Below are 57,671 nucleotides of genomic sequence, written 5' to 3'. Positions count from 1 at the left end.
CGCCGACCTGCAGTTGCGCCAGGTCGCTGCGACGCCAGCCGCGGCGGCCGACACGCCGACTGCGCCGGCCACGTCTGCCGGCGGCGGATTCGACGATCGGGTGGAGGAAATGGAGCGTCAGGTCATCCGCGAGGCGCTGGAGAAAACCCGCTACAACAAGACCAAGGCGGCGGCACTGCTCGGGTTGACGTTCCGGCAACTGCGCTACAAGGTCAAGAAACTACAGCTCGAGTAAGCCACGCAATGGTTTCACGCCGCATCAAGTCCTGGCCGCCAGCGGTCGCCCTCTGCACGCTGCTGCTGGCGGCCTGCGAGCCGACGTCCGCGCCCGACCATCAGACGCCTTCGCCTGGAGTGCCCGCGCGCGCTCAGCCGGCGGCACCTGAGCAACGCCTGCAGCAGCTGTTCGACGAGACCTGGCAGCGCCGCCTGGCCGCCGATCCGGCCGCCGCCACTTACCTGGGCGACATGCGTTTCAACGATCGCTGGGAGGACCTGAGCGAGGCGGCCATCGAGGCCGATCATGCGCAGGATCGCCTGGCGCTGGAACGGCTCGCCGCGATCGACCGCGCCGTTCTGCCGGCCGCGCAACAACTCGATTACGACCTGTTCCGCTACGACCTCGAAGATCGCATCGCCGGCTTCGAACTGGACGCTCACCTGATGCCGCTCAACCAGCTGCAGGGCGTGCAGTTGCGCTCGCAGATCGTGGCGTTCTCGCCGTTCGCCACGGCTGCGGATTACGACAACTGGCTGGCGCGACTGCAGAGCCTGGACGAACTGGTGGACCAGACCATCGCACTGCTGCGTCGTGGGATCGCGGAAGGGCGTATGCCGCCAAGAATCGTGATGCGCCGGGTGCTGCCGCAACTGGCCGCCCAGCAGGTGCAGGACGCCGCGGACAGCGCTTACTACACCCCTTTCCAGAGCCTGCCGGAAGGCATTCCGGCAGAGGTGCGCGTGCAACTGGAACTGGCCGGGCAGTCGCTGATCGCCGACGTGGTGGTGCCCGCTTACGCGCGGCTGCAGGCGTTTCTGGAGCAGACCTACATTCCGGCCTGTCCCGAAAACGACATGGGCCTATCCGCGCAGCCGCGCGGTAGCGAGCTGTACGCCCATCTGGTGCGTCACCACACCAGCAGCGATTTGAGCGCCGACGCCATTCACGAACTGGGCGTGCGCGAAGTGGCGCGTATCGAAGACGAGCTGACCGCGTTGATGCGCGCCGCCGGGCACCAGGGCAGCGCCGCGAGATTCAAGGAGAAGCTGAGCTGGAATCCGCGCTATGCCTACGACAGCGCTGCCGCCCTGCTCGGTGCCTACCGCAATATCGCCAAGCGCATCGATCCCGAGTTGCCGCGCTTGTTCGGCAGGTTGCCGCGCACGCCCTACGGCGTGCGCGAGATCGACGAGGTGGCGGCGCCGTCGGCACCGGCGGCTTACTACTACGCGCCGGCCGCCGACGGCTCGCGGGCGGGATTTTTCTACGCCAACACCTATCGTCCCAAGACCCGCGCCGGTTGGGAGATGGAGGCTCTGACCGCGCACGAGGCGGTGCCCGGCCATCATCTACAGATCGCACTGGCACAAGAGTTGGAGGACATTCCGGACTTTCGCCGGCTGGGCCTGAACTTCAGCGCCTTCGTCGAAGGCTGGGCGCTGTACGCCGAGTCGCTGGGTCCCGAACTGGGCCTGTACCAGGACTACGGCTCGCGGTTCGGCCGCCTGACCTTCGAGATGTGGCGGGCGGTGCGGCTGGTCGTCGACACCGGCCTGCACGCCAAGGGCTGGTCGCGCAAGAAGGCGCGCGAATATTTTGCCGAGCACGTACCCAAGTCGGAGGACGAGATCGCAGTGGAGGTGGACCGCTATATCGCCATGCCAGGGCAGGCACTGGCCTACAAGATCGGCGAGCTCAAGATTCGGGAACTGCGTCGTACCAGCCAGGAGCGCCTGGGCGAGCGCTTCGACATCCGTGGCTTCCACGATGCGGTGCTGGGCCAGGGCGCGTTACCGCTGCCCCTGCTGGAGCGGCAGGTGCAGGACTGGGCCGACTCGCTGGCGCAGCCGCCGGCCGCGGTTCAGCCGAGTTCGTAGATCAGGATGGAGCGGCCCTGACTGGCGATGATGCCGTCCTCCTCCAGCTTCTTGAGCACGCGCCCCGCCATCTCGCGCGAGCAGCCGACGATGCGCGCCAGTTCCTGCCGGCTGATCTTGATCGTCGTGCCCTTGGCGGTGGTGACGGCGCCGGGCTTCTTGCACAGCTCCAGCAGCTCGTGGGCAAGCCGGCCGGCCACGTCCAGAAACGCCAGATCGCGCAGGCGACGGCTGGTATCGCGCAGTCGCGCGGCCAGCTGCCCGGCCACCTCGAACATGATCTCGGGCTGACGCTGCACGAACTCGCGGAACGCCTCGTACTCCAGCTCCGCCACCAGGATCGGCGTGCGGGTGCGCACGATCGCGGTGCGCGTGGCCTGAGCCGGGAACAAGCACATCTCGCCGAAGAATTCGCCGGGGTTGAGATAGGCCAGCACCATTTCCCGCTCGCCTTCACGGGTCAGCACGCTGACCGAGCCCTCCAGGATCAGATACAGCGAGCGCGGCGGGTCGCCCGCCTTGAGAATGTTGAACTTGGGCGGAAAGCTGCGCTTGCGCGAAACTTCGATGAACTCCCTGACTGCCGGTTTATCGAACATCTCCCCTCCGTGGCGCCCGCGCAAATGCACGCCGCGCGTGTTTTGGCGAAAATAGCACAGCGTTCAGGTTTCCATTCCATCCCGGGTCCGCCATGCAAGCACGTGTCAAATGGGTCGAACAGGCCGCCTTTGTCGGCGAGACCGGCAGCAGCCACGCCGTGGTCATCGACGGCCCGGCCGAGATCGGCGGACGCAACCTGGGTGCACGGCCGATGGAACTGATGCTGTTGTCGGTCGGTTCCTGTTCGGCGGTGGACGTGCTGCACATCCTCAAGAAGGCGCGCCAGCCGGTTACCGATTGTTTCGTGGAGGTCGACGGCCGTCGGGCACAGACCGAGCCCAAGGTGTTCACCGATATCCACCTCAAGTTCGTCATCACCGGCACCGGGCTGAGCGAGCCGCAGGTGCGGCGGGCGGTGGAGCTTTCGGCCGACAAGTACTGCTCGGCCTCCATCATGCTCAAGCGCGGCGGTGTCAACGTCACGCACAGTTACGAGCTTCGCTCCTAGGAGAGGTGCGGCAGGCGGTTCCGACGCACCCGGATGGCGGCGACGCCAGCGGCCGCCGTGACGCACGGTCGTCATCTGCCTTGCGTCATAATTCCTTCTTGATAGAGGCCGCGCCAGCGCCGCGCGGCATGCGACACCTCGGGAGATTCCATTAGTGAGTAAGTCCACCAGCAACTCGAAGCTGAAGCTTCACGGGTTCAACAACCTGACGAAGACGCTTTCGTTCAACATCTACGATATCTGCTACGCGCGCAGCGCCGAGCACAATCGCGAGTACATCGAGTACATCGACGAGGCCTACAACGCCGAGCGCCTGACCTCCATCCTTACCGAGGTGGCCGACATCATCGGCGCGCACGTGCTCAACGTCGCCCGTCAGGATTACGACCCCCAGGGCGCCAGCGTCACCATGCTGATTTCCGAAGGTCACCTGGACGGCTTGCCGACGCCGGGCAAGAAGAAGGAGTCGGTGGTGGCGCACCTGGACAAGAGCCACATCACCGTCCACACCTATCCCGAGACCCATCCCGACAACGGCATCAGCACCTTCCGTGCAGATATCGACGTCTCCACCTGCGGCAAGATCTCGCCGCTGAAGGCGCTGAACTTTCTGATCAAGAGCTTCGAGTCCGACATCGTGGTCATGGACTACCGCGTGCGCGGCTTCACCCGCAACGTGCGCGGCATGAAGCACTTCATCGATCATCAGATCGACTCGATCCAGAACTTCATCTCGCGCGACATCAAGGATCGTTACGACATGGTCGACGTAAACGTCTACCAGGAGAGCCTGTTCCACACCAAGATGCGCCTCAAGGAACTGGATCTCGATACCTACCTGTTCGGCGAAGGCGTCTCGGAACTGCCGCCGCGCGAAGCCAAGCGCATCCGCGACCGCGTCAACCACGAGATCATGGAAGTGTTCTACGGCCGCAACATCCAGCGTTGAGGCGGGCCGCGGTCCAGTCGTTGGTAAAAGCTAATTAGGAGAGTAAGTTCTAATTAGCTGAGTAAAAAAGAATTAGGGGAGTAAGGACCGTGACAGTCGGTCCGCCGGCGGGTCAGAGGGCTCGCGAGTCCCGCGCAATGGCAGCGACCTTGTTTCTGCCCGTGGATCAGTCTGAACTACAGGGATGACCTCACCAGTCGACCCTGACGCATCCGCGATCCGCCTCCGGGAGGAAAACGCGCGCCTGATTGCATTGCTCGAGGCACACGGTATCGACTGGAAGGGCCGTCCAGCGCATCCCAAGCAGCCCTCGGCCCCCGAACCAGAGCCCTCAAAGCTCACCCCGGCGGAGAAAATCGCGCTGTTTCGCAGGCTGTTCCGGGGCCGCACCGACGTGTTCCCGGTGCGGTGGGAAGGGAAAACCACCGGGAAGAGCGGCTACACGCCGGCCTGCGCGAACGAATGGCGGGCCGGGATCTGCGAAAAGCCGCGCATCAAGTGCTCCGAATGCGGCCACCGCCAGTTCGTGCCGCTGTCGGACGGGGTGTTCTTTGAGCACCTGTCCGGGAAGAAGACGGTCGGGGTCTACCCGCTGCTTGGCGATGACACCTGCCACTTCCTGGCCGTCGACTTCGATGAGGAGGAGTGGCGAGACGAGGCGCTGGCGTTCGCCCAGTCCTGCAAGGACCTAGGTGTTTCCTGCGCGCTGGAAATCTCCCGGTCCGGCAAGGGCGCACACGCCTGGATATTCTTTGCCAGTCCAGTTCATGCCCGGGATGCGCGTCGCCTCGGGACCGCCATCATCAGCCACACGTGCGCGCGCACTCGGCAGTTGAAGCTGACCTCCTACGACCGCCTGTTCCCCAATCAGGACACGATGCCGAAAGGGGGCTTCGGCAACCTGATCGCCTTGCCCCTGCAGAAAGGGCCCCGGGAGTCGGGCTTCAGCGTCTTCGTTAATGAGTCCTTGGAGCCTTACCCCGATCAGTGGGGCTACTTGGTGTCCATTCGACCCATGTCTGCGGCGGACATCGAACCCACCCTGCTCCGCGCGACCGGCGGGGTACACCCGTTGGACGTGACCTTCATCGACGATGAAGACCTACGCGAGCCCTGGAAGCGGCCTGCGCCTGCCAACAAGAAGTTGCCGGGGGCGATGCCAAGCAACGTCACGGTAACCCTGGCCAACCTCGTTTACTTCGACAAGGCTCAGCTATCTCAACCGCTCGCAAACCGGCTGATCCGCCTGGCCGCGTTCCAGAATCCGGAGTTCTACCGTGCGCAGGCCATGCGCATGTCGGTCTGGGACAAGCCGCGAGTCATCGGCTGTGCGGAGAACTACCCCAGGCACATCGGACTGCCGCGCGGCTGTCTGGACGCCGCGCAGGAGTTGCTCGATCAGAACGTCATCCGGTGCGAGCTTCAGGACGAGCGATTCGAGGGACGCCCTATTGACGTCACATTCGTCGGAACGCTGCGGCCGGACCAAGAGGCCGCGGTCACCGCAATGCTTCGCCATGACACCGGGGTCCTGTGCGCGCCCACCGCTTTCGGCAAGACCGTCACGGCGGCAGCGCTGATCGCCCGACGCCGCGTCAACACCCTTGTATTGGTCCATCGCACCGAACTCCTCAAGCAGTGGCAGGAACGCTTGCAGTCATTCCTGGGCGTCGGGAAAGGCGTCATCGGGACCATCGGCGGCGGCAAGTCAAAGCCGACAGGGATCATCGACATCGCGGTGATGCAGTCCCTGTCACGGCGGGGTGAGGTGGATCCTCTCGTTGAGAATTACGGCCACGTCATCATCGACGAGTGCCACCACGTTGGCGCGCTGTCGTTCGACGCGATACTGAAGCGGGTCAAGTCCAAGGCCGTACTGGGGCTTACGGCGACGCCGATCCGGCGCGACGGGCAGCAGCCGATCATCTTCATGCAATGTGGACCGATCCGGCACACCGCGATCCAGCCAGAAGAGGCTCCCAAAGATCTGGTTGTCGTGCCCAGGATGATGCACACCTCGATCGACCTGCCGAAGGAAGTCGGAATCCAGGAGGTCTTTCGTCATCTCGCCGTTGACCAGGACCGGACCGCGGCAATTGCTGAGGAGATCCGCGACGCCTACGCCCAGGGCCGTAAGGTGCTGGTGCTCACTGAGCGAACCGAGCACGTTGATTCGATTGTGTCCGCCCTCGAACAAAGCGTAGAAAACCTGTTCGTCCTCCACGGCAGGATGTCGAAGAAGGGTCGATCTGGTGTGGTTGCCGCGCTTGAAGTGCTGCCCGCCAACGCTCCGCGAGTGCTTCTCGCGACCGGCAAGCTGGTCGGCGAAGGCTTCGACCACGCGCCTCTCGACACTCTGGTGCTGGCCATGCCGGTGTCCTGGAAGGGAACACTGCAGCAGTACGCGGGCCGGCTGCACCGCGCGCATTCTGAGAAGGCGGACGTCCGAATCATCGACTTCGTGGATTCCGGTAACGCCGCCCTCCTGAGGATGTGGGAGAAACGTCAGCGAGGGTATCGCGCGATGGGGTACAGGATCGCTCGACCCAGCCAACTTGATCCTGCCTGACCCTTGAACGACATCAATCCCACGGGCATTCAGGTCGAAAGCAATCTGTACGACCGGCAGCTGGCGAAGTGCCTTGCGGCAGGTGCTTCTGCCGCCGACGCCACGGAAGCGGTACTTAGATCGTATGTTGACGGTATCCCCAAATTTCGTGGAAAGCAGAAGCTATCGCGCGCCGTCCTGGACGCCGCCTTCTGGTCGAGCGCCGCGCTGAATCAACTCGCCGATGAATGGTGGACGTCCGAGCTTATGGTGCTCGCGTGTTGCCAAGGCCAAGCAGTTGCTCGAGCAGTCCGAGACGCGACGCCTAGATGCCTTGGAGAATGCGCGCCCGGATGTGCGTGGTTGAGATCCGGCGCATCCGGTCCGGCTGTGCAAAGCCCCAAAACGACAACGCGAAGTAGCCATCACGCTACTGAAGCAGCTTTTCCCGCCTCAAGTATCAGTCGGCACTACTAAATGGGTATCGCGCGTCGATCGGGCGCCGTGTCAAGCTTCGAGTGCGGCCCGAGCTGACGAAGATTTGAGTGCTTGCCAGCTCGTAGGCGCAGCAAGTGCCGACCTGCCCTCCGGGCCCGTCCGTCGAAGTGACGCAGCAGATGTTGCGATTCTTCGATATGTGGCTTGAGCAATCCGTTGTTTATGTCGCGCTCGTGACCGCTATTGGGGTTGGCGCGCGGGAGAGATTTAGTGGCTGAACCATTACGAGGCCCGAAGGGCGGCGCAGCGTATAAGCGGCGCCCGGACGCGGAGGCGCAAATCGACACCTTGCTGCAGTTGCCGGCAGGGGAGATAGCTCGACGCGCAAGGGACGAAGGATTCAAAAGTCCGGAGTTTGTGACGACAGAGGCGGTCCTTTACTTCATTCGCCAGAAGCGCACCGATTCCAACCCCCTGGCGATGATGTCGCTCTACGAGACGCTGAGGCATCGAATCAGAAGCCTGCACCGGGGCGCGCGCCGAACCGCAGGTCGGCTGACCCTGGAAGAAGTCGAAGAACGCTTGCTGTACCGGTTTGAAGAGCTGCTGAGCCTCGACCGCCAAGGGTACGAGGAGGGACTCGACTGGTTTGAGTGCAATTTCAACTCAGGTCTTTACACGCTCAGAATCAACGCGATACGTGACGTCAAGCGTAAAATGCCCGAGGGTCTGGAGGCCCTCGAGGCCGAAGGTCAGACGGAAGTGTCCCCCATGGTCGAGGAGGCTTTGGCACGACTAGCCGGACAATCACCCGAAGACGAACGGGAAAATGAGTACCGGTCGCGACTTCTGGAGGTGATTAGAGAGCTACCAGAAGAGCTCAAGAGGGTGATCGAAATGCACGACCTGCGCGGAATGCCGATGGACTCGAAGTTACCAGGGGTAACCAGCGTTGCCTCTGTGCTCGGGATCGGAGAGCAGACGGTGCGCAAGCGTCGGAAACGGGCTCTCCTGGAAATTCAGAAAGGTTTTCTGAGGGAGGAGTGACGTGAGCGATCCAAACACCCCTGACGAAATCCTCCAGGCGTTTGCGGCCGAGCCTGCTCACGATCAGGAAACGCTGGATCGGTATGTGGTTCGCTATCCGGAGCTCGCAACCGATTTTATCGATCTCGTTTTGGATCTACGCATCTCTGCAGCGGTTTCACCAACCCCTGTCGAGCGAGAGAGTCCAGAAAGCTTGGCCGCATCGTTCGCTCGATTGATGGCAAGTGATGCTCCAGAAGGGGTCTCAGACCTATTCGAGCCGTATAAGGGGCAAGCCTTCGTCAAATTGGCCAAGACGCTCGACATTCCTCGTGCGTTGTTGACGCCACTGCGGGATCGCTTGGTGATTCATACCAGCGTTCCGACGGGCTTCCTCGACCGCTTGGCTTTGGCCATGCAAGAGACCCCTGCAAGATTGCGGTCTTACTTGATGCTGTCGCCGGCCTCCAGCGGTGCACTCAGCTTCAAGGCGAAGGGGCAACCAGGCGAAGTCGAGCAGGTGTCGTTTTCTCAGTTGGTCAATGACACCGAGATGGACGAAGAGCAGCGCTCAAAGCTTCGCGACGAACTGCAGTCCGATGGACGCCAATGAAGTCTGTCGCCAACGCGCAACAGCCCTACACTCACGCCTCGTTGGAAATGGCCGCGACCCGTGGGATCTCGGCGGTATCGTCGAGGCGGAAGCGAAGGCGCGAGATATCGAAATCCAGAGGGTTCCTAGCGGAGATGTCCGGCTAAGGAACGCCCGGGCACTCTTCGATGCGCATGCGCAGTCCATTGTGTACGAAGACTGCCAAGACCCTTTCATCCGGGCTTTTCTCATCGCCCACGAGATTGGTCATTCGGAGTTCGGAGGGCACGCCGGGATCATATGCACCACTGTGATCGACCCACAGCGATCCACGGAAGCCGCGCCTGTGGGCATGGATCGTGTTGTCGACTACAGCCATCGCGAACGAGTCGAGGTTCGCATGGACCTCTTCGCGCGGGAGTTACTTCTACCCCGACCGTGGGTGCGGTCGCTCCATCTTGATGATGGACTGAGCGCCAGCGAGATCGCCCATCGATTGAAGGCGCCTCTCGAATTCGTGGCTCAGCAGTTGCTTGATGCGACGCTGTTGCCGCCGATCACGCTCTCGGCTCGCGCAACCCAGCCAGAAAAGCCACTCAATGAAGACCAGGTCCGCGCGGTCGAACACCGTGGCACACCCTTCATCCTCGATGCGAGTCCAGGAACGGGGAAGACGCAAACACTGGTCGCGAGGGTCGATTCACTTCTCGAAGAGGGCGTCGATCCCTCGCGTATCTTGGTTCTGACGTTCTCGAACAAGGCGGCTGGGGAACTGAGCGAGCGAATCGTTGCGAAGCGGCCGTTGGCGGCCGGTTCTCTATGGATTGGCACCTTCCACGGCTTCGGTCTGGACCTGATCCGTCGCTTTCATACGAAAGTGCAGCTACCCGAGGACCCACGGCTGCTCGATCGGGTGGAAGCAATCGACCTCCTGCAGGACGAGTTTCCCCGACTGAACCTCGAGCATTTCAGAAATCTTTGGGACCCTTCGCTGACGTTGGCCGACATCTTGTTGGCCATCTCTCGGGCAAAAGATGAGGTCGTCGATCCCGGTCGCTACCGGGAACTGGCAGAGCTCATGCTGCAAGCCGCCGGAACGGATTCAGAGCGGCGAGAGGAGGCCGAGAAGTGCCTGGAGGTGGCGACCGTCTATGCCACCTACGAGCGCCTGAAGCACGAGCGCGGATGCATCGATTTCGGTGACCTGATCACGCTTCCACTTCGCCTTCGAGACGAACATCCGGAGGTTCGAGCGCATTTGGCGTCGATGTACGACCACGTACTGGTCGATGAATACCAGGACGTCAACCGTGCCAGCATTCGGATGCTCGAGGCCGTCTCTCCCACAGGCCGCAATCTCTGGGTCGTCGGCGACCCCAAGCAGTCGATCTACCGGTTTCGCGGAGCGTCTTCGTTCAACGTCGCTCGTTTTGGCAAACAGGATTTTCCTGGAGGGGCGCGCGGACGCCTCAAGCGTAACTACCGCTCTTCCCAGGAAATCGTCGACAGCTTCATGACCTTCTCGGGCACGATGGGCGTGACCGGTCGCCTCCGCCAGCCACTGGAGGCGGAAAGAGGAGCTAGAGGAAAGCACCCACTGCATCTGCAGACCGGCAACGCAGATGACGAAATCGCGCTTGTTGCTCAGCGGATCGAAGCTCACCGCAACGAAGGGGTGCCGTACCGGGACCAGGCCCTGTTGTGTGCAGGCAATGCACGCCTGAACGCTTTCGCCGGTGGACTCGAACGCCTCGGTATTCCCGTGCTGTTCCTCGGCAGCTTGTTCGAGCGCCCCGAGATTAAAGACCTGATCGCGCTGGCTTCGATCGTGGTCGACCGGCGCGCAATGGGCTTGGTTCGTATCGCGGCGACCGCCCAGCTTCCAATGAGCTTGAGAGATGTTTCGACTGTGCTGGATTTCTCACGAGCTCAAGACTCTCCTGCACTTGAATGGATCGATCGCGTAGACGAGATCACAGAGCTGTCGGAGGACGGCCGAGCCGCTCTTCGTAGTTTGGGGGTAATGCTCAAGGGATTCGAGCCGGGTGTGACTCCCTGGCAATTTCTAGCTGCGATCTTGTTCGACCGAACTCGTCTTGCAGCCGAGATCGCCACGTCTGCGACCGTGGAGAGTCGCTCGAAGGGCATCGCCATCTGGCAGTTCATGAACTTCTTGCGGCTCCAGCCCACGGGAGCAGGGCTGCCCATCCGGCGCCTCATGGAACGGGTGCGCCGCCTGGTGCTGCTATCCGATGACCGGGATCTTCGCCAGCTCCCGGCTGCGGCCCAGGGCATTAATGCCGTGCGCTTGATGACCATGCACGGAAGCAAGGGCCTTGAGTTCCCGGTCGTGCACATCCCCAGCCTCACGTCGGACAGCCTTCCGCGCTCGCCGAATAGCATCCAGGGGATCATGCCACCAGACGGAATGATCCAAGGTGCTCAAGGTCGGGCGATTGAAGCGATCAAAGCGGGACACGTCGAAGAGCAGGAGTGTCTGTTCTTCGTGGCGCTGTCTCGTGCCCAAGATCAATTGAATTTGTACTCACCGTCGAAAAAATCCAACGACACGAACCGACCCGTGTCGCCGTTCATTGGACGCTTGGGCGACCAGGTGCAGCGCGAGGTGGCGTTGCCGGCCAAGGGTCTGCCTCCCGACCCAACCGACTTGCCCATTCCCGTCCAGCTGACCGCGCCGTTGTCGATGTCGGATCGTCACGTGTCGCAATACGAGCGCTGCGCGCGACGCTTCTTCTACACGCACATTCTTGAAGTCGGCGGGCGGCGCACCGAGACGGCGTTCATGCAGATGCACGGTGCCGTGCAGTCGGTGATCGACCAACTTATTTCAACGCCGCCGAAAGAAGCGCTCGGAGCATTCGAACCCTTGCTCGAAACGGCATGGACGGACAAGGGTCCGCAGGATCATGGATATTCGGATGAATTCCGGCGAGTGGCCAGCAGGCTGATCGAGTTCTATATCGAGTCGCAGCGCGGGCTGACCCGTCAGCCAAACGAGTCGCTACGCCTGCCGGTCGGCGGCGCGGAGATCGTGATCCGACCTGACCAGGTGCTCTCCGGAGCGGCGGGGAAAACCCATGTACGGCGTGTGATGACCGGCCATCACCGATCTGAAGAGGAGGAGAGTCTCTCGTCAGCGGTCTTCCAGTTGGCGGCTACGGCGGCAACGCCAGGATGTGTGGTGGAACTCGTTTACCTGAGCGATCAGAAGATCAGCCAACTGGGCATGACGCCGGCCAAGCTGGCGACCCGGCAGGCCAACGTCGAGAAAATGCTGACCAATGTACGGGTCGGGAACTTCCCCGCCAACATCAAGAGGCCGGAGAGAAACTGCCCCCGCTGCCCTTCCTTCTATATATGCGGCCCGGTTCCTCCCGGGGAGATGGAGAAGATCATCTCTCGGTAGATACCGGCTTGCCCGAATCGCGGTGATTAGACCTATGAGGCCCCCAATTTCGGGAAGCCGCAACCATAGGAATCACCCACATGAACAACATAACCCATGATGACGAAGGCACCGTAGCTGCCCAGGCCCGCCGATACCCTATCGAGGTCGCCGAAGGCAATCTCGAGTTCAAGAAGCTGACGATCAACGATCCGGTCCCGCTCGGACGCCAGATCCTGGCAGCTGCCGGAGCGAACCCGGTAGAAGACTACAGCCTGCTGGCCGTTCTGCCCGGCGGCGACTTCGAAGACGTGCGCCTCGACGAGCAATTCGACGTCCGCGGCCGCGGCATCGAGCGCTTCGTGATGTTCGCGACCGACCGCGTCTACAAGTTCGCGATCGACCAGCATCAGATGGAATGGGGTAAGCCGGTCGTCAGCGGGAAGGTCCTGCGCGCGCTGGCAAAGCTGCCGCCCGGCTACGCGCTCTACCAGGAGGTGCGTGGCGGCCAGGACATCGAGATTCTCGACACTGACCTGATCGATCTGTCCAAGCCCGGCATCGAGCGTTTCATCTCGGTCATCAAGGAGACGACGGAGGGCCTTTCGGCCCTCCCTTCGATGGATCGCGAGTACCTTGCGGCCCACGCCATCGAGCACACGCTGACCAGCTGGAGCGGCCACAGCGGCGTCGTCCTGCATAAGTTGGCGATCCCGGCGGCGAAGTTCGGCCTGACGCAAGCCGACTTCCTGATCTTGCTTCCGGCTGGATATCCCGACGTGCCGCCGGACATGTTCTACGCCTTCCCGTGGCTCAAGCTCAGTGACACGGGGACCTGGCCCCGCGCCGCCGACCAGGCCTTCGACTTCGACGGGCGCCGCTGGCAACGCTGGTCACGTCACTCCCAGGCGTGGCGACCGGGCGTCGACGGGCTGCACACGATGATCGCGCGCGTGCACAACGCCCTGGAGGTCGCCCGCTAATGGACACCCTCCTCGACGTCACGCTGCTCGATCCGCACTGGACTTCGCTGCAGGCGCTCGCCGCCCGCAGCGGAAACATCGAATCCTCTGCGTACCTTCTGTTCGGATCGGCCTCCATCCAGGCCGATCCATGGACGGGGTCGCCACGGTTGCGACTCATCAGCCATCGCTACGAACCGATCGCCGACGAAGACAAACGGACGGCATCCCCCATGCACGTGACGTGGAGCACGCGAGGGTTCATGCGCCTGCTCAGCAGCGCTGTTGGCGGAAATCTCATTCCCGGGCTGGTCCACACTCATCCTGGAAGTACTGCTTTTTTCTCCGAGCAGGACGACCAGAACGAGGCCGAACTCGCGCGCACGGCGATCATCAAGGGTGCCCGGGGGCTGATCAGCATCGTGATGGGCGGCGATGGATCCGTCTGCGCGCGACTGTGGGAAGCCAACGGAAACCGCACCGAGGCGACCGTGGTGCGCACCGTGGGATCGCGTTGCCACTACTGGCCGTCAAATGTGCCCGGGCCGGCCGATACCGCGCATCTCGAGCGGCAGGGACGCTTGTTCGGTACTACGTTCAACCCGCTGCTGCGCGCCCTGAGAGTCGCCGTCGTCGGTGGCGGCGGAACCGGTAGTCCCTTGGCATTGCTACTGGCACGCCTCGGCGTGGGGCACCTGTTGCTGGTCGACACGGACAAGGTCGATACAACGACCCTCAACCGAATGCTCGGCTCACGCCGCGCCGACGCTGTTGCTGAGGCGTACAAGGTCGATGTTCTCGAGCGCGAGATCCACGCCATGGATCTCGGCACGCAGGTTCGAACTCGGCGTGAATGGGTGAACGCCCCCTCCATGCGCGACGCCCTGCGTGCCTGCGACTTCGTCTTCGGCTGCACGGACGATCACGCGGGCCGCATCTTCATGAACCGCTTCGCGCACTTCTACGGCGTCCCGGTCCTGGACGTCGGGCTGCGCATGATGGCTTCGCAGGAGGGCCGTGGACACGACATTAACGGTCGGGTGACTGCGCTGCTGCCTGGAAATGGATGCCTGCTGTGCGCCGGAGTTGTCGATCCGCGCCGAGCCGCTGCCGAGACCCTGGCCCGGACGGATCCCGACGAGTACCAGCGCCGCAAGGCCGAAGCCTATGTGATCGGATCAGGCGACCCAGCCCCCTCGGTCGTGACCTTCACCACCGAGATGGCGTGCGTGGCCGCCAACGAAATGATCGCAGCGCTCACCGGCTTCCACGGGCACGCCGGCATGGTGCCTTCACGCGTGCGCCGCTTCCACGCACGCGACGATCGCGAACTGGAAATTCGACGCAAGGACTACTGCCCGATCTGCGCCACGGCTCGCTACTGGGGCCGCGGCGACATCAACCCGTTCCTCGATCTGATCGGTGAAGCATGAGGCGCGCTCTGGCCATTGCACTTCGCCGGATGCGCCTACTGCGATTCGATCTGCTGTCCCGTACGCGCGCTGTTTATCCAGACCTGGCCACCTTGTCTACGCGAGAGGTGGTTCTGGTCGAGGATGCGGGAATCCGAAAGTGGGCTTGCCTACGCTGCCCCGGAGGCTGCGGACAGACCATCTCGCTCTCGCTCAATCCGGCACGGCGCCCCCGCTGGTCGTTCATGTCGGACTTCTGGACGCGACCTTCTATCGAACCTTCTGTGCACCAGCAGAACGCATGCGGCTGCCACTTTTGGATCCGAAATGGCCGTATCGATTGGTGTAAGGACGGCCGACCGCGCAGTGAATGAATTCGAAGAATCCCGCTCATTAAACCTTATGGCGGTATCGTGTCGCCTTGTGAAAATGAGGAATGGAGGGGCGCTCGCCCGAGCGATACCATTTCGATTCTGAGTGCACGGTGAAAGCGGCGGAGAAGTCACCAACCGGCTCGACTACCAACTCTGGAGATTGCGCGCCCTCTTCGTCTTCCGGGAGTCGGCCTAGATGGCAAATCCCAAGCTGACCGTTGATATCAACGAATTCATGTCGTCAAGGTGTTGCATTGCGATGCATCCCGTGCCTTTCAGATGCATGAACTGACATACGGGGGTATCTACCCCGCCGATTACGTCGGCGATCTACCGCAGGTTTCCGGCCGCAACCCGATATGGCCGATCAGAGATGTACGAGGTCTGGAGGATTTCGCGTGCGAAGGTGCCGCTCCGTGCCTAGGGCTACGACGGTCGTTTCACCTCCTCCTTGGCGACCGCGAACATCAGATCCTCCATCTCACACGAGAGGTGGTTCAGCGGGTCCGAAGCGTAGGGATGACTATCAGACAAGCCGCCAGGGCAGATCCCGAGGCAGCAGCTCCTGCTCCAGCCCAAATTGGTTCGACGTGAGTACTTCGTCAATGACGTCGGCAGTTGCCGGCGTCTCGATCATTATCTTTTGAAGAGAACGGGTTTCCGAAGGAGACGGTTTGCGCGCGTGCCTCTGAAGCGAGCCGTACTGGCCAGGCGACATTCGAAAGGGTTTCAGGCGCAATCCCGACTCACCCAGAGCACGGGCGATGTGCTGGAAGATGCGAAAGCCCCCGTGATCGAGGTCTCCCCAGTGGAACAGTCCCGCGTCGGCGGGCAGATGGCGAAGAAGCTCTCGCAGTGCCGCGATCCAGCGCGGTGAGGGAAAGCCCCCTGAGTAAAGGATGCCGACCTTCTCGGGTGCGGTTTCCGCAGCTTGCACGGCGGATGTCCAATTCTCGACGATCACGAGCGCGATTGGCGGCGTGACGAAACCAAGATCGGGTACCGCGCTTGGAGGAAATGCGCGATAACCTTGGGAGAGGCTCAGCGTCTGGCCCTGTTCCGCCAGCTCAACGCGACCTCCGATGAAAAATGGCTGCGGGGTCTTTTCTAGGCCCAGATAAGAATCGAGCTTGAACTCGACAATATCGAAATGGCTGCCCCATATGCGCTCGATCAGCTTCCTTCTTTGCTCGATCACCTTGGAGTTCCCATGCAGCGATGCGCTGAATGTGCGCATGTCCAGTCCGGCATGGGCACCGGCCAATAGCGCCGCGATCGTTCGGAAAACCACGTCGATCGCCTGATCGTCGGTCGGGGCCAAGCCCTGTGGGCTGCGGTGCTCCCGCCACCCCTCGCGCAGCTGGACCGCCATTTCAAGGGCTGAGGGGTGCGCGGGGCCATCCCGCGACACGGCCCGTACCACGCGATCGAACGCTCTGCTCGCTGTCGCATCGATCGGCGATAGGCCGAGGTGTTCCCGAAGCCGCGTGATGTCGACAACCTTGACCGTTTGCAGCTCGTGTTGCGCGAGATGTTTCCGCCAGACCAGTGAAACGGCGCCAGCTCGAGCTGCGACCTCGAGAAAGGCGTGAAACCCCGATCGAAAGTCGGGGTCAGGATCGTTGCGGTAAGCCTCAAGGTCAGTGCTCCGCGCCGTGACCGTCCGCACGCTCTCACGCGCTTCACCCTTTTCGGCGCGAACGGCCAGGCTAACCAACAGGTCACTGGCCGCATCGTGTCCGGGCGATGGCCTGTTCATGATCCCGGCGGCGACGGACTCGCGTCAGGATTGCGATGTAGCTCGGCCGGGAACGCGCCTCGCAGCATTTCCTGCCCCTTCTTCTTCAGATGCTTGCTCCGAATGACCACCGCACCGCCGTCCTTGATCATTTCGTGCCGGACGTCCACGTAGGGCCTCAGTGTCGGTTCCTTTTCGTCTGGGCAGGCGATGATCAGCTGCAAACCGGAACCGAGCAGCACGCTCATGCAGGAGTCGATGTTGTCGACATCGAGGTTGTTGAAAGCCTCATCGAACATCGCCAACGAAGCGCCCTTCCTCCATTCCGTCCCTCGCTGCTCGATGCGGTACGCACCCACCAACGCAGTCGCCACGGCAATGTACAGGGGCGTGAATCGCTCGCCTCCGCTGGCCGAGCTCAGACGCTCCTGCACGCTGAACTTTCCCCCATGCGGAGAGGACACCAGCATGTCGAACGAGTAGTAGGCGCGGTAGTCCGTCATGTCCATCTTTTCAGGAGCTTGATCGCCGGTCTCTTCGATCAACTTCATCACGGCGGCCTGCGCGTCCTTGAACTTCTCGTTCGAGAACAGATCCATGCGACCCGCGGCGTCATCGATCGAGGATTCGTCCTGCGCCGCGATGGAGGTGAGCCAGTCGGAAATGGCCGGGAAGGCGTTGTTCGGCTTGGCCTTGAGCTCGTAGCGCTCACCGTTGGAAAACACGCGCGTCGAGAGCTGACTGTTGCGCTCGTCGATGACGCGCTTCATTTCCTTGCGCGCCAGGATCAGGTGACCCGTGAAATCGCCGCGGATCGCCTTACCGACCGCGATCTCCGCGTTGCGAGATTCCGCTTCATAGAGCTGCAGCTCACCGATCAAGATCCGATTGATCTCCTGTGCGATCCAGAGCTCCTTGCCCTCGCTGCTTTCATCGGTCCGGATCTCGAGACCATACTTGACGCGATGTTCGCCGATCGCCGTGGCCGCGCTGTTACGACGACCCTCGGCGTCCCGGGCCAGCTGCTCTGAACGCTTGCGCGCGGCGCTCATCGCGTCCGCGTAGATCGTGTGTACTTCCGACACCGGCCATCCCTTCTCGGGGCAGATGACGCGCTCGGCGGAGGTCTCCCGAAGGCGTTCGAGACGCTCGCTCGCTTCCGTTCGGTCCAGCCCCGGTGTCTCTTCCACGTCCTTCCGAGCTTGCTCGCTTGCTGCAACTTGGGTCTGAGCGGCAACGAATTCTCTTTCACGATCGCCGCGGACATTGGCCGCCGTGGCGGCCGCTGTGTTCAGTCGGTTCAACTCTGCGTCAACGGCGGTGATATCCGAATCGATGGTCGCCAAACGATCGGTGATTGCCTTGATCTCGGGGGTCAACATCGCGTCGAGCGTCGCCTTCGCCGATCGAACCTCCGAGCGCGCGGAAATGGCGCTGGCCATGTCGTCATATACCGACTTGCGCGTGTCGATGAGCGTCGCGAGGCTTTGAACCTGCTCTTGCAGGGTCTTGATGCCGCTGACCGTCGCGGCCAGCTGCTTTTCGCGTGTGACAAGGGTTTCCCGCTCTGCCACAAGCTTGGGCAGCAAAACGGCAGCCGCTCCACGGCCTAGTGCCGGCGGCTGTCGTGGAGGATGCGTGAACTCGGCGCCGTCATAGAACAGGCCTTCGATCGTTAGTGACCGACCTTTTTCACGCTGCTCATATTCGTCCGCGGCGATTCTGATTCCGCCTAGAACGCGGTGAATCCATGCCTTCGCGTCTCGATTATCCGTCCGAAGCAGCGTGACCACACTGTCCGACTGGATGCTCGGTTTCAAGAACTGCTCCGTGCGCGACGTGTCGAACACACGCGCACCGCTGACTCGACCCTCGCGGCCCAACGACTTGAACAAGCGAACCGCGTCATTGACTTCGCGTGGCGACACAATCAGTGAGAACACGCGCCCACCGAGGTAGGCTTCGATCGCCGTGCGCCAGTCCTCATCGCGGACCTCGATGAGGGTCGAGACGGGTAGCGCCTCAATGCTCTTGGAGGCCAAAGCTCGAAGCAGCGTCATGGTCGGCTCCGGCAGCCGGATGGAGCCCCCCTGCGCTCGCGCGATACGGTCTTGGACGTCGGTCAGCTGCGTCTTCACATTCTGAAGGCCAGCGTTCGCCCCGAGCCACTCGCCGTCGAGTCCTTCTTTCCAGATCGCGAGCCCCTCACTCACCGCGGCGATCGAGCCGATGACCTCCTGCTGCGTGGGCATTCCCTGGTCCAGCCACATCTGGCCCAGCGCAACGAGACGATCCAGGGGGCCGCTGACCCGCTGCGGCATCTGTCGACCATCTTTCAGTCGATGCAATTGATTCCAGATCTTCAGTGCCTCCATCACCTCGCGATTGGCCGTTGAGAGATTGCCTTCAGCGAGCTTGAGTTCGGCTTGTGCCGTTGCGACCTGCGTGGCGCCTGCATGCCCCAACTGGGTCTGCAGCGCCTGCTTATCCTTACGCAAGCCGTCCAGCTGGGTCGCTTTTTTCAGCGCCCGCTTGCTGGCTTCGTCTGCGGCATCGCGGGCCTTTTCGAAGTACTCCTCGGCCCGCAGCGACAGCTCGCCGTCCATGAGCACCCTGAACTCTGCAGAGGCCCAAGCGAATTGAGCACTATCGCGCGACGCCTGGGTGGCTTGCGAGTAAAGCTGATCAATCTTCTTGAGGCTGTCCAGTCGCTCCGTCGTCTCCTCGATCTTGCGCCGGATCGTGCGGTAGTCAGAGATCGACCGCTTCATCACCGTCAGATCCATCGGAGCGGGGGACAGAATCTGGTTGCGGATGAACCCGTCGATGTTCGACTCGGGCTTGAAGTGCAGCGCGGCCAGGAACGCCTTCAGCATGCGGTCCGACTCGATAACCCCACCGGCACCGGACAACTGCCCAGCTAGGTGACGGCGGAATTCTTCGGCCGTCGCACAGACTTTGAAAAAGGGATGTAGTTTGGGCGTGTCACGTTTCGCGCGATTGAAGATCGTCTCGAGACCAGCTTGCAGTCCAGCCTTGTCCAGGGGCTCTTCGACGTCTACCAGATCCGCGGGTTCCATCGCGGGGCCCGTCAGCAGGTAGCGCAATTCCACTTCCGCTTTTGTACCTGGCGTGGTCGCCGACAGCAGGAGACCTGCGTTGTAGCTGACGCCGGCTTCGTCCTGAAAGGTCATCACCAAGTGCGTCAGCGCAGAATCGCGCGGCTCGAGGTCCGCCGATCGCACGCCTTCTTCCGGGCGTACCGATGCCACGCCGAGACAATAGGACTTGAGCGTGCGCTTGCTCTTCTCATCAGCGCGCTGGTTGAACTTCAGCTTGCTGCTGTCAGCCCCGGCGTATAGGGTTTGTATGGCATCCAAGATGGACGACTTGCCCGCGCCATTGGCGCCATAGATCAATGTCTGTTCGTCGAACTCAACGACTTCTGGCTCCTCAAACAGCCACCAATTCACCATGATCAGTCGGACGAGTTGCTTCACGACGATCCTCCCTCTTCCTTCTCCGTCTCCGGTTCTCCATCTAAATCGGCGCCCAGCTTGATGAAGGCCGAGAGCCTGGCCTGTACCCCATCTCCAGTGACGATGCGGATCACCGAGCGCACCGTGATCATCGTGCGCGCCATGTCGGGATGAAACTCACAGGAGACGATACCCCGCCGCTCGAGCATCTGCAGGATCGCTTTCATGCGCGTGGCCATAGGCGCGGGCCGCCCCGTTGCCTGATGTTCACGTTCGACGTCCAATCCCGTCACGACTAGGCCGTCTGGTCCCGCCATGTGCTGTGCGACACCTTCTTCGAAGAGTTTTCGCAAGATCAGGAGAATGACGGTCTCATCCACCTTGATGGGCGTGAACCCGGCGCCCTCGTCTGGCGTCGCGCCCACGTAGCCGAAGTGTTCGTTGCGGTGAAGCGTCCAGCCGAGGGCCTCGAAGAGATTGGTGAAGTAGGTGAAGTGCTCGCGCACCAGATCCCAAGCGACTCGGTCGCGCGATTCGTTTCGGAAGAGGAACTGCTCGCGTAGAAGTCGAGAGGCGGCATTGCGCAGATCGACATCGGTTGCCTTCCCGTGGTCAACGATCCGCTGAAGTTCAGTCAGCATCGTAGCCCCCCATGCGGCGGATGCGAAAACTCGGGACATTCAAAAGGTCGTTCTCGAAGCGGCCCTCAAGGCGCACCATTTCGAATCCCTTCAGCGTGCGTCGAGCAACCAGTCCGGCGGGCCGAAGCTGTTCGACAACCAGGAAAAGGATCAGAGAGTCGACGTCGTCCATCGGCAGGTCCTGCGCGTCCACAAAATTACGATCGAGAGTGACCTTGGAGAGGTAATCCCGAATGACCTCCGCCGAAGGTTTGATGCGCCCGATGTACTCGCCGATCAGCTCGCGGCGACGAAGGGCCTCGCGCATGTCGCGCACGTTCTTTCGGAATGTCCGGGGTGCAATCGGCTTTCGTTTGGCACGCGGGATCGCCAGCGTAAATGGGCTCAACGCGTGACCGGTGGATAGAGGCACGATGCTCCCTATATCCAAGCGCTCCAGAGTCGCGGGCGGGACCTTCATCAGTCCGCGGATCAGGCTATCCAATTGGCCTGCGATGCCTGGGGTGCTGGTATTGCTGTAGAGAACCAGATTGCGGGCCTTGGCCTCGAGCCGTGCCCGGTTCAAGTCGATCCTGGCCAATCGCTCGCTGATTCGGTTGAATACTCGCTCGATCTGGTGGGCCATGCGGTCGATTTCGACGAGCGCAGCGGGCATCTGGTCGATCGATCGGCCATCCATCGATAGGAGCGATCTGGCCAGGTGCTCACGCACCGTGGACGAGTACGTTACTGTCGAAACGAGGGCGAGAACGTCGGCCCGATAGCGGAACGGATTGTGAGACGTCTTGAGCAGTGCCCAGTCGGCGACAAGGAACCCCTCAACGAAGTCCTTGAAGAACACCCGCATCACATCTTTCTGATCGGTGAGGCTGGAGGCAATGTCAGCGACGGACTTAACATCGTTGGCCATTTGCCGAAGGTGTCGGCCGAACTCGACAGATTCTCGGGCTGCGCCGACCAGGGCAGCCGCGGCGTGTGGCTCGTCGAGCTTCACGGCGGTACGCATCTGGTTGAAGATGCCGAATACCCGGACTCCGTATCGCTCGTTCTGGTTCGTCCGAATTCGGCACAAAGCGGCGAGAAGGTCCGCGACCGCGAACGGCATTGATGCGCGGTACGTGTAGCCGACGCGTTCCTCGACCAGCCACCCGCAGGCACGAAGACGAGAATAGATGCGACTTGCGGGCGTGTCGTTGTCCTTGCCCTTGGCGGACCTAAGGTCCAGCTCGTCGTCTTCTTCGTCTTCGAGCTCGGCAACACCGATCATCCGCAGTGTGTCGCCGATGATGCGCTGGACATCGTCACGATTCAGGTCGTCTTCGTCCGCGTCATCCCCCATGACGGTATGAAGGGCAATCAAGACCTCGACGTAGACCGCGCGGTTGCGCCCAGCGAGCGGCCGGAACAAAAGCCCGGGCAGCGCTCCGAACAGCTTCGGAGCTTCTTCGTCACGAAAGGGATGGGTAACTGCCATGAGTTATCATATACGACAATATCGGATATGATAAGGAATGGCCAAAACGCTCAACCAGCTTCGCCAACGAGTCAGGGCCATGCGGTCCGTCTTGTCCTGGGAGGGCGAGATTCGCAACCAGCGCGTCAGAGCGTTGTTCGAAGTGGAGCCGGTGCAGGCCAGTCGTCTCCTGCGATCGTTGCGGGCCGAGGAAGATCTCAAGCTCGAGGAGGTTCTCGGGGTTTACCGATTGGCGGGACCGCTGTCCGAGACACCATCCATCGAGGATTACCTCGGCTTTCTAGCAACCACCGAAGAGAATCTCGATTGGATCGAAGATGCCAGGATCAACTTTCTGGAACCAGACACGAGATTATTCGCCAAGATCCGCTCCGCGTGTAAGGGCGGGCATGGGATTGTGGTCCTGTACTGCTCCATGACGCATCCTCTTGGACAACGGCGGACCATCTTTCCCCACACAATGGTGCGGCTGGCGAATCGATGGCATGTCCGAGCTTGGTGCGAAAAGACGGCCCAGTTTCGAGACTTCAATTTCGGGCGTATCCAAGAGATCGAAGAAATCGACGAGCGAGCTCCCAAACGTCGGGAGGATGACTCGGCCTGGAACGATCTGGTCGAAATCCGGATTGCACCTCACCCTGGCCTCACGCGGGAACAAGTCAACGTCATTCGATCGGAGTACTTTCCCGGCGCAAGTGCGCGTCGCGTTCCCTGCCGCGGCGCGCTGGCACCGTACGTAATACAAGCGCTTCGCGCGGCGATTGATCCTGAGCGGGAGTCGCCACCCGACTATCAACTTCTTGTGACGAACGTCCATGCGCTGCGCACGCATCTGATGCCCGGAGCGCACCGCAAGAGGGTGTGAAGCTTGCTAAAAGGAATTGACCTGCTGATCGACCCGAGAACTCGATCTTGTCTTCGAAGAACCGGACGGAGAAGTCAGGTTTGGTGATGTTCCTCTACTTCAGCTTAGTAACGGCCGCCGACGTCTATCAACGGGAGCGGGCCCGTATGCTCGACCTTAAGGTAGAGCTCCCCAACGCGGGCGCTGCCGCGCGAGTCGGCACATCAACTCGAGTGCTGAGCAACAAATTTTTCCAGCGCCACCTTCGCCGCAGGGTTGCGAGCCGCTTGCATGAGAGCCTCCGCTAGACGGCGCAGGTGCTCGTCGGCCGCAGACTCTTTCCCGACGCCCTGCTCGGGAACACCTAGCAGGTAGTCCGCGCTGCATTGGTAGTGGATAGCGATGCGCAGGACGACCTCGCTGCCGATGTTCGGAGCCTTCCCCGCCTCCAGAGCAGACAAGTAGCTCTTCGCAATCTTTAGGGACGAAGCAGCCTCAGTCAGAGTCTCGCCGCGGGCGAGGCGAAGCTCCTTAACCTTTGCGCCCAGGGTGCTCCCCAAGCTATCCGGGATGGACGCGTCTGGCTGTCGCTTGCGGGACGAATTGTGCTTCATGCCAATAGTTTCTCAGTAAACCGGATCAAACGCCGCTCCCCCCGTCCTGTCCACTTGCGCGGGGCTTCTCAGCGTGGCAGCATGTTCGGTATACAGAACATCTGTTCTGTAGTAAGACTTGCAAGGAAGGAGCTTCCGAAGGAGTCGTCGAGGTGCATTGGCTCTCGTTCGTGATGAGCGAGAACGAGCTTCGGTATCCGGGCAGAACGAAAGTGCTGCGCAACAAGCATCAGCAGGAATGGCGGCTGCATGCGCGTCGCCACCCGATCACGCATTAACAGGCGATCGGCGCTACTGCCTTGCCCCGTGCCTTGCGCGCTTTGCCGGAGGTCTTTGCACGTGCAGTTCGTGTTCTCACCAGACTGTTAGAGAGGGACTGAATGGGACGCCGCCGCCGCTTTACCGCCCAAGAGGACGTTGATCGCTACCTCGACGAGAAAGTGTCTGTCGGAGGCGACACTCCTTATCGATCAGGAGTGTCGATCAACGACTTCAACTCCTTCGGCATCTGCAACAGGGTCTACGACCCCCGTTCCGACCAAACTCAACTCTTTCTATCGAATGGAGAATACGGGTACAACGACCTCATCCTCTTCGACCAACGGATCATCAGTTCGGAAGAGCAGAGGCCTGTGTTGGAGATGCTGGAAACGCGAACGCTCGCACTAGAGCTCGGGATCGCGCACCCGCGGGAGGGAAAGGTGCTCATCCCCTTCCGTACAGACCACTACCTGAAGCTACGACGTAAGCCCGGTGGTCCAATCCTCGAGGTTGCGGTTGAGGTGAAGGAGCAGAAAGCACTGAAGGGGAAAAAGGGGCGGCGAATCCGCGAGAAGAAAGAGCTCCTAGAAATCTTCTTCGAGGTCCATGGCGCCCAGTACCTCCTCGTGTTCAAAGAAACCCTCGACCAACAGGTGCTGAAGAACCTGAGGTTCCTAAGGTACGGCAGTGCCGGAAATCTGACTTGGAAAGCGACACGGTCGATCCGGTCCTTCGCAGAATGCTTCTGCCAGACTTGGTCTCGAAGACCCAGATCGACTTTGGACGAGCTTGCCGCCCGGGCGGCAAACGAACTCGGATTCTCGCGAGATACGTCTCTCCAGCTCTTCCAAGTGGCGGCCAGGAGAAAATTCATCCCGGTCGACCTTCGTCATCGTGTCCTGCCGATACTGCCTCTAGTCAAAACGGACCATCCAGATCTGGGGGTGACGTTCCCGTGGTGACCCTTCTCGTCAACACGGTCATCGTCCCGGTGGCCGATGACGGCAAGTTCGAGCGCGCCCGTATAGTTCATATCGGGCCTGCGGCGGATGGCACGGGAAGGGTTGTATACACGGTCCCTCTGTGCCGCCAGGCATTGCCGTTGCCGATAACCGAGGCCGCCTTGTTGGCAGCGGAAAAAGAAGGCGATGTCCTGTTCGCGCACCATACCGCTCGCGCCCAGAAACGCGACGCGAAGTCTTTACCGGCCCGATACAACACGATCAAGAAAGCAGCATGGGCGCGAATTAAGCCGCTCGTGAAAAATATTCGTAGCCGAACGTTGATGCTCGAGCGTTCGACGCGAGGAAGCCTAATTGCCGGCCGTGCGAGAGAAATCAGGGTGCAGGCGGGGCAGATCTATCGAGATTTGTACCGATATTTCCGCGGCGGGATGACGGAAGACGCTCTTTATCCCGACTACCGAAGCGTTGAAGTCGGTTCCGTGCAGCCTGATGGGCAAAAGAAACGTGGCCGCAAACCGGACGGCGTCGCGGACGGCGAGCGACCCAACAATCCAGCGGTAACCGAACAGAAGCGTGCTGCGATCCTGAGAATCATCAATGCGAGTGTCGAGGCTGGTGTTACGGGCAAAGACATATTCGAAGAGGTCAAGAACAAGCTATACAGCAGCAAAGTCCTGCAGGACGGACTCAAAACCAAGTACGTCCATCTTCCGGAGCATCTGAGAATTACTGAAGCTCAGTTCATGCGCATCTTTCGGAGCGCAAACACTGGGAATCGAATTAGGAAGCGCCAGCTCGGAGCGAAGGAGTGGGGTTCTAAGGCCAAGTCGTCTCTGGGTGTTTCACACGAAGCGGTAGACGGTTCAGGTCAGCTGTATGAGCTCGACTGGACGGGTACACAAGTCGAACTATCTGCCGTTGACCATCCAGAGAAGAATATCGGGACGGCCATCATCTACTTCGTGGTAGACGTCTGGTCGAAGATGGTTGCGGGATTCTTTATCACGATCGAAGGAGCAAGCTGGGACAGCGCAAGCATCGCATTGTTCAACGCCTTCACTGATAACTCCGAGCTCTATCAGCATTACGGAATCGCGTTCGCTCCGGAGGACATCGTATCGGGTATCCCATATGCGGTTCGAGGAGATCTGGGCTCCGAAGTTGTCGGAGAAGCGTCTACGGCAGCAGTGCGTAGCGCAAAGTTCGACTTCCAAACTGCGAGGGCGTGGACGGGGCCGGACAAATCAAACGTAGAAAGTACGAATGGCGCGTTCAAGAAGAACCTATTCCGCCGTCTCGCCGGTTTTAGGCCGAAGCTGCAAAAGCGCGGAAGCAAGAATCCCAGGTCCGAAGCCTGCCTGACGCTTCACGATCTGACAGCGATCGTCATTGAAGAGATCCTGAAGTACAACCGACGCCCACTATGTCTCAAGTCAGTGCCTTCATTAGCGCGCAAAGCGCGCATAAGGAGAACTCCAATCTCCCTGTGGCACTGGGGGCTTCGAAACTGCACGGGTTACCTGCGGAAGGAAGACCCAGAGGAGCTATACGTCAAGCTCCTGCCTGAGCGACACGCTCTGATAACTCGTGACGGCTTGAAGGTCGGCCCGTTCCACTACGAGTGCGACGAACTTGCGAAGCTGGACATGTTCTCGACCGCAAGACTTAAAGGAAAAGGTATCCCATGCAAGGTTCGCATTGACCCAACAAGGCCGTGGGTGGTGATGCGGCTCAACGAAAAAGGGACGGGCTACGTCAGGTGCAAGCGTATCGATAAGCAGGGGCATTACCACGACTACCATCACGAGGATGCGCTGGTCGAGGCAAAGCAGCACTCGAAAGCCACGCGCCGAATTAAAGCTGAAGAAGAGCAGGCTGGGTCCGATACCCGCGCCAATCAGGATGCCGTGGTTCGTCGAGCTAAGGCCCGACGAAAGGCGGCGGGGGTTGTCGGGCCGGGTGGGGGAAACAAGCGAATCCGTGCCAATCGGGACGAAGAGAAGCAAACCACGTCCGCCTCCCTTCGTCGGGTCATCCACAAGCACGCTTGCGCGCCTCACAAAACGACTGTGGGACGGCGCCGCCAACCCGATGTCGCGGGCGTCCGAGCTATGGAGCGTCGAGCAGCCACTGGAATTCTCCGTGCGTTACGGAGCAAGTAGGAGACCACTATGCGGAAATCATCGCTCGCAACCAGCAATCCTCTCATCACGCACTTGGGAGATTTTCCGCGAGGTGACGCGCTGACAAAGATCCTCTTTCGTCGCGCGGAGTACGGCATCAATGAGAGGACGCATTCAAAAGAGGATCGCATCGGCTACTTGAGCCGGCTCAGCAGCACGTTCTACCCGAGGCCGGAATACTTACGCTACTCGATGCTCTTCGATCGCCTTGTGCGCGCTGGGTATGAGCCGCGTCGCAACCTCATCGAAGGCAACGGGCCTTCGTTGTGTGAGCGCTCACCAGGCATCGTCTACAACACCGCAAAGACGTTGCCGATTGATGGGTCCTGCTTGTTACTCGCTGGAGCGACCGGTTCGGGGAAGACCTACATAACTAAACTCATCTGCGCCCAGTATCCGGAGTACATCGATCACGGACAGATCACTAAAGGGCGCATTCAGCTGGTCCAGATTCCGGTCCTCTATGTTCGATGTCCTAGTAATGGGTCCCTCATCAGCCTTGGAAGAGCATTCTTTCTGGCGCTTGATGAGCGCCTTCAGCTGCACGGCTTCTATTCAAAGCGGGCAGAGAAAACAAGCGCGTCGACAGAAGACCTGAGCCAGGCCATGTCGCAGGCTTGTAAGACGCACGCCATAGGCGCCTTGGTGTTCGATGAGTTCCAGGATTTGATGGATGCATCGCATAAATCAAGCAGGGGCATCATCAATTTTCTGTTGTCTCTGCGCGACACAATCAAGGTGCCGATCGTCTATGTCGGAACATTTCCGATGCTCTCCTTATTTGGGAATGACGGCCGCAGTGCTAGGCGTTCTGCCGCCGGAGGAGCTGTCTTGATCGCCCGGTTTCCGTCACATGACGACGAGATCTGGATGGCCATGTGCGACGCTTACTGGGCTGCTCAGTGGACTAAGAAGCCGAGCAAGCTCACGCCGCAGCTGCGCAAGCTCATTTATTCGTTGTCACAAGGCATCCCAGACTATTTCCATCAGGTATTCGTCCGAGCACAGGAGTTGGCGATCGAGTCGGGCCATGAACGCCTTGATGAGGACACCCTGCAGGATGCGTTCGATTATCGGTGCCAGGCACTACACACAACGGTAGCCGCACTAGCAAAGGGCACGCGTAGTGAGATCCATGCGTTCCGGGATCTCAGCCACCCTTGGGTTGAGCCTGTTCCGAGGCGAGCTCGTGGGACAAAATAATCACACAACAATAGTCCGCTGGTGTCACTCTGAGCCACGCGAAGAACCCGACAGGCTGTTGTTCTTCCCGCCACTGCGAAACGGCGAGCTTTTATATTCAGGGATTGGTCGGTTCCACCATTTGCTTGGAAGGCTGCACAGCGCGCACACCCTACGGGTGGCTATAGGCCGGATTAATGCAAAAGTTCGCACCGCGGGCGTGCCGTCGTACATAGCGGCGCTATCAAAGCGGTTGCCGGTCCACCATCCACAGAGGGATAGAGCCCTTCTTTTAGATCAGCATACGCTCGTTCCGATGCTGAGCTACTTCCTCGACGAGAAGTCGCGGAACGCAGTTAGGGACAGATTCATGAGCGACCAGCCATCGGCCGGATCATTGGCGATGCTGGGGCACACCAAGCATCGGCACATGGACTTTCACCGCTCTCTAGCACTGTGCCGGAAGTGCGTAGTGAAAGATGCAGAGCTTGGCATCCCTCATTGGCATGTTGAACATCAGGCGCCAGGAACGTTCTACTGCGTCGAACATGGAGAGCTACTTGTTGTTGGCTGCGAGCGGTGCGGACTGTCTGTTCCCTCGAATACAGTTCCCACATTACCTTCGCTTACCTGCATCCAAGAACGGCACCGGCCCATCTTTGCGTCTCCGCCAGCAAATGTTCCTGAAGAAGAGCTTGTGCTTCTGGCTCAAGAGTCCCGCGCGATTGCGCAACGGCCTTTGGGTCAAGGAAATCGGAGCTGGGTAGAAACCGAGAAAGCGTTGCTGTTGCGCGACGGATTCGTTCGGTTGTCCGTGCTAGATCGGGGGAAAATATACGATCACTTGAGATCGCGATTCAGCGAAGGACTTCTGCGTTGGATTGGATGCATCGACGAGCGCCGGAGCAGCAAGTACGCCTGGATAGGCATGCTATTCAATTGGCGAACGCGCAGTCCTGCCCTGGACTGCCTTGTCTTCACGGTTGCGTTTCATGGCTCAGTCGAAAGGTATGAGAAGGCGGCAGCCGAGGTTGAGCTGACTGACTCCGTGATGTTTGAGGATGACGTGTGGAACGCTAAATGGAAGATTGATCAGGAAAAGCATTTCCACGAGGCATCCGGCCTCTTGCGGGCTGCGCGATCGCTAAGCGTGCCGCTGAAAGACATCTTGGACGGTCACGTAAGCGGGCGTCGCACCGACCAGCGAAAGCGGGAACTGCGTAGTCGAGCACTTGCCTTCATCGCGGATGGCGCGGAGGCAGGCGTGCCAATTCGGTCGATCGCGAGAAGGCTAATGGTCCCGCGGGACATTATTTATCGGTGCCTGACTGAATGCGACGCAAAGTTGTCCCGCGATGCCAAGGGGAAGGAGTTCGCGCGGGTACGCGAACGATGCCGAACGATGGTGAGCAAATTTCTGGCGCGAAACCCGAACTCGACCCGTTCAGCCGTGCTGAGCGCCTTGAAGCAGCGTGCGAAATGGTTGATGCAATTCGATAAGGTCTGGTACGACAAGGCCCTGCCGAGCAAGATTCCAACCGGCCGTGCAAAACGGGAAGGGACAGATGATCAAGATGCGGCATTCGCCTTGAGGTTGAAGGATGCTGCGGCTGCACTCCGTAAGCGTGCGTCGATGCCCTGCATCACAGCAGCATCGCTTGCGGCCGAGGCAGGTGCGACCAGCTTTGAACGCAGCAAGCTCCTTGAGATGCCTCGATCAGCGGAAGTAGTGGCCGCCGAATCGGAGACTTTTGAGGTCTGGTGGAAACGAAGGCTTTGCGCGTACGTTGCCATCGCAGGAGCCGATGACGAGGTGATCACATCCAATCGGATTAAGCAGGAACATCATCTGCCGCTAAATCCGCCTGAATGGATGCATGCCTTCATCAGGGAAGAAGCGCTGCGGCAGGGGTACGCCTGGGTGGCGAAGAGGAGTCCATGGCACCATCCGAATCGATCATTCTCACGGGGCCCGCGTCCCAGCAATCCTGAGGACGGGCGGGGGCGTTGGAAGCGCAGAGTGAAGACTGCTCGACGGGGCCGCAGTAGGTGATTGGGCCCTGGCGGCCACCGGAAGTGCACTAGATGTGGCCGCCCCAAATTGCACCACCGAGACAGTCCGATAGGCCGGTCCTGCGGCAGAGCGGACACTCGGGTGGAAAAATCTTTGCCCGGTCCCAGCCCGAAGCGGAAGTTGGTCGCTCGGGGCATCCGCCTCCGAAGCGGACGCTCAGGCCTCCGCTATCGAATCAGCCCACGCTGCTGTGCCACACGGACTGCTGCCGCGCGCCGGTGCACGCCGAGCTTGGAAAAGATCCGCCGCCAATACCACTTGACCGTGGTCTCGGCCACGCCGAGTTGCTGGGCGACCTCGCGCGCGACCAGGTGGTTGGCGCTGAGCTGCAACACCTCGATCTCCTTTGGTGACAGGGTCGCGGGCTCCTCGGGCTCCGTGGTCCGGGGCACTGACAGGGGCGATGCGGAACCGGTGTCGAGATCGAAGTCGCTGAAAATCTGGGCCAAGTAGTCGGTTGAGCACAGCTCAGGACCCGGTCGGGTCTCGCGGATATCGCGCAATACGCTCGCGATCTCGCTGCCGCCATCGAGAAAGCTGCGCCGGAAACCTCCGTGCGCGCCCAGCCGCAGGGCTTCAATCAGGCTGCGCCGTGCAGCCAGCGTCTCTCCCGCGCGATGCTGCAGTCTAGTGAGCAACACCAGCAGGGTGATCGCGTGCTGGCTGCAGCCCCGCTCGCGGACGACTCCCAGCCAGGCCCGGAGCAGATTCATCGCGCTTGACGTGTCGCCTCGCGCGCCGGCGAGCTCCGCTGCAGCGAGCGCGTAGTACAGCTTCGTAGAGTTCGGCTGACGTCCAGGCGCCGTGTGCGCGAACCCCTCGCGGTAGCGGTCATCGTTCGCCAGCCGTTCTGCCTCTTGCGGACGACCGTCGGCAAGGTGAAGACGAATGCGCTCATACGCGATCCGCGGGTGCAGCCGGGTCAGCGAATGCCGCGCTGCGACGAGCGCGGTCTCGTCCAGCGCCCGATGAGCCGAAGAGAAGTCGCCGCGAGCCGCGGCCATGCGCGCCGCCGCGGCCGCGCGCGCCATCACCGAATCGGCGAGACCAAATCCTGCCGGGACATCGCGAAAGCGATCGATGAGCTGGCTGGCTGCGTCGATCTCGTTCCGCTCGTAGAGCAGCCACCCGAGCGCGCAACCCGGCATCGCCGCGAAGTTCGATCCTTCACCGTGCAGGCGAACCGCGGTCGCATGACCCTGGCGCAGGGCCTGCTCGGCGAGCGTCAGATTACCGCGCAGGAACAGGGTCTGGCCCACGACGGCGTCGAGGAAGACCGTGCCGTAGATCGCCCGCGCCTCGATGTACTGGCTGCGCAAGGATTCCCACTCGGACGGTGTCAACTCGGCGTTCAAAGCCTCGCGTCGCGCCATCATCATCGCAGTGGCCACCGACAGTCCCATGAACCCGTTGCGGACGCCGTGCTCGGCGATCCACGCCCGGCCGGAGCGAAGCACGGCGTCGAGCTGATCCGTGAACGTCTCCATCATCACATCGCGATGCGCCAGCTTCGTGCGCAAGGCCGCGACTTCGGCATCCGGCAACGTGGATGCCGTATCGGTCCGCCCGAGCTGACCCCGGATGTCGTCGAGCGAAGCGCGGGCCTCGTCGAAGCGCCAGCGGATGATGTTCTCCCAGACCACTTCCAGCTGCAGCCGCGGCAGGCGCCTGAGCAGCTCCGGTGGCAGGCGGCTGGCGAAGGCGCTCAGGGTCGCAGTCTGGGCGCTGGCGAAGAGTCCGCCGCTGACCGCGTCGATCAATTCTCCCGCGCGCTCCATGTTCCCCATTGCGAACGCGTGCTCGATCGCCTCGATCGCATGGCCATTGGCCGCGAGCCAGTCGCAGGCCCGCGCATGGATTTGCACAACGAGATCGGGCTGCGTGTCGGCGAGTCGCTGGCGCAGCAGCTCGCCGAACAAGTGGTGGTAGCGGTACCAATTGCGGTCGCGGTCCAGCGAGAACACGAACAGGTTGTGCGTTTCGAGATGATCAATCATCTCTCGCGCGTCGCGCCGTTCGAGCAAGGCATTGGCCAGACCCGTGTTGAACCGGGTCAGCAGGGACGTGACGAGCAGGAACTCCTGCGCCGCGGGCGATTGAGTCTTGAGGACTTCGTCGACCAGGAAGCTGGCGATGCTGCGATCGGCGCCGGAGAAACTCGCGAGGAAGGCGTCGAGGTCTCCGGCCTTGCGCATGGCGATCAGCGCCATCTGCAGGCTCGCCGGCCAGCCCTCGGTCTTGCGCAGCAGCTCACCGACCTGCGCAGGGTTGAGCGTGACGCCGCCGGTGGCGAGCACGAAGGCCTCGGTTTCCGGCAGCGAGAACGCGAGCCGCTCGACGTCGATCTCGTGCATCGCGCCGAGGGCACGCAGGCGCGCCACCGGCAGATCTGGCGCTTCGCGCGTGGCGATTACGAAGTGCACGTGATCGAGCGGCGCCAGTAGCAGCGTGCCGACCAGGTCGAGCACACCGGCATCGCGGATCAGGTGAAAGTCGTCGAGGAACACGAAGACCTCGTCCCGGACCAGGGCGAGCTCGTTGAGCAGCTCCGTCCTGAGCGTGCTGGCGGGCGGTGTCGAGCCGGGACCCTGCTGCGCGCCGGCACGTGAGCCGAGCAGCGCCTCGGGCCGCGTGCTCAGGTTGAGGCCGGTGCGCGCGATCGCATCGACCAAGTGGGCCAGGAAGCGGACGATGTCGTTGTCGTCCGCATCGAGGCTCAGCCAGGCGACGTGCTCATGCCGGGCCTTCAGGCGCTCGTGCAGCTGGATCAGGGTGCTGGTCTTGCCGTAGCCCGCCGGCGCCGAGATCAGCAGCAGGCGGCGGTCGATGTGATCGTCCGCCTCGCGGGCGAGCGCCTCCCGGTCCAGCAACTGCAGCCGCTGCTTGGGCGGCACCAGCTTGGTGGCATTGGTGGTCCATGACGGTTGTTGCTGCCACACCACCCTGATGCCCTCCGGTTCGCGATTTCAGGTCAGCACGTCGAGGAAGCTCTGCCGGGGGGTATTGTCCTGCGAAAACGTGGCCGCTCCCAGCTCGGTCGTATCCCAGACCAGGGTCGGCGTGTCCGGGTAGTGGACGTATCCCTCGGCGAAGACCTCGTTGCGGTTGCCCGACGGGTCGAAGAAGTAGATCGTCGCGCCGCGCGTGACCCCGTGGCGGTTCGGGCCGACATCAATGGGCACGCGGTACTTGCCAAGACGGTCCGCGGCCTTGATCACGTCGTGCGCCGATTCGAGCAGGAACGAGGCATGGTGGAACTTGTTCTGCTCGGGCTGCAGCACGAAGGCGATGTCGTGCGGCTTGGTCGAGCAGGACAGGAACACCGCCAGCGAGATCCGGGCCTCGTGGTGGATGAGCTTCTCGGACAGATCGAACTCGAAGACCTCGGTGAACAGGCGCACGTTGTCGTCCAGGTTCACCCCACCGAGCAGGATGTGGTCGAGCCGGTTGATGCGCGCGCCGCGGATCACGCCGTCGTCCGGCATCACGCCGGGGTTGCGCGTTCCCAGAGTGTTGCCGACCTGGTCCATCTGCGCGTACAGGTGCATCGTATGGCCGGTGGGCAGCTCGAACGTCAGCCGGCGCCCGGTCTTCGGGTACACGCCGGCCTCGATGTGCCGCACCTCCAGACCGAAGGCGCGGATCCTCGGTTCGAGCGCGGTGAGCGTCGCGTCGTCGTAGACCTTGAACGCGACGTAGTCCATGCCGGGGCGGTCGGCGGGACGCAGCACGATGCTGTGATGGTCGTGCTCGTCCCAGGCCTTGTAGTAGACCTTGCCGTCCGCGCCTTCCATGACCTCGTGCAGCCCTAGGATCTCGCCGTAGTGCCGGCGCGACTTCGCCACGTCCATCACGCGGATGCAGACTTCGCCGATCCGTAGCAAGCCTCTCAATGCCATGCGGTACTCCTCGTGTGGAGAGATCGCATGGAAAGCAGCCACGCAACCGGGAACAGCTTGCAAGCCGTCAGTGCGGCGGCCTGCGCTTCCTAACCCGTCAGCTCCTTGCCGAAGATCCCGCGCGCGATGACCCACTTCTGGATCTCGTTGGCGCCCTCGTAGATCTCCGCGATCTTGCAGTCGCGGTAGACCTCTTCGACGCGATAGTGCGAGCCGTCGTGCGCGAGCTCCTTGGTGAATCCGTAGCCGCCGAAGATCTGCACGCCGTCGCGCGCGAACTCCCCGGCGAGGTTGGTGGCGTACCACTTGGCCATCGCCGCCTCGGGTTCGGGGAAGTTGATGCCCGAGTCCATGCGCACCGCCGCCTTGAGGTACAGGTTGCGCGCGTTCTCGATCTCGGTGGCGCGCTCGGCCATGCGGAACTGCCAGTGCTGGAACTGCGCCATCGCCTTGCCGAAGGCGCGGCGCGTCTTGAGGCGCTCGGTACAGTGGTCGAACACCGCCTGCGACATGCCCACGCCGGTGGCCGCGATGCCGATGCGCCCGTAGGTCAGCACCTGCAGCGCAATCTTGAGACCTTCGCCGCGCTTGCCGATGACGTTCTCCAGCGGCATGCGCACCTTGTCGAAGGTGATGTCGGCGGTAAGCTGTCCGTGATTGCCCATCTTCTTGTCGGGCTTGCCGACCTTGACGCCCGGCGCGTCGAGATCGACCACGACCTCGGTCATGCGCTTGCCGTCCTTGCACAGCAGCACCACGAAGCTGGCGACCGGCGAGTTGGTGATCCAGCGCTTGTGGCCGTTGATCTCGATGTGGTCGTCGTGGAAGGTCGCTTCCGTGACGAGCGCTTCCACCGACAGATCGGTCGAGGCGTTCGGCTCGCTCGTCGCGAAGCTGCCGATCTTGCTGCCGTCGAGCAGCGGCGCAAGGTACTTGGCCTGCAGCTCGGGCGACGCCCACTCCAGCGCGTGGCCGGCGAGGATGCAGTGCACGTCGTACACGGCCGCGACACTGTTGCTGTAGTAGCTCAGCTCCTCGATCACCACCGCAGTCGCGGTGGCCGGATGCTTCAGGCCGCGACCGCCAATGCTGGCTGCGTACGGGATCCGGAAGAGGCCCGCGTCCGCCATCTGCTGGAACAGCTCGTGCGGGAAGTTCTCCTTGGCCTCTTCGGTGTGCCCGATCTTCCAGGCCACCGGAGCGAGCTTCTCGTCGCAGAACCTGCGCACTTCCTCGCGGATGGCCAGCACCTCGGCCGGGGTCATCAGGTCGTGGTACATCAGCGGTTGCTGGCGCGGCGGCTGCACGGCGCTGGCGGGCTGGGTGCCGGAATCAGGCATGTCTTGCTCCTCTGGGTTCTGAGTTTCAGGCGGCGACGGCGGTGGGCCGCTCGGCTTCCTGCTCTTCGCGGATCAACTGATCGATCACGCGCAGCATGCGGGCGGGGCCGCCGTCCGCGGCGCCGATGCCCATCTGCTTGAAGTGCGGGTCTTCCTTGACGCGCTGCTGCTGGGCTTCGAGCATCCGCTTGTCCTCGTTAAAGGCCGCGTCGAGGCCTTCCTTCAGCAGGTCGGCGAGACCGGGCTGCTCGGTCTTCTTGCTGACGCCCCAGGAGTAGTAGTAGTCCACCGACTCCGCGTCACGCGGCGTGACGGCCTGGCAGCTCCAGGAGTCGAGCACGAGATGGCCGTCGGATTCGCCCTCCGTCGCCGTGCCCGCCGTGAACACGCGGAAGTGCAGCATCCAGTTGCAGGGGTAGGTCTGAGTGACGTCGAAGTTGGCGTCGCACAGGAAGCCGGGCGGGAACAGGTGCTGCACGAACTTCGGCACCGGCACGCTGCGCACCCACCAATCGGTCTTGATGCCGCGCGGGATCACCTTGTGCGTCGGCTTGGCCAGCGCCTGCGCCAGACCCATGGCGATCGTCGCGTCGTGCGTGAACGAGCTGTGCGAGAGGTCCGCGAGGTTCGCGTTCTCGAGCAGGTAGCTCGCGTTGACCTGGATGTAGCTGGGTCGCGTCGTGAAGTCCGGATCGCTGGGGCCGACACCCCGGCTGATCAGCGCGGGATCGGCCTTGGCGGGATCGCCCATCCAGACCCAGATCCAGTTGTCCATCTCGACCACCGGGAAGGTGCGCACGCAGATGTGCTCGGGCACCTTCTCGACATTCGGAATCTCGGAACACTTGCCGTCCGATTCGAACTTGAGGCCGTGGTACATACAGCGAAGGGCGTCGCCCTCTTTGCGGCCCAATGAGAGCGCCGCCTGCCGGTGCGGGCATTGGTCTTCCATCGCGACCACGGCGCCGCCGGACTTGCGATACAGCACCACACGCTTTCCTGCGATCTTGCGGGCAACGATGGCGTCCTTGCCTTGGCTGACCTGATAGTCCCAGCCAGCGCAATACCACGCGTTCTTCAGAAACATGGCTTCCTCCTCTCGGGCTGCCTGGTGTGTGGCAGCAGGTTGCTCTTGGCCCGTGCCTTGGAAGGACGGACCTTGAACTTAGTAGGGAGGCGGGTGCGGGTTCTCCCTCCCAAAAGGAGGGAGGCAGGAAGAGGAGAATGCGGAGCTGAGCCCGCCGGCGAATCGGTTTCTAGCGGCCAGTCACGACCGGCCGCTCCTGTCACTAGGCACAGGGTAACGATCAGCCCAGAGCCGACAGCGAGCTTCCTAGAATGCTCTGGAAATAGCTGCCGTTGAAGCTCGTGTTTCCTGAAATCGCCGGGCAGTGATGCTCATGGTGTCGATCGCAAGTGTGGCGCTCTGAGTGCGCAATCATTACAGAACTTTCACCTAGCCCTTAGGCTTGTGAAACCCTGCCGCAACGACCATTGCGGCATGACATATATCTCTGCTGTTGCGGCACCGTCGATTGCGGCGCCTGCCGCCTCCTTCCGTCTTGCCTCATCTGCCAGCCCTCTTGCGCTGCTGATGCGCCTTGCGCTGGCTGGCATGCTGGTGTGGACGATTGCACGCTGTGTGCTGATAGCCCTGTATGCCGACAGACTCCAGACTGTAGACGGTTTTCGGCACGCGCTTTTTTCCGGCGTGCGCGTCGACCTGATCACTTTAGGCTGGGGACTTGCACCAGCGATCCTGCTGCTACCGATCACGGTGTTTGAACGCGGGCAACGCCTCTGGCATCTCTCGGCAAGAGTCTGGTTCACAGGCTTTCTCGCTCTGGCGCTGATGCTGGAGATCGCGTCGCCGGCATTCCTCGATGAGTACCAGGTGCGACCCAATCGCCTCGCACTCGACTACCTGGGACGACCACAGGAAGTGTTGCCGATGCTCTGGGGTGCGTTTCGGCTATCGCTGATTGCTGGCGTCGCTGCGCTCGGTGGCGGACTATGGTGTGGGTGGCAGCTGTTCGACAGCGCAGGTGGCGAGCCGCGCAAGACCCGCCGCCAGCTCTGGCTCTGGCCTGTGCTGGTTGTGCTGTGCGTACTGATGATCCGCTCCAGCCTTCAGCATCGCCCCGCCAACCCCTCGACGTTTGCGCACTGGGATGACAGCACGGCCAACCAGATCGTGCTCAACGGCACCTACACCCTCGGCTACGCGCTTTACGCGACGCGCCATGAAGCCGATGTCGGTGCGCTGTACGGCCGCATGAGCGACGACGAACTGCTGACGTTAACGCGCGCACAACCCTCGTTCGCGAACTCGCCAGCGGAGCGTCCCACCCTGCACAGACTCGTAGCCGTTGCGTCGCGGGACAAGCCGCTGAACCTGATCATCGTCGTCCAGGAAAGTATGGGGGCCGGATTCTCGAAGAAGCTTGGCGGCGATGCGGATGACACGCCACAACTGGATCGCTGGAGCCGGCGCGGTTGGTGGTTCGAGAACCTCTACGCCACCGGCACGCGCTCGGCGCGTGGACTGGAGGCCATCGTTGCCGGGTTTCCGCCATCGCCGGCACGAAGCGTGCTCAAGCGTCAGAAGTCGCAGGGAAACTTCGCGACGATCGCCAGCGTGCTGGGCAGTCACGGCTACACCAGCGAGTTCATCTACGGCGGTGAGTCGCACTTCGACAACATGGGTGGCTTCTTCCTGAGCAACGGCTTCAATCGCGTGATTGATCAAGACGATTACGATGATCCGATATTCGCCGGCAGTTGGGGGGTATCGGACGAAGACCTGTTCGCCAAGGCTCAGGAACGTGCAACGACACTGCACAAGCAGGGCACCCCGTTCTTCAGCTTGGTCTTCACATCGTCCAACCACACGCCGTTCGAGTACCCGGATGGACGCATTGTCGCGGATGGCGATCCGAGAACTGCTCGAAACGCTGTGCGCTATGCGGACTATGCAGTGGGTGCATTTCTGGATAAGGCCGCGCAATCGGCCTACTTCCGGGACACGCTGATCCTGGTGGTTGCCGACCACGATGTGCGCATCTACGGGGAGGACATCGTCCCGTTGTCCCGATTCCGGATTCCGGGCTTGCTCGTGGGGGCGGATGTAGCGCCTGCGACGATCACGAGCATCGCCAGCCAGGTCGACCTTGCGCCAACACTCCTGTCCCTGATGGGCATCTCCGCCGAGGTGCCATTTGTCGGCCGCGATCTCAAACGCAGTCTGCCGGAGTTCGGCGGTTCCGACTCGCCGCGTGCGTGGATGCAGTTCAACGATGTCTTCGCACGTTACGAAGGCGACGTTCTGAGCGTGCTGCTGCCTGGGGGCGAGACGCGCCGCTACCGGGTTGCGCCCATCACCCGGACGCTCTCGCCCATGCCGGCGCCCGAAGCGGCGGCGCGTCGCCGATTGCTCGCCGATGTCCAGCTTCCGGCCTGGCTATACGACAACCGCGCCTACACGCTCAATCGTTGAGCGGTGGCGGCCCCGGATCGCCGGAACATTGGACTACCATGCACGTATGCGCATCCTGCTGATCGAAGACGACGCCGAACAGGCCCAGTACGTGCTCAAGGGGCTGCGCGAGCACGGCCACGCGCCGGACCATGCGGCGACGGGCCGCGACGGTCTGTTCATGGCGGTCTCCGAGCACTACGATCTGCTGATCGTGGACCGCATGCTGCCGCAGATGGATGGCTTGGCGGTGATCACGACCTTGCGGGCCTCCGGTAAGCGCACGCCGGCGATCATCCTCAGCGCCCTGGGTCAGATCGACGATCGGGTTCAGGGCCTGCGGGCCGGCGGCGACGACTACATCGTCAAGCCATTCGCCTTCTCAGAGTTACTCGCTCGCATTGAAGCCGTGGCCCGGCGCACGACTGCCGGCATGGAGAGCAGCGTTCTGCGAATCGCCGATCTCGAATTGGATCGGATGGCGCATAGCGCGCGACGCGGCGGAAGGCCGCTCGACCTCAAACCGCAGGAATACCGCCTATTGGAGTACCTGCTGCGCCACGCCGGGCAGGTCGTCACCCGAACGATGCTGTTCGAGGGCGTCTGGGACTATCACTTCGATCCGCAGACCAATGTGATCGACGTTCACATTTCGCGTCTGCGCTCGAAGGTTGATCCGCCCGGCGCAAGCCCGCTGATCCACACGGTTCGTGGCGCCGGCTACTGTCTGCGCGAGAGCGAGATCGCTTGAACAGACTGCTGCCCGGCAGGTTGGCGACGCGGCTAAGCCTGCTTAATGCACTGGTCTTCGGGATGTGCGCGATCGGCGTCATCGTCCTGGTCGTGACCCTTGCCGACCGGTCGATGAGCGACGACCTCACGGAAGATCTCGCCGCCGAGATCGATGTCATGCAGAAGGATTTCGAGTTCGATGGACTCGAAGGTGTTCGCGGCCTGATCGCGCTGCGCGAAGGATTCGACAGCGAACGTCAGGCGCGCGCATACCGGCTTGAATCCTCGGACGGGACGGTCCTTGCCGGTCAATGGCCCTACTGGCCGGACGCACTCAAGCTGGACAACGGGGAATTGACACTTCCGTACGCTGAGCGAGGCGAGGATGCTGTTTGGCTGATGCGTGCAGTGACGCTGTCGGACGGCAGTCGCCTGCTCATTGGGCTCGACAACTTTGAGCAGGTTCGCCTGCGCGCGATCCTTCAGCGTGCCGCCGCATGGGGACTTGCTCTGGCGCTCGTGCTTGCGATGACTGGCGGTGTGTTGGTCAATCGAGCCGCATTGAGACAGGTCGCCATCATCAATCGGAGCGCGCGCAGGATCATCGAAGGCGATCTCAGCCACCGCATCCCGACTGCCGGTGACTCGCGGGACGAGTTCGGCGAACTCAGTCGCACCCTGAATCAAATGCTCGATCGGATCAACGAACTGATCACGGCGATTCGGAGCGCCACCGACGCCATCGCCCATGACCTTCGTTCGCCGCTCACGCGACTGCGCGCGGCATTGGAGGACGCGGTGAATGCGCCGCCGCCGCCCGCCGACTTGCCAGATTTTCTTCACGCCAACCTGAGACATTTGGATCAGGTTCTCTACAGCTTTGGCGCATTGCTCCAGCTCGCAACGGTCGAATCGGGCGTGCTGAAGGGACGCTTTGGTCCCGTGGCGCTGAACAAGGTCATCGAGGACGCGGCCTCCTATTTCGAAGCCGCCGCCGCTGATCGCGATCTACGGATCGATGTACAGATGACACAGGAAGCAGTATCCGTTTCGGGAGACCGCCATCTGCTATTTCAAAGCGTCAGCAATCTGCTGGACAACGCGATGAAATTCAGCCCGCAGGGCGGCACGATCACTATCTCGATGCGCCAACAGCCGGGACAGGTGATGATCGAAGTCGAGGACGAAGGTCCCGGTATCGCTGCAGGCGACCGCGAGCGCGTGTTCGAACGCCTCTTTCGCGGCGATTTTTCGCGCAACACGCCTGGCTTCGGGGTCGGCCTCAGTCTGGTTCGTGCCACCGCACGTCTGCATGGTGGTGACTGTGTCGTTGCGCAGGGGGCTCGCGGCGCGCGACTGATTCTCACGCTGCCGACGCTCGCTGACGGCTCGCATCGCACCTGATCGGGCCGTGCGTCCCCACGCGGCGCACAACATTAAAAAAACATAACCTCAGCGCAAGCTGCAGTTGATGCGCCCGCCGTGAAACTGGCGCCATGCTCAAATCACCTCGCCAGCGCATCTCGGCCGCGACCCTTCTCGCGCTCACCTTGCAGGGTCTGCCCGTTTCGATCGCCTGGGCAGAGGACATCGACGCCCCGCTCATTGTCGACATCGTATTCGAAGGGAACGAGAAGACGCGCGATATGGTGTTGCGCCGGGAGGTCGCGCTTCAACTGGGCGATTCCTTTGATCCGGAGCGGGCGGAGGCGGCCCGTCAGCAAATCCAGAACCTCGGCCTCTTCAGGTCGGTTGCCCTGCATACCGAGCCGCAGGACGGAGGGGTGCGCTTGGTTTATGTGGTGGACGAGAAGTGGTTCTGGCAGGTCTACCCCAGACTCTCGGCCAACTCGGATGGCCAGAACAGCGTTGGCGTCGAAGGGCGTGTGAGCAATATCTGGGGCTTGAACCACACGCTGAGGTTGTTGGCGCGTTCGCGCGACACCAGGGAGCAGGAGCGGGGCCGCGACCTGAGCGTTCGAGGCGTCTATCAAGCACCGAACGTGTTTGGCGACGGCGATGGCCTGCGCATCGCTGCCGCTCACAACGTCATTCCGTACGAAGCTCCTGCGCCCTATGACGAGACCGTCGATGAGATCGAGGTCCTCGCATATCGCACCTATGGCTTGCCGAATCGGCCAAGCCAGGGCTGGACAGTAGGGTTCGGCCCCATCTGGCGTCAGCAGCAGGTTTCAGATGAAGCGATTACCCGCAGCTTCGGCGCGAGCTTAGGTGCGGTAGCCGAGATGGCATACAAGGACGGGCGTGATCTGATCTACAGCAATGACGGCACTCATTTCTCAGCCCGCTGGGAAGTGGCGGACCAGGCCGTGCTCTCGGACTACAGCTACTCCGTTCTGCGCATCGACTGGGGCCAAGCACGGATGATCGGTACGCGCTCCCATCAGCAACTGTCATACGGATTCGGCCTGGGCGTCGGCAACCACGCGCTCGATCACCGTGCGCTGTTTTCTTTGGGGGGCTCGGAAGGACTGAAGGGTTACGAGCGCAAGGCCTTCGAGGGCAACTCCTACTATCTCGGGTACCTGGAGTTCATGCGCCCGCTGATATGGAACAGTCTGCGCGGAACAATCGGGGTGGAGATCGGCAACGCCGCCTGGGAAACGGGAGAACTCTTCGACACCCCGAGTGCGAACCTGAACGTGGGTCTGCGCCTACGGCCGCGACGCCTTGTGAACTTCGAACTTGAGCTGGGCTTCGCGATCCCGATCAACGGCGACGATCCGCGGTTCTATGGCGGAAAGGTCGATCGACCGTAGCGGAGGCTTTCAAGAAGAAGCCCGGTAGTGCTGCCCAAAGCTGACACAGACGAGCGGCCGCACCTGGCACTGCCAGGCATTGGTGCTCCCTGCTTCCATGTCCGTTTTACGCGAAGTCAGGTCACCGAGCTACTGCTGGCGCAGTTTGATCCGGCCACGAGTGGCGCACTTCGAGGTGGCCAACAGGGTGATTGGACAGTTGGAGCAGGACTGTAAATTTCCGATCGAATGTCACCAAGGCAGAAATTCACAGACCTAATTGAAAGCAGCGATCGTCGCAAGTGCTTGATTTTGCGAGTTCTGAATTTACTCACCTAATTGGCGTTCACCATCGTTCTTCGCCAACCCGGCAATGCGAGCGGTATCCGCGCAATAACACCGTGGCCGGTTGTCCGCGGATGGGTCCTTGCGCCTACAAGGCGGTGGTCGGCGTAGCCAGCTTGAGCCCGACCATGCCAGCCACAATCAATCCCAGGCTCAGGATTTTCAGCGCGGACGCGGACTCGCCGAACAGCAGCATGCCCATGGTGGCGGTGCCCACCGCGCCCAGTCCGGTCCACATCGCATAGGCGACCCCCACCGGCAGATGGCGCATGGCCAGCGCCAGCAGGCCCAGGCTGATCAGCATGGCAACGGCCGCGGCGGTAGCGGCCGGCCACCAGGTAAAACCGCGGCTGAGTTTGAGGGAAATGGCGAAGGCCACCTCGAACAGGCCGGCCAGGCCTAACAGCATCCAGTGCGACATGACGACCCCTCGAAAAAGTGCAGCGGGGTCGTCCCCGGGTAGCGGGTCAAGCTTGCGCGTCGGGTCGTCCCGGGCGCGGCATTTTACCTGACACCGAGAGAACCCCAGCCTTTCGCGCATGGTCAACCCCTCGGACCGTTATCATCCAAAGTCTTGTCGAGGGGGTTGCACATGTTGTGTGGATGGCGCCGCCAGCGCAGCGCTTCGTTGCTTTTTGCCGGCTTGCTGCTGGCAGGGTCGGCGTGGGCCCAAGGGGGCGGGCGGGATGCCGCGTCCTCGCCCTCCGCGGCCAAGCTGTCGGCCGCCGACGCCAAGATTCGCGCGCGCTGCGAGCGGTCCCCGCGCCCGCCCCGCAACGAAGTCTTCGAGGTGTTTCGCGACTGTGCCGACAGCCCCGAAATGTTGCGCCTGCCTGCCGGCCGGTTCCTGATGGGCGAGATCGGCGCGGTGGGTCTGACCTACGAGCTGCCTGTGCACGAAGTGGCGGTGCCGTCTTTCTCCATAGGGCGCTACGAGGTCACCTTCCTGGAATGGGACGAGTGCCACGCCGACGGCTACTGTCAGCAGCGGCCGGACGACAACGGCTGGGGACGCGGCTTCAGGCCGGTCATCAACGTCAGCTGGGTCGATGCCAAGCAGTTCGTCGCCTGGCTGAGCGTCAAGACCGGTCAGCGTTATCGCCTGCCGTCGGAAGCCGAGTGGGAATACGCGGCCCGCGCCGGCTCGCAGAGCACGTACTACTGGGGCGATGCGGCGGCCACCGTATGCGACCACGCCAATGCCCTGGACATTGCCGGGCGCATGCAGCGGCCCAACTGGTTCTGGAGCAATTACTGCCTGGACGGCTATGCCCACACCGCGCCGGTCGGCAGCTTTCCGCCGAACGAGTGGGGCCTGCACGACATGCAGGGCAATGTCTGGGAATGGGTGGAGGATTGCTGGCACAGCGACTACACCGGCGCCCCTGCCGACGGCTCGGCCTGGGTGCGCGGCGGCGATTGCAGCAAGCGGGTGAATCGCGGAGGCGGCTGGGGCAACCACGTGCGCACCTTGCGCTCGGCCAAGCGCGACGCCGACATGGCCGAAGGCTACGGCGATGCCTTCGGATTTCGGGTGGTGCGCGAGCACCCGCGGCAGGAACCCGCCGCGCCGCCGCCGCCCGCCGCCGGCGAAAGTCGCCCGTCGGGTACGCGGCCGCCGTCCAGCACCTCGCCCTGAAACAAGGCGGGTCAGCCCGCGTAGCCCGGGTGCAACCCCAATGGCACTACCTTAAGCGTTGTTGTTGTGCGAGGCGGATGTTCTGGCGAGCCAAAGGGCGAGGGAGAGTCAGGCGGATTGGGTTTTTGGGGCGTCGTTTGACGGCTCGAGGCTCGACGCGGCCGGGGCGTATGGGAATGTTGGCGGCGCTGATGGCGTTGAGCATCTGCTCGAAGGCTGAGTTGAAGCAACGACAGGGGTCATGACGCAAGGCCTCCTGGAAGCGCGCCACGGCGCGTCGTGCAGCGGCGAAGCTATAGGCGCGAGGGCTGCTGGATTGATTCTGGAGGGCGCGCACCATCAGGGCGCGGATCATGTTGTAGGCGAGCAGGTGTGCGGCGATTTCCTTGTGGATCATGGCCGGGCTTTGGCAGCGCAGGATGTCCATCTGCAAGGTGCTCTTGATGGCCCGGAAGTCCAGTTCGATGTGCCAGCGCTGCTGGTAAAGCGAATCCAGCTGTTCGGGTGAGCCCGTTCGCAGGTTGGTCAGCAAGCGCCGGTCGCCCTGCTGGACTTCGCGCAGGCGCAAAGCCGGGCGTGCGGTCCGATACGTTGCCGGGTCCATCCAGCGCGGCCGGGCGGGTTTGACCCAGTCGACGAGGTGATCCTGTGGCGGGCCGCACACCGGCTGGCGCGGATGTCGACGCCCCAGGTCGCGGATCAGAAAATCGATACCCCGGTCCTGCACTGCCTGGATCAGGAAATAGCTGGCATAGGCACGATCGGCGATGACCAGATCGCCGGGCTCGAAGGCCTCCAGCAGGCGCTGGAATTGCCGACACTCAGCCGTGGCCTGGCCTTCGCACGGACTCACGGTATAGGCCAGCACGCAGCCGCTGCTCAGACTGACCACGCCCACGATCCGCGCCAGCGGAAATCCCAGGCCCGGCTGCTGGCTGCGGTTCTGGGGAAACGCGGCCTGATTGGCGGGCGTGTCCGGCATCGAGACCACGGTCCCATCCACCAGCTTGATGGGGCGTCTCCACCCATTCCAGGATGCGGCCAAGGGCTGGGCATCGTGCGCAATGTCGAGCAGCAGATGCTCGATCACCGCCAGCGGCAGACGCTCGCGCGCCTTGCAGTAAGGTCCGGTATTCAAGCTGCACGGCGACAGGCCCAAGGCCACGCGCTGGCTCAGCGCCCGGCCCACCGCATCCTGGCAGGCAGGGTCATGGCTGATCACCTGTTCGACGAACAAGCCCAGCGTCACCCGCCGCGTGAAGATCCGTTCCCGCAACTTGGCCCGGTCGGCATGGAGAATCGCATCCAGCCGCGAAGCCGACACCAACCGCCCCAGCTTGTCATCGACGCTGCGCGCCAATGCCCGTCGATGACGTCCGATCGCTAGTTTCAGGTGTTTTTTTGGTAGCCTGCCATTGGGCTGATCCTCCGTTATGACGCTGGCTTGGTAACCGAATCATAACGACACAGGCTCTCAGCCCCTCGCTTCACGACCCCCCAACCCAGCCCGACCACGCAACGCCCTTAAGGTAGTGCCATTGGGGTGCAACCCGGGGATTGCCTTCGCCGGTACCTGGAACCCCGGGTTTCACCCGGGCGTGCCGGCAAACGCGTTTTCCAGGTTCAGGCCTGATCGCCGCGCAGCCCGCGCACGGTCTGTTCCAACTGTTCGGCCTTGAGGCTCGCGCCGTCCATCGCCGGGGCGACCAGAATTTCGATCTGCGCCCGGAAGCGTCGCGGCAGTCGCGAACGGGGCAGGCGCGCGGCGCGGCGCGACCACATGCTGCGCCACAGGCCGCGCAGCGCGACCGGAATCACCGGCACCGGATTCTGCGCCAGGATTCTTTCGATGCCGGGGCGGAATACCTGGATGTCGCCGTCCGGCGTCAGTCCGCCCTCGGGAAAGATGCCCAGCAGTTCGCCGTTTTTCAGCGCCCGATCGATCTCGGCATAAGCCTGCTCCAGCAGCGCGGCGTCCTCTTTTGCCGGGGCGATGGGAATGGCGCGCGCGGTGCGGAAAATGAAATTCAGCACCGGGATGCGAAATATCCTGTGATACATCACGAAGCGGATCGGCCGGCGCACGGTGCCGCCGAGGATCAGTGCATCGACGAAGCTGACGTGATTGGGCGCCACGATGGCGGCACCCTGGTCGGGGATGTGCTCCAGCCCCTGCGTGCGGATGCGGTACAACAGGCTGACCAGCATCCACACCAGGAAGCGCATCAGGAATTCGGGCAGCAGCGAGTAGATGAAGATCGCCACCGCCGCGTTCATCAGCGCCACCGTCAGCAGCAGCTCCGGAATGCTCAGCCCGGCCTGCAGCAACAGCACGGCAACCACCGCCGACACCACCATGAACAGCGCGTTGAGAATGTTGTTGCCGGCGATGATGCGCGAGCGATGCGCCGGATCGGAGCGGGTCTGGATGACCGCGTACAAGGGGACGATGTAGAAGCCGCCGAACAGTCCGATCAACACCAGATCCCACAGCACCCGATGATTGGCCGGCTCGGACAGGAAGGCCGCGGCGCCGAGTCCGGTGACCGTTGCCGCCTGCGAGGCGGCGAAGTAAAGATCGACGCCGAACACCGTCAGTCCGATCGAACCCAGCGGCACCAGCCCCATCTCGACCTTGTGCCCGGACAGGCGCTCGCACAGCAGGGACCCGATGCCGATGCCCAACGAGAACACGGTGAGCAGCAGCGTCACCACTTCTTCGTTGCCGCCCAGGTAAATCTTGGTGTAGTTGGGCAACTGCGACAGGAACGTGGCGCCGTACAACCAGAACCAGGAAATGCCGAGCACCGACAGAAACACCGTGCGGTTGGTGCGCATGAACTGGAAGTTGCGCCAGGTTTCGGTCACCGGATTCCAGTCGATCCGCAGCTCCGGCGCGGCGGCCGGTGCGCCGGGAATGCGCCGCGACACCAGGTAGCCCGCCACCGCCACCGCCAGCACGGTGACGCCGACCCCGGTCACCCCGTAACTGCGCGCGATCAGCCAGCCGCCGAGCATGGTGCCAAGCAGGATGGCGAGGAAGGTGGCGGCTTCGACCAGCGCGTTACCGCCGATCAACTCCTCTTCGCGCAGCGCCTGCGGCAGGATCGAGTACTTCACCGGCCCGAACAGCGCCGACTGGGCGCCCATCAGGAACAGCACGCCCATCAGGAAGGGGATACTGCCCAGATAAAGGCCGACGAAACCCAGGCCCATGATGCCGATCTCGGCCAGCTTGATGAGGCGGATCAGGCGCGATTTTTCGTACTTCTCCGCGATCTGGCCGGCGGTGGCGGAAAACAGGAAGAACGGCAGGATGAACAGGCCCGCGGCCAGATTCACATAGGTGTTGATCTGCGCGGTCGACAGGCCGGCGATGCCGAACGTCACCAGGATGATCAGCGCGTTCTTGAAGATGTTGTCGTTGAACGCGCCCAGGGTCTGGGTGGCAAAGAAAGGGCCGAAGCGCCGCTGCGAGATCAGGCCGAACTGGCTGGGCTTGCTCATCGCAGGGACCGGTCCGTCGCTGCGTGCCGCGGCGGGTGCATCGTCGGCCGGCACTGCTGCGCCACGCCAATGCTCACGGGCTGGGTGCCTGATCGCGCGCCTGGCGCTGTGCCTCGGCCTTGCGGTCGGCGAACACCCGGCGCGCCGCCTGGTCGCCGCAGTAGTAGTCGGCCTCCCCGCGGATTTCGGCCAGCATCAGACGTGACTGCGTGTCGGACAGGCGATAGACGTTGCCGCTGGGGTCGCGGCCGTAAATTTCCGGCGCCGCCCCGTACGACTTCAGGCGTTCTCGCGCATGCGCGCAGCGCTGCTGCACTTCGGCCACCAGTTCGCCGGGAATGACGCCGGCCCAGTCGGGCCGCGCCGGTACCTCGCGCTTGGCCATGTACTCGCGGGTCAGGCGCTGGCCGCGACTGTTGATGTCGTCGTAATGCACGCGGCCGTTCTCATCCACCCAGCGATACACGCTGCGGGCCTGCGCCACCGATCCGGCCAGCACCAGCACGCCGGCCAGCAGAGCAATCCACGGACGACCGCTCATCAGGCGTTGTCCTGTCCAACCGTATTTTCGGGACACGGCACTAGGGGATCGCTTCTTCCGCCAGCTCGACATCGCCGCACTGGGTCGCCAGTTCGGTCTCGGTGAGCTCGATCAGCTGGGCCTTCTCCTCCTCGCTGTATTCGCGCTCGCGGCCCAGGCTGTCGCGCTCCACCAGCCGCGCGGCGTTGCGATAGGTCCCGAGCTGGGCCCGCTTGCGCGCGCAGTCGGCAACCTGTGCCTCGGTGAGCGCTTGTTCGGGGGCAGCCTCCGATTGCGAGCCGGCGATCGAGGTGCCGACCTTGCGGCCGAAGGGCTGCACGTCACGGGCGCCCAGCGGCGGCGTATCGCCGAAGTAAACCTTGTTGTCGGCGCCCACCCAGCGATAAATCTTGTCGGCGTAGGCATTGCCTGCAATCAGGCTCAGAGCCAGCAAAACCAGGGCAGCACGCATGTCAGGCGATCCGGTTCCAGGTGCCGCGAGTCTATTGCAGATTGCCCGGCACCACGAAGGCCGCTCGGCCGGCCCTGCCTGCCTACAATCGCGCATGAGGCATCGCACATGAGTTTGGCCACCCTGATCCGTCGCACCGCCGTTATCTTGCTGCTGTTGGCGGGCGCAGCGCAGTGGTGGCTGTGGCAGCGCACCCAGGACGAACTGGCACGCCTGACCGCGCGACTGATTCCGCACGGCGAACTGCGCTACCAGCACGCCTGGCCGTTCCTGTGGGGCGGCGCGCGCATATGGGGCCTGAGTTTTCAGCCCGAGGGTCTTTTGCGCGTGGGCCTGCACGCCGCGCCGGGCGCCGCATTGCGGATTCGCGAGTTGCGGATACGGCGGCTGTGCCTGGCAGCGGACGGGACCCTGTCGCAGATCGAGGGCAGCGCGTTCGGCGCCAGCCTGCCGCTGTCCAGTCTTCACGGCATCGTCGCCAGCGGACCGGACCACTTGCCGGTACCCAGTCCCGCCGACCTGGGCGAAGCGTGGTTGCAGTTCGACCTGGACTTCCGCGTTCGGTACGTGGCGCCGTCGCAGCTGGCGCAGGTCGCGCTGACCGCCAGCGGGCCGCTGCTGGGCAATCTGTACCTGAATACCGGCGTGGAGGGGACCCGGCAGGTTTTCGCGCGCGCACCCGAGCAGATGCTGATCCGTGCGCTGACCCTGGAATGGGCCGACGGCGGGTTGCTGGAACGCTACAAGGACGTCGCCGCCGCGCGTGCGCGCCTGACCCGGCCCGCCTGGGAACATGCGGTGATCGCGCGTCTGGACCGGCGCGCGCGCGCCGAGCGCTGGCAGTGGCAGGACGACACCGCCGCAGCGGTTCGGCAGGTGGTGCGTCGTACGCCCTACCTGCGTTTGCGGCTCGATCCGCCGGGCGACGTGGTGCTCAACAACATCCGCCTGTACCGGATGGGCGACTGGCCGGCGCTGCTGGGCTTCGAGCTGAGCACCATGGGCGGGTTCGAGCATCCGCTGCCCGCACGCACCTGGCCTTGATCTCGACCGCGGCGATGACCTGCAGCAATCAGCCACGGATCACACGGATAAACACCGATCAAGACATAAACGTGCTGAGAATCGTTGTTTCACCGATCGGGTGACTTGGTCGGCACCGACCAAGTAGCCGATTTTCAATCCGTGTCATCCGTGAAGTCTGTGGCAAATGCTTCTTCCAGGATCAGAGGTCGTAGCCGCGCTCGTTGTGCTGCGCGGTGTCCAGGCCCGAGGATTCCTCCTCGGCGCTGACGCGCAGGCCCATGACCATGCGCACCAGCTTGAGCAGCACAAAGGTGACTGCGGCGGTGTAGGTGCCGACCGCCAGTACGCCGATCGCCTGTACGCCCATCTGCGAACCCATGTTCATGCCATCGGCATAGCCCTGGCCGCTGAATACGCCCAGCGCGCTGGACGCAAACACGCCCGCCAGCAGCGTACCCAGGATGCCGCCAACGCCGTGCACCGGAAACACGTCCAGCGAGTCGTCCACCCCCAGCTTGCGCTTGAGGAAGTTGGTGGCGTTGAAGCACAGCACGCCGGCGGCCAGGCCGATCACCAGCGCGCCGCCGGGGCCGACGAAGCCCGACGCCGGGGTGATGGTGCCCAGGCCCGCCACCATGCCGGTGACCGTGCCCAGGGCCGAGGGCTTGCCGTAGCGGAACCACTCGATGATCGCCCACGCGGCGGCGCCGGCCGCAGCGGAAATGTGCGTGACCAGAATTGCCATGGCGGCGTTGCCGTTGGCCGCCAGCGCCGAACCGCCGTTGAAGCCGAACCAGCCCACCCACAGCATGGCGGCGCCGGTCACGGTCATGGTCATGTTGTGCGGCAGCATCGGCGTGCTGGGAAAGCCCTGGCGCGTACCCAGCACCAGCGCTGCGACCAGTGCGGCCACACCGGCGGTGATGTGCACCACGGTGCCCCCGGCGAAGTCCAGCAGACCCATGCCGAACAGCCAGCCGTCGGCGGCCCACACCCAGTGGCACACCGGCGCATAGACCAGGATCGACCACAGCATGGAAAAGGTCAGCATGGCCGAGAACTTCATGCGTTCGGCGAATCCGCCCACCACCAGCGCCGGGGTGATGATGGCGAAGGTCAGCTGGAACATGGCGAACGCGGTTTCGGGAATGGTCCCGCTGACGGTGCCTTCCTCCACGCCGGCAAAGAAGGCCTTGCCGAGTCCGCCGATCAGCGGACCCCCTTCGGCGAACGCCAGGCTGTAGAGAAACAGCACCCACATCACCGAGATCGCGCAGGTGATGGCAAAACACTGCATCAGCACCGACAGCACGTTCTTGGTGCGCACCAGGCCGCCGTAGAACAGCGCCAGGCCCGGCAAGGTCATGAACAGCACCAGTGCGGTGGAGGTGAGTATCCAGGCGGTGTCGCCACCGTCGAGTTCCTGCGCGCCGGCCACAGCCGGGAACGCGGCGAGCGCCGCTGCTATCCAGTGCTTCATGTGTCTCCCTTACCCGACTCTTGCGATCTTGGCGGCCCGACGCTTGTTCACCGGCGCGCCCGTATTTTTTTCGCCTAACGCCTAACGCCTAACGCCTAACGCCTAACGCCTAACCGGGGCTGCCGCCCGCCAGATCGGCGCACGCAAGTGCCAAGTCAAGGCACTTGCGTCGGCTCGCGCCGCTCCGGCCCTAACGCCTAAACCGCATCGACCCCCGCCTCGCCGGTGCGAATGCGCACGGTCTGGTCGAGGTCATAGACGAAGATCTTGCCGTCGCCGATCTGGCCGGTCTTGGCACTTTTCTGGATGGCCTCCAGCGCCCGCTCCACCATGTCCGGGGCCAGTGCCACTTCGAGCTTGATCTTGGGCAGCAGGTCCACGGTGTATTCGGCGCCGCGATACAGCTCGGTATGCCCCTTCTGCCGGCCGAAGCCGCGTACCTCGGTCACCGTCATGCCCTGCACGCCGATATCGGCCAGGGCCTCGCGGACGGCGTCGAGCTTGAACGGCTTGATCACGGCAATCAGCATTTTCATGGGCAACCTCGGATCGCTGTCGAGTAAGGATGGTTGGAGTCTAGCCGACTCCGCGCCGGTCAAAAAACCAAGCCCCGCCGGGGCGTGCCGGCTCGAAACGCAAACGGCCACCCGGAGCGCAGCAACGGCGAAGCTGCGGCCGCAGGCCTGGGGTTTTCTTGCAGGGCAGCGCGCTGCTCGGACACGAGAGTCTTCGCCGCGCTCGCAACGACAGGGGACTCGGCGCGCGATGGGCCACCGAAGCTCACGCCAGCGGCAGCTCCTGCGTGCGGTGAAATTCCAGGATGCGGCGGTAGGCGTCCGGGTCCTTGATATGCACCATGCCGCCTTCGCGCGGATGAATCCAGTCGTAGAGCCGCGACAGGTAGAAGCGCAGCGCCGCCGCCCGCAGCACCAGATTCCATGCGGCGTGCTCCTCGGCGGTGGTCTGTCGCCGCGACCGATACGCCAGCATCATCGCGCTGGCGCGCGCGGCGTTGAGGGTGCCGTGGGTGTCGAAGCACCAGTCGTTGACGGTGATCGCCAGGTCGTAGAGCAGGCTGTCGCGGCAGGCGTAGTAAAAGTCGATGACCCCACTGAGACGGTCGTCCACGAACAGCACGTTGTCGCGAAACAGGTCGGCATGCACGATGCCCTGTGGCAAGGCCTGCAAATCCAGCCCGGCCTGCGCCTGCAGCTCGGATTCGATCAGGGCACGTGCATCGGTGCGCAGATGAGGCAGCAGATCCGCCGCGGTATGGCTCCGCCAGGCGCTGCCGCGCGAGTTCTCCGCAGCGCCGCCGAACGAGGCCGCGATGCGGTGAAGCTCACCGAGCACGCCGCCGGCGGCGCTGCATTGCGCGATGTTGGGAAACAGCACGCTCTGACCCACCAGGCGCTGCACCATCGCGGCAGGCTTGCCGTTGAGTTCCACCAGATTGCGCCCGGCGTGCGTGCGCAACGGTGCGGCGCTGGGAAAGCCGTGCGCGGCCAGATGCTCCATCAGGCCCAGAAAGAACGGCAGGTCGTCGTAGTTCAGCCGCTCGAACAGGGTCAGCACCCAGCGGCCGTCCTCGGTATCGACGAAGTAGTTGGTGTTCTCCACCCCCTCGCCAATGCCCTGAAAGCCGACCACGTCGCCGACCGGGTACTGGCTCAGAAATGCCTGCAGCTCCGAGTGACTGACTTTGGTGAAGACGGACATAAATCAGGCGTTAGGACGCCGGCTGCGCCGGCTTTGGGCGTTAGCAAAAGCGGGGACCGACCTTAGCATTTTGCCTCACGCCTCACGCCTCACGCCTCACGCCTCACGCCTCATGCCTCACCGGGGCTACCGCCCGCCGGGTCGGTGCACGCGAGTGCCAAGTCAAGGCACTCGCGTAGGCTAGCGCCGCCAGAACGCCGGGGTGAACACGATCAGCAGGGTGAAGATTTCCAGCCGGCCCAGCAGCATGCTGAACATCATGATCCATTTGCCGGGGTCCGAGACTTCCGCCACTGAACCGCTCAACGAACCCAGGCCGGGACCCATGTTGTTGATGGTGGCAGCCACCGCGGAGAACGCCTCCACCGGCTCCAGGCCGGTCGCCATCATCGCGAAGCTGAGCAGGATGGTGAACCCGATGTACACGGAAAAGAATCCGCCGATGGCGTAGACCACGCTGTCGTCCACTACCCGGCCGTCGAGCTTGATCGGCAACTGTGCATTGGGATGGATCAGTCGCTGCACCTCACGCAAAGCCTGCTTCACGAACAGCATCAGACGCACCATCTTGACGCCGCCCGAGGTCGAGCCCGAGCAACCCACCATGAATCCGCACAGCATCAGCATCATCGGCGCGTAGGACGGCCATAGGCTGGCGTTGGTGGTGGTGAAGCCGGTGTTGGTGCCGTAGGACACCACATGGAACGCGGCGGTGCGCAGCGTGGTAGCGGTGTCGTCGAAGGTCTGCGCGATCAATAGCGGAATGCTGATCAGCAAGGTGTAGCCGAGGATCACGGTCAGACAGGCGCGGAACTCGCTGTCGCGCCAGTACACGAACACGCTGCGATGACGCCACACGCCGAAATGGGTGGCGAAGTTGATCGTCCCCAACAGCATGAACACGATCACGGCGCACTCCAGCGCCGGGCTGTTGTAGAAGCCGATGCTGGCGTCGTGGGAGGAAAAGCCGCCGGTGGCCAGGGTGGACAGGGCGTGGCACATCGCGTCGAACGGCGACATGCCCAGCAGCCAGTACACCAGGCCGCAGATGACGGTGAGGCTCAGGTACACCAGCCACAGCACGCGCGCGGTTTCGGTGATGCGCGGGGTGAGTTTGTTGTTCTTCATCGGGCCCGGGATCTCGGCACGGAACAACTGCATGCCGCCGATGCCCAGCATCGGCAGGATCGCCACCGCCAGCACGATGATGCCCATGCCGCCCAGCCAGTGCAGTTGCACGCGGTAGAAGTTGATCGCCTTGGGCAGCGCGTCGAGGCCCGCCGCCACGGTGGTCGTACCGGTGGTGGTCAGACCGGACATCGACTCGAACAGCGCGTCGGTGGGGTGGTTCCACAGCGTGTCCGACAGATACAGCGGGATCGCGCCGAACGCACCCAGCACCGTCCAGAACAGCACCGTGATCAGAAAGCCATCGCGGATCTTGAGTTCGTTGCGCACGCGCCGTACCGGCCACCACAGCACGAAGCCGGTGGCCAGGGTGATCCAGCCGGTGGCCAGAAAGGCGCGAAAGGCGTCTTCGTCGTACAGCAGGTCCACTGCTACCGGGGGCAGCATGGTCATGCTGAACAGCATCAGCAGCACGCCGGTCACCCGCTGCACCGGCGCCAGGCGCCGGGCCGGGATGCTGCGATATAGGTCGAGCAGAACCATCGAGGGGTCAGATAAACGCGAACCCGACCTGGAACAGCTTCTCGACTTCGCGCGTGTGCTTGCGGTTGACCATGAACAGGATGATGTGGTCTTCCGGTTCGATGGCGGTGTCGTGATGGGCGATCAGCACTTCCTCGCCGCGCACCACCGCGCCGATGGTGGTGCCCGGCGGCAGCTTGATCTCCTCCAGGCGCCGGCCCACCACCTTGCTCGACTTGCGATCGCCATGCGCGACCGCCTCGATCGCTTCCGCTGCGCCGCGGCGCAACGAATGCACGCGCACCATGTCGCCGCGCCGCACGTGCGCCAGCAGCGCCGACACCGTGGCCTGCTGCGGTGAAATGGCGATGTCGATGGCGCCGCCTTCCACCAGGTCCACGTAACTCAGGCGGTTGATCAGCGATAGCGCCTTGCGCGCGCCCAGCCGCTTGGCCAGCATCGCGGACAGAATATTGGCCTCGTCGTCGTTGGTCACCGCGCAGAAGGCGTCGCAGTCTTCGATGTTCTCTTCGGTGAGCAGATCCTCGTTGGCGGCATCGCCCCACAGCACGGTCGAGCGTGTGAGCTGCTCGGACAAGTGCCGCGCACGTTCGCGCGAGCGTTCCACCACCTTGACCTGCACGCTGCTGCCTTCCAGCGCACGCGCCAGGCGCAGACCGATGTTGCCGCCGCCGGCGATGATCACGCGCTTGACCGGCTTATCCATGCGGCGCAGCTCGGCCATCATCTTGGGCACGTGCTCGGCGGCGGCGACGAAGAACACTTCGTCTTCGGCCTCGATGATGGTGTCGCCTTCAGGAATGATCGGCCGGCCGCGACGGTAGATCGCCGCCACGCGCGCATCGATGCCGGGCAGATGCTGCGGCAGCTCCATCAGTTGGCGGCTCACCAGCGGGCCGCCGTAATAGGCCTTGACGCCGACCAGGCGTACGCGGCCGTTGGCAAAGTCCACCACCTGCAGCGCACCCGGGTATTCGATCAGCCGGTGGATGTAGTCGGTGACCAGCTGCTCGGGGGAGATGTGCAGGTCCACGCTCAGCGCGTCCTGCGAAAACAGGCGCTCCTCGGTGAGGTATTCGGCCGAGCGCACGCGCGCGATCTTGGTCGGCGTCTGGAACAGGGTGTAGGCGATCTTGCAGGCGAGCATGTTGGTCTCGTCCGACTCGGTCACCGCGATGAGGATGTCGGCGTCGTCGGCGCCGGCCTTGCGCAGCACTTCCGGGTGCGAGCCGTAGCCCTGCACGATGCCGATGTCGATGCGCTCCTGCAGGTCGCCCAGCAGCGTGGCGTCAGCGTCCACCACGGTCACATCGTGGTTTTCGCTGGCAAGGTTTTCGGCCAGGGTGGCGCCGACCTGGCCTGCACCGAGAATGATGATTTTCACGTCGTCCTGGATTGGGCGCCTGCGGCCGTCGGCACCTTACGCCCGGCCATGGGGGCGCGCAATAAGCCTTTACCCGGATGCGGCCAGGGTTCGGCCCATGCCGGCGCGCCGGAAAGCTCGGGCGTCTGCAGCTAGCCAGGGTCCGGGCTTTCTCACGGGGCCGACGCCTCTGCGGCGATTCGCTGAATATGTGCGCCGAAATCCGGGTCCTCGCCGCGCAGCAGTTCCGGCAGCGCCGTGCGGAAATCCTCGCGCACACACCACTCGCGCATGTAGTCCTCCCAGCTCTGCCACAGGCGCGCGGTGCGTGGCGACATGTCCTCTTCAAACACCAGCAGGTAAGCGCGCTCGAACAGCGAGATCAGCAGCCCGAACAGCACGCCCTTGCGCTCGCGCTGTTCGTCGGTCAGGTCGGCGGTCGGCTGGCCCGGGCTCATCAGGCGCAGGTCGGCGTGTTCCAGCGCCAGACGCAGGAAGCTGGCGTACTCGTCGGAAAGGCGCTGGTAGAGCTCCTCTTCGTCCGCTGCGTGTTCCTTGCGCTGTTCGTACACGAACACGCCGATGGCCAGCGGCAGGCCGATCACCGTGACCAGATAGCTGAGGAACTCCATCCATTCGAACAGGCTCATGGCACATCGTAGCGTCGTCGTCGGGGGGGGCGGGGTTCACCCGGGCGACTCGCTGCAGCATCGTAGGGCGGCCCATGGCCGCCGTCTGCGCGCGACGGACGGATATGCGCTTGCTGGTTGTGTGTGACGGCGGGCGCGGCCCGTCCTACGCAGCCGCTCGACGGTTCTTGCGCAGGGCAGCGAAGTAGAAGCCATCGAAGTCGCCGCCGGGGGCGATGCGCCGACCGAAGCGGCGCGCCTCGCCCCAGTTCGCGTCGATGGCTTCGTGTTTGGCGTCGGCCTGCTGCATGAAGAACTGCCGCACCACCTCCTCGCCCTCGGCGGCCAGCACCGAACAGGTGGCGAACAGCATCCGCCCGCCGGGCGCCAGCAGCGGCCACAGCGCGAACAGCAGACGCAGTTGCTGGTCGGCGAGGCGCGGAATGTCATCGGCTCGGCGCAGCCACTTGATGTCCGGATGCCGACGGATGACGCCGGTGCCGGAACAGGGTGCGTCGAGCAGAATGCGGTCGAAGGGTGCGCCGCCCCAGCGATCCTTGAGCAGCGCGGCATCGCGCGCCAGCAGGTCGGCTTTCAGGTCCAGCCGGCGCAGGGTGTCGCGCACCTTGTCCAGGCGCTGGGCGTTGTGGTCCACCGCCAGCACCTCCACGTCGGCGCGCTCCAGCAGGTGCGCGGTCTTGCCGCCCGGCGCACTGCAGGCGTCGAGC

At 62.8% G+C, this 57,671-nt stretch carries 45 protein-coding genes (2 of these 45 only partly in view); 23 read left to right on the top strand and 22 right to left on the bottom strand.

Annotation, left to right across the window (positions count from 1 at the left end; genetic code table 11):
• A protein-coding gene (locus ACOOHP_RS14530; RefSeq protein WP_420467201.1) for a sigma-54-dependent transcriptional regulator crosses the window boundary here: on the top strand, positions 1-235 show its 3' portion. Its footprint begins 1,160 nt before the window's first position; 235 of the gene's 1,395 nt are visible here — the last part of the coding sequence; its start codon lies off the left edge, out of view; it ends in the stop codon at positions 233-235.
• Between the two features lie 8 nt (positions 236-243).
• The gene (locus ACOOHP_RS14525; RefSeq protein ID WP_420467200.1) at positions 244-2,097 is read left to right on the top strand and encodes a DUF885 domain-containing protein; all 1,854 of its coding nucleotides are present in this window, start codon (positions 244-246) and stop codon (positions 2,095-2,097) included.
• Here ACOOHP_RS14525 and ACOOHP_RS14520 read toward each other — a convergent pair.
• A complete protein-coding gene (locus ACOOHP_RS14520) occupies positions 2,082-2,696 on the bottom strand; it encodes a cyclic nucleotide-binding domain-containing protein (RefSeq protein WP_420467199.1) in 615 nt (204 codons plus the stop codon). The genes ACOOHP_RS14525 and ACOOHP_RS14520 overlap by 16 nt on opposite strands.
• Before the next feature lie 92 nt (positions 2,697-2,788).
• Between ACOOHP_RS14520 and ACOOHP_RS14515 the strand changes: the two genes are divergently transcribed.
• The 9 genes from ACOOHP_RS14515 to ACOOHP_RS14475 all read left to right on the top strand — a co-directional run bounded on the left by ACOOHP_RS14515 (position 2,789) and on the right by ACOOHP_RS14475 (position 14,912).
• The gene (locus ACOOHP_RS14515; protein WP_420467198.1) at positions 2,789-3,205 is read left to right on the top strand and encodes an OsmC family protein; all 417 of its coding nucleotides are present in this window, start codon (positions 2,789-2,791) and stop codon (positions 3,203-3,205) included.
• Positions 3,206-3,359: 154 nt separating this feature from the next.
• On the top strand, positions 3,360-4,154 hold the full coding sequence (gene speD / locus ACOOHP_RS14510; RefSeq protein WP_420467197.1) for an adenosylmethionine decarboxylase: 795 nt from the start codon (positions 3,360-3,362) through the stop codon (positions 4,152-4,154).
• 184 nt (positions 4,155-4,338) lie between these two features.
• A complete protein-coding gene (locus ACOOHP_RS14505) occupies positions 4,339-6,723 on the top strand; it encodes a TOTE conflict system archaeo-eukaryotic primase domain-containing protein (protein WP_420467196.1) in 2,385 nt (794 codons plus the stop codon).
• A gap of 687 nt (positions 6,724-7,410) precedes the next feature.
• Positions 7,411-8,187 carry an RNA polymerase sigma factor gene (locus ACOOHP_RS14500; protein WP_420467195.1) on the top strand — a complete coding sequence of 259 codons (777 nt, stop codon included), beginning with the start codon at positions 7,411-7,413 and terminating at the stop codon, positions 8,185-8,187.
• Between the two features lies 1 nt (position 8,188).
• Positions 8,189-8,779: a hypothetical protein gene (locus ACOOHP_RS14495; protein WP_420467194.1), complete on the top strand. Its 591-nt coding sequence runs from the start codon at positions 8,189-8,191 to the stop codon at positions 8,777-8,779.
• Positions 8,766-12,185 carry a UvrD-helicase domain-containing protein gene (locus ACOOHP_RS14490; RefSeq protein ID WP_420467193.1) on the top strand — a complete coding sequence of 1,140 codons (3,420 nt, stop codon included), beginning with the start codon at positions 8,766-8,768 and terminating at the stop codon, positions 12,183-12,185. Before ACOOHP_RS14495 ends, ACOOHP_RS14490 begins: the two co-directional genes overlap by 14 nt.
• 80 nt (positions 12,186-12,265) lie before the next feature.
• Positions 12,266-13,147, top strand: a complete 882-nt coding sequence (locus tag ACOOHP_RS14485) for a multiubiquitin domain-containing protein (protein ID WP_420467192.1) — start codon at positions 12,266-12,268, stop codon at positions 13,145-13,147.
• On the top strand, positions 13,147-14,559 hold the full coding sequence (locus tag ACOOHP_RS14480) for a ThiF family adenylyltransferase (RefSeq protein ID WP_420467191.1): 1,413 nt from the start codon (positions 13,147-13,149) through the stop codon (positions 14,557-14,559). Before ACOOHP_RS14485 ends, ACOOHP_RS14480 begins: the two co-directional genes overlap by 1 nt.
• Positions 14,556-14,912, top strand: coding sequence for a DUF6527 family protein (locus tag ACOOHP_RS14475; RefSeq protein WP_420467190.1), 357 nt, complete (start codon positions 14,556-14,558; stop codon positions 14,910-14,912). Before ACOOHP_RS14480 ends, ACOOHP_RS14475 begins: the two co-directional genes overlap by 4 nt.
• A gap of 526 nt (positions 14,913-15,438) precedes the next feature.
• On the opposite strand, the gene ACOOHP_RS14470 is transcribed toward ACOOHP_RS14475, so the two are convergent.
• The 4 genes from ACOOHP_RS14470 to ACOOHP_RS14455 are packed head-to-tail and all read right to left on the bottom strand — an operon-like array spanning position 15,439 to position 22,244.
• The gene (locus ACOOHP_RS14470) at positions 15,439-16,671 is read right to left on the bottom strand and encodes a Wadjet anti-phage system protein JetD domain-containing protein (RefSeq protein ID WP_420467189.1); all 1,233 of its coding nucleotides are present in this window, start codon (positions 16,669-16,671) and stop codon (positions 15,439-15,441) included.
• Positions 16,668-20,150 carry an SbcC/MukB-like Walker B domain-containing protein gene (locus ACOOHP_RS14465; RefSeq protein ID WP_420467188.1) on the bottom strand — a complete coding sequence of 1,161 codons (3,483 nt, stop codon included), beginning with the start codon at positions 20,148-20,150 and terminating at the stop codon, positions 16,668-16,670. The genes ACOOHP_RS14470 and ACOOHP_RS14465 overlap by 4 nt, the downstream gene beginning before the upstream one ends.
• Positions 20,147-20,770 carry a DUF4194 domain-containing protein gene (locus tag ACOOHP_RS14460; protein WP_420467187.1) on the bottom strand — a complete coding sequence of 208 codons (624 nt, stop codon included), beginning with the start codon at positions 20,768-20,770 and terminating at the stop codon, positions 20,147-20,149. Before ACOOHP_RS14460 ends, ACOOHP_RS14465 begins: the two co-directional genes overlap by 4 nt.
• Positions 20,760-22,244 carry a Wadjet anti-phage system protein JetA family protein gene (locus ACOOHP_RS14455; RefSeq protein ID WP_420467186.1) on the bottom strand — a complete coding sequence of 495 codons (1,485 nt, stop codon included), beginning with the start codon at positions 22,242-22,244 and terminating at the stop codon, positions 20,760-20,762. The genes ACOOHP_RS14460 and ACOOHP_RS14455 overlap by 11 nt, the downstream gene beginning before the upstream one ends.
• A gap of 37 nt (positions 22,245-22,281) precedes the next feature.
• Between ACOOHP_RS14455 and ACOOHP_RS14450 the strand changes: the two genes are divergently transcribed.
• The gene (locus tag ACOOHP_RS14450) at positions 22,282-23,109 is read left to right on the top strand and encodes a WYL domain-containing protein (RefSeq protein ID WP_420467185.1); all 828 of its coding nucleotides are present in this window, start codon (positions 22,282-22,284) and stop codon (positions 23,107-23,109) included.
• A gap of 203 nt (positions 23,110-23,312) precedes the next feature.
• Here the strand turns inward: ACOOHP_RS14450 and ACOOHP_RS14445 are convergent, their stop codons facing one another.
• Positions 23,313-23,702 (bottom strand): helix-turn-helix domain-containing protein, encoded by a 390-nt coding sequence (locus ACOOHP_RS14445; RefSeq protein WP_420467184.1) that lies wholly within the window; start codon positions 23,700-23,702, stop codon positions 23,313-23,315.
• 152 nt (positions 23,703-23,854) lie between these two features.
• Between ACOOHP_RS14445 and ACOOHP_RS14440 the strand changes: the two genes are divergently transcribed.
• The 5 genes from ACOOHP_RS14440 to ACOOHP_RS14420 all read left to right on the top strand — a co-directional run bounded on the left by ACOOHP_RS14440 (position 23,855) and on the right by ACOOHP_RS14420 (position 30,346).
• Positions 23,855-23,980: a hypothetical protein gene (locus ACOOHP_RS14440; RefSeq protein ID WP_420467183.1), complete on the top strand. Its 126-nt coding sequence runs from the start codon at positions 23,855-23,857 to the stop codon at positions 23,978-23,980.
• A 102-nt stretch (positions 23,981-24,082) separates the two neighbouring features.
• The gene (locus ACOOHP_RS14435; protein WP_420467182.1) at positions 24,083-24,925 is read left to right on the top strand and encodes a hypothetical protein; all 843 of its coding nucleotides are present in this window, start codon (positions 24,083-24,085) and stop codon (positions 24,923-24,925) included.
• A complete protein-coding gene (locus tag ACOOHP_RS14430) occupies positions 24,922-27,090 on the top strand; it encodes a hypothetical protein (RefSeq protein ID WP_420467181.1) in 2,169 nt (722 codons plus the stop codon). Before ACOOHP_RS14435 ends, ACOOHP_RS14430 begins: the two co-directional genes overlap by 4 nt.
• Positions 27,091-27,099: 9 nt before the next feature.
• Positions 27,100-28,314 carry an AAA family ATPase gene (locus tag ACOOHP_RS14425; RefSeq protein ID WP_420467180.1) on the top strand — a complete coding sequence of 405 codons (1,215 nt, stop codon included), beginning with the start codon at positions 27,100-27,102 and terminating at the stop codon, positions 28,312-28,314.
• A complete protein-coding gene (locus tag ACOOHP_RS14420; protein ID WP_420467179.1) occupies positions 28,247-30,346 on the top strand; it encodes a TnsD family Tn7-like transposition protein in 2,100 nt (699 codons plus the stop codon). The genes ACOOHP_RS14425 and ACOOHP_RS14420 overlap by 68 nt, the downstream gene beginning before the upstream one ends.
• Before the next feature lie 188 nt (positions 30,347-30,534).
• Here ACOOHP_RS14420 and ACOOHP_RS14415 read toward each other — a convergent pair whose 3' ends face one another.
• The 4 genes from ACOOHP_RS14415 to ACOOHP_RS14400 form a co-directional block, all read right to left on the bottom strand.
• The gene (locus ACOOHP_RS14415) at positions 30,535-33,309 is read right to left on the bottom strand and encodes a LuxR C-terminal-related transcriptional regulator (protein WP_420467178.1); all 2,775 of its coding nucleotides are present in this window, start codon (positions 33,307-33,309) and stop codon (positions 30,535-30,537) included.
• A 24-nt stretch (positions 33,310-33,333) separates the two neighbouring features.
• Positions 33,334-34,266: a catechol 2,3-dioxygenase gene (locus tag ACOOHP_RS14410; RefSeq protein ID WP_420467177.1), complete on the bottom strand. Its 933-nt coding sequence runs from the start codon at positions 34,264-34,266 to the stop codon at positions 33,334-33,336.
• Positions 34,267-34,355: 89 nt separating this feature from the next.
• Positions 34,356-35,606, bottom strand: coding sequence for an acyl-CoA dehydrogenase family protein (locus ACOOHP_RS14405; protein WP_420467176.1), 1,251 nt, complete (start codon positions 35,604-35,606; stop codon positions 34,356-34,358).
• 25 nt (positions 35,607-35,631) lie between these two features.
• On the bottom strand, positions 35,632-36,693 hold the full coding sequence (locus tag ACOOHP_RS14400; RefSeq protein WP_420467175.1) for a Rieske 2Fe-2S domain-containing protein: 1,062 nt from the start codon (positions 36,691-36,693) through the stop codon (positions 35,632-35,634).
• 414 nt (positions 36,694-37,107) lie between these two features.
• On the opposite strand from ACOOHP_RS14400, the gene ACOOHP_RS14395 reads away from it, so the two are divergent.
• The 4 genes from ACOOHP_RS14395 (at position 37,108) to ACOOHP_RS14380 (ending at position 42,593) form a co-directional block, all read left to right on the top strand.
• Positions 37,108-39,102: an LTA synthase family protein gene (locus ACOOHP_RS14395; protein ID WP_420467174.1), complete on the top strand. Its 1,995-nt coding sequence runs from the start codon at positions 37,108-37,110 to the stop codon at positions 39,100-39,102.
• 46 nt (positions 39,103-39,148) lie between these two features.
• Positions 39,149-39,832: a winged helix-turn-helix domain-containing protein gene (locus ACOOHP_RS14390; protein WP_420468719.1), complete on the top strand. Its 684-nt coding sequence runs from the start codon at positions 39,149-39,151 to the stop codon at positions 39,830-39,832.
• Entirely contained in the window at positions 39,829-41,217 is a 1,389-nt protein-coding gene (locus tag ACOOHP_RS14385) for an ATP-binding protein (RefSeq protein WP_420467173.1), read from the top strand. The genes ACOOHP_RS14390 and ACOOHP_RS14385 overlap by 4 nt, the downstream gene beginning before the upstream one ends.
• 92 nt (positions 41,218-41,309) lie before the next feature.
• Positions 41,310-42,593 (top strand): POTRA domain-containing protein, encoded by a 1,284-nt coding sequence (locus ACOOHP_RS14380; protein WP_420467172.1) that lies wholly within the window; start codon positions 41,310-41,312, stop codon positions 42,591-42,593.
• A 412-nt stretch (positions 42,594-43,005) separates the two neighbouring features.
• Here ACOOHP_RS14380 and ACOOHP_RS14375 read toward each other — a convergent pair whose 3' ends face one another.
• Positions 43,006-43,338, bottom strand: a complete 333-nt coding sequence (locus ACOOHP_RS14375; protein WP_420467171.1) for a DMT family transporter — start codon at positions 43,336-43,338, stop codon at positions 43,006-43,008.
• Positions 43,339-43,737: 399 nt separating this feature from the next.
• Between ACOOHP_RS14375 and ACOOHP_RS14370 the strand changes: the two genes are divergently transcribed.
• Positions 43,738-44,556 (top strand): formylglycine-generating enzyme family protein, encoded by an 819-nt coding sequence (locus ACOOHP_RS14370; protein WP_420467170.1) that lies wholly within the window; start codon positions 43,738-43,740, stop codon positions 44,554-44,556.
• A gap of 46 nt (positions 44,557-44,602) precedes the next feature.
• Here the strand turns inward: ACOOHP_RS14370 and ACOOHP_RS14365 are convergent, their stop codons facing one another.
• From ACOOHP_RS14365 to ACOOHP_RS14350, 4 genes are all read right to left on the bottom strand, one after another.
• Positions 44,603-45,916 carry an IS4 family transposase gene (locus tag ACOOHP_RS14365; protein ID WP_420467169.1) on the bottom strand — a complete coding sequence of 438 codons (1,314 nt, stop codon included), beginning with the start codon at positions 45,914-45,916 and terminating at the stop codon, positions 44,603-44,605.
• A 263-nt stretch (positions 45,917-46,179) separates the two neighbouring features.
• Positions 46,180-48,063 carry an MFS transporter gene (locus ACOOHP_RS14360; protein ID WP_420467168.1) on the bottom strand — a complete coding sequence of 628 codons (1,884 nt, stop codon included), beginning with the start codon at positions 48,061-48,063 and terminating at the stop codon, positions 46,180-46,182.
• A gap of 73 nt (positions 48,064-48,136) precedes the next feature.
• Entirely contained in the window at positions 48,137-48,604 is a 468-nt protein-coding gene (locus tag ACOOHP_RS14355; protein ID WP_420467167.1) for a DUF4124 domain-containing protein, read from the bottom strand.
• A gap of 40 nt (positions 48,605-48,644) precedes the next feature.
• Positions 48,645-49,055 carry a DUF4124 domain-containing protein gene (locus ACOOHP_RS14350; RefSeq protein WP_420467166.1) on the bottom strand — a complete coding sequence of 137 codons (411 nt, stop codon included), beginning with the start codon at positions 49,053-49,055 and terminating at the stop codon, positions 48,645-48,647.
• Between the two features lie 108 nt (positions 49,056-49,163).
• On the opposite strand from ACOOHP_RS14350, the gene ACOOHP_RS14345 reads away from it, so the two are divergent.
• Complete coding sequence (locus ACOOHP_RS14345; RefSeq protein WP_420467165.1) at positions 49,164-50,099, top strand: hypothetical protein; 936 nt, start codon at positions 49,164-49,166, stop codon at positions 50,097-50,099.
• A gap of 181 nt (positions 50,100-50,280) precedes the next feature.
• Here ACOOHP_RS14345 and ACOOHP_RS14340 read toward each other — a convergent pair whose 3' ends face one another.
• From ACOOHP_RS14340 to rsmB, 7 genes are all read right to left on the bottom strand, one after another.
• Positions 50,281-51,561 carry an ammonium transporter gene (locus ACOOHP_RS14340; RefSeq protein WP_420467164.1) on the bottom strand — a complete coding sequence of 427 codons (1,281 nt, stop codon included), beginning with the start codon at positions 51,559-51,561 and terminating at the stop codon, positions 50,281-50,283.
• Between the two features lie 197 nt (positions 51,562-51,758).
• Positions 51,759-52,097 (bottom strand): P-II family nitrogen regulator, encoded by a 339-nt coding sequence (locus ACOOHP_RS14335; RefSeq protein WP_420467163.1) that lies wholly within the window; start codon positions 52,095-52,097, stop codon positions 51,759-51,761.
• Positions 52,098-52,341: 244 nt separating this feature from the next.
• Positions 52,342-53,280, bottom strand: coding sequence for a homoserine kinase (locus ACOOHP_RS14330; RefSeq protein WP_420467162.1), 939 nt, complete (start codon positions 53,278-53,280; stop codon positions 52,342-52,344).
• Between the two features lie 180 nt (positions 53,281-53,460).
• Entirely contained in the window at positions 53,461-54,951 is a 1,491-nt protein-coding gene (locus tag ACOOHP_RS14325) for a TrkH family potassium uptake protein (protein WP_420467161.1), read from the bottom strand.
• A 7-nt stretch (positions 54,952-54,958) separates the two neighbouring features.
• Positions 54,959-56,335 (bottom strand): Trk system potassium transporter TrkA, encoded by a 1,377-nt coding sequence (gene trkA / locus ACOOHP_RS14320; protein ID WP_420467160.1) that lies wholly within the window; start codon positions 56,333-56,335, stop codon positions 54,959-54,961.
• 152 nt (positions 56,336-56,487) lie between these two features.
• Complete coding sequence (locus ACOOHP_RS14315; RefSeq protein ID WP_420467159.1) at positions 56,488-56,964, bottom strand: hypothetical protein; 477 nt, start codon at positions 56,962-56,964, stop codon at positions 56,488-56,490.
• Between the two features lie 145 nt (positions 56,965-57,109).
• On the bottom strand, positions 57,110-57,671 hold the final stretch of the coding sequence (rsmB, locus tag ACOOHP_RS14310; RefSeq protein WP_420467158.1) for a 16S rRNA (cytosine(967)-C(5))-methyltransferase RsmB. The gene runs 740 nt beyond the window's last position; the window shows 562 of its 1,302 coding nt (coding positions 741-1,302); its start codon lies off the right edge, out of view; it ends in the stop codon at positions 57,110-57,112.

It is taken from the genome of Panacagrimonas sp. (assembly GCF_965216805.1).
Taxonomy (GTDB): domain Bacteria; phylum Pseudomonadota; class Gammaproteobacteria; order Nevskiales; family Nevskiaceae; genus Panacagrimonas.
Note: the sequence above shows the minus strand (reverse complement) of the source record. Positions and strands in the feature narration are given on the sequence as shown.

Excerpts from the sequence above, each read along its gene's own strand:
- ACOOHP_RS14525 (WP_420467200.1), top strand. The coding sequence starts at position 244 with ATGGTTTCACGCCGCATCAAGTCCTGGCCGCCAGCGGTCGCCCTCTGC.
- ACOOHP_RS14520 (WP_420467199.1), bottom strand. The coding sequence starts at position 2,696 with ATGTTCGATAAACCGGCAGTCAGGGAGTTCATCGAAGTTTCGCGCAAG.
- ACOOHP_RS14515 (WP_420467198.1), top strand. The coding sequence starts at position 2,789 with ATGCAAGCACGTGTCAAATGGGTCGAACAGGCCGCCTTTGTCGGCGAG.
- ACOOHP_RS14505 (WP_420467196.1), top strand. The coding sequence starts at position 4,339 with ATGACCTCACCAGTCGACCCTGACGCATCCGCGATCCGCCTCCGGGAG.
- ACOOHP_RS14490 (WP_420467193.1), top strand. The coding sequence starts at position 8,766 with ATGGACGCCAATGAAGTCTGTCGCCAACGCGCAACAGCCCTACACTCA.
- ACOOHP_RS14485 (WP_420467192.1), top strand. The coding sequence starts at position 12,266 with ATGAACAACATAACCCATGATGACGAAGGCACCGTAGCTGCCCAGGCC.
- ACOOHP_RS14480 (WP_420467191.1), top strand. The coding sequence starts at position 13,147 with ATGGACACCCTCCTCGACGTCACGCTGCTCGATCCGCACTGGACTTCG.
- ACOOHP_RS14475 (WP_420467190.1), top strand. The coding sequence starts at position 14,556 with ATGAGGCGCGCTCTGGCCATTGCACTTCGCCGGATGCGCCTACTGCGA.
- ACOOHP_RS14470 (WP_420467189.1), bottom strand. The coding sequence starts at position 16,671 with ATGAACAGGCCATCGCCCGGACACGATGCGGCCAGTGACCTGTTGGTT.
- ACOOHP_RS14460 (WP_420467187.1), bottom strand. The coding sequence starts at position 20,770 with ATGCTGACTGAACTTCAGCGGATCGTTGACCACGGGAAGGCAACCGAT.
- ACOOHP_RS14455 (WP_420467186.1), bottom strand. The coding sequence starts at position 22,244 with ATGGCAGTTACCCATCCCTTTCGTGACGAAGAAGCTCCGAAGCTGTTC.
- ACOOHP_RS14450 (WP_420467185.1), top strand. The coding sequence starts at position 22,282 with ATGGCCAAAACGCTCAACCAGCTTCGCCAACGAGTCAGGGCCATGCGG.
- ACOOHP_RS14445 (WP_420467184.1), bottom strand. The coding sequence starts at position 23,702 with ATGAAGCACAATTCGTCCCGCAAGCGACAGCCAGACGCGTCCATCCCG.
- ACOOHP_RS14435 (WP_420467182.1), top strand. The coding sequence starts at position 24,083 with ATGGGACGCCGCCGCCGCTTTACCGCCCAAGAGGACGTTGATCGCTAC.
- ACOOHP_RS14425 (WP_420467180.1), top strand. The coding sequence starts at position 27,100 with ATGCGGAAATCATCGCTCGCAACCAGCAATCCTCTCATCACGCACTTG.
- ACOOHP_RS14420 (WP_420467179.1), top strand. The coding sequence starts at position 28,247 with ATGCGTTCCGGGATCTCAGCCACCCTTGGGTTGAGCCTGTTCCGAGGC.
- ACOOHP_RS14410 (WP_420467177.1), bottom strand. The coding sequence starts at position 34,266 with ATGGCATTGAGAGGCTTGCTACGGATCGGCGAAGTCTGCATCCGCGTG.
- ACOOHP_RS14405 (WP_420467176.1), bottom strand. The coding sequence starts at position 35,606 with ATGCCTGATTCCGGCACCCAGCCCGCCAGCGCCGTGCAGCCGCCGCGC.
- ACOOHP_RS14400 (WP_420467175.1), bottom strand. The coding sequence starts at position 36,693 with ATGTTTCTGAAGAACGCGTGGTATTGCGCTGGCTGGGACTATCAGGTC.
- ACOOHP_RS14395 (WP_420467174.1), top strand. The coding sequence starts at position 37,108 with ATGACATATATCTCTGCTGTTGCGGCACCGTCGATTGCGGCGCCTGCC.
- ACOOHP_RS14390 (WP_420468719.1), top strand. The coding sequence starts at position 39,149 with ATGCGCATCCTGCTGATCGAAGACGACGCCGAACAGGCCCAGTACGTG.
- ACOOHP_RS14380 (WP_420467172.1), top strand. The coding sequence starts at position 41,310 with ATGCTCAAATCACCTCGCCAGCGCATCTCGGCCGCGACCCTTCTCGCG.
- ACOOHP_RS14375 (WP_420467171.1), bottom strand. The coding sequence starts at position 43,338 with ATGTCGCACTGGATGCTGTTAGGCCTGGCCGGCCTGTTCGAGGTGGCC.
- ACOOHP_RS14370 (WP_420467170.1), top strand. The coding sequence starts at position 43,738 with ATGTTGCGCCTGCCTGCCGGCCGGTTCCTGATGGGCGAGATCGGCGCG.
- ACOOHP_RS14360 (WP_420467168.1), bottom strand. The coding sequence starts at position 48,063 with ATGAGCAAGCCCAGCCAGTTCGGCCTGATCTCGCAGCGGCGCTTCGGC.
- ACOOHP_RS14355 (WP_420467167.1), bottom strand. The coding sequence starts at position 48,604 with ATGAGCGGTCGTCCGTGGATTGCTCTGCTGGCCGGCGTGCTGGTGCTG.
- ACOOHP_RS14350 (WP_420467166.1), bottom strand. The coding sequence starts at position 49,055 with ATGCGTGCTGCCCTGGTTTTGCTGGCTCTGAGCCTGATTGCAGGCAAT.
- ACOOHP_RS14345 (WP_420467165.1), top strand. The coding sequence starts at position 49,164 with ATGAGTTTGGCCACCCTGATCCGTCGCACCGCCGTTATCTTGCTGCTG.
- ACOOHP_RS14340 (WP_420467164.1), bottom strand. The coding sequence starts at position 51,561 with ATGAAGCACTGGATAGCAGCGGCGCTCGCCGCGTTCCCGGCTGTGGCC.
- ACOOHP_RS14335 (WP_420467163.1), bottom strand. The coding sequence starts at position 52,097 with ATGAAAATGCTGATTGCCGTGATCAAGCCGTTCAAGCTCGACGCCGTC.
- ACOOHP_RS14330 (WP_420467162.1), bottom strand. The coding sequence starts at position 53,280 with ATGTCCGTCTTCACCAAAGTCAGTCACTCGGAGCTGCAGGCATTTCTG.
- ACOOHP_RS14325 (WP_420467161.1), bottom strand. The coding sequence starts at position 54,951 with ATGGTTCTGCTCGACCTATATCGCAGCATCCCGGCCCGGCGCCTGGCG.
- ACOOHP_RS14315 (WP_420467159.1), bottom strand. The coding sequence starts at position 56,964 with ATGAGCCTGTTCGAATGGATGGAGTTCCTCAGCTATCTGGTCACGGTG.